This is a genomic window from Blautia sp. Sow4_E7, assembly GCF_052116245.1.
In the GTDB taxonomy this organism is placed as follows: Bacteria; Bacillota; Clostridia; order Lachnospirales; family Lachnospiraceae; genus Blautia_A.
Window position 1 is genome coordinate 1 of the sequence record NZ_JBQKLL010000015.1, and the last position, 57,671, is coordinate 57,671.

Annotated in this window: 59 protein-coding genes and 1 pseudogene (1 of these 60 running past the window's edge); 3 read left to right on the forward strand and 57 right to left on the reverse strand. The window is 44.0% G+C overall.

Translation table 11 applies throughout. The annotated features are described in order from the left end of the window. Positions 1-89 precede the first annotated feature (89 nt). The 3 genes from ACTQ50_RS10230 to ACTQ50_RS10240 all read right to left on the reverse strand — a co-directional run bounded on the left by ACTQ50_RS10230 (position 90) and on the right by ACTQ50_RS10240 (position 3,648). On the reverse strand, positions 90-1,358 hold the full coding sequence (locus ACTQ50_RS10230) for a zinc-ribbon domain-containing protein (protein WP_441484110.1): 1,269 nt from the start codon (positions 1,356-1,358) through the stop codon (positions 90-92). Between the two features lie 129 nt (positions 1,359-1,487). Beyond that, complete coding sequence (locus ACTQ50_RS10235; RefSeq protein WP_441484111.1) at positions 1,488-2,240, reverse strand: Panacea domain-containing protein; 753 nt, start codon at positions 2,238-2,240, stop codon at positions 1,488-1,490. Positions 2,241-2,715: 475 nt separating this feature from the next. Further along, on the reverse strand, positions 2,716-3,648 hold the full coding sequence (locus ACTQ50_RS10240) for a DUF1848 domain-containing protein (protein ID WP_441484112.1): 933 nt from the start codon (positions 3,646-3,648) through the stop codon (positions 2,716-2,718). 241 nt (positions 3,649-3,889) lie between these two features. Here ACTQ50_RS10240 and ACTQ50_RS10245 point away from each other — a divergent pair, with 241 nt between their 5' ends. Then, positions 3,890-4,474: an L-2-amino-thiazoline-4-carboxylic acid hydrolase gene (locus tag ACTQ50_RS10245; RefSeq protein ID WP_441484113.1), complete on the forward strand. Its 585-nt coding sequence runs from the start codon at positions 3,890-3,892 to the stop codon at positions 4,472-4,474. A 57-nt stretch (positions 4,475-4,531) separates the two neighbouring features. Here ACTQ50_RS10245 and ACTQ50_RS10250 read toward each other — a convergent pair whose 3' ends face one another. From ACTQ50_RS10250 to ACTQ50_RS10455, 42 genes and pseudogenes are all read right to left on the reverse strand, one after another. After that, on the reverse strand, positions 4,532-5,095 hold the full coding sequence (locus ACTQ50_RS10250) for a chromate transporter (protein ID WP_441484114.1): 564 nt from the start codon (positions 5,093-5,095) through the stop codon (positions 4,532-4,534). Next, positions 5,092-5,679 carry a chromate transporter gene (locus ACTQ50_RS10255; protein WP_441484115.1) on the reverse strand — a complete coding sequence of 196 codons (588 nt, stop codon included), beginning with the start codon at positions 5,677-5,679 and terminating at the stop codon, positions 5,092-5,094. Before ACTQ50_RS10255 ends, ACTQ50_RS10250 begins: the two co-directional genes overlap by 4 nt. A 41-nt stretch (positions 5,680-5,720) precedes the next feature. Beyond that, positions 5,721-6,362, reverse strand: coding sequence for an alpha/beta hydrolase (locus ACTQ50_RS10260; protein WP_441484116.1), 642 nt, complete (start codon positions 6,360-6,362; stop codon positions 5,721-5,723). After that, entirely contained in the window at positions 6,352-6,504 is a 153-nt protein-coding gene (locus ACTQ50_RS10265) for an alpha/beta fold hydrolase (RefSeq protein WP_441484117.1), read from the reverse strand. Before ACTQ50_RS10265 ends, ACTQ50_RS10260 begins: the two co-directional genes overlap by 11 nt. Positions 6,505-6,596: 92 nt before the next feature. Beyond that, complete coding sequence (locus ACTQ50_RS10270) at positions 6,597-7,445, reverse strand: DegV family protein (RefSeq protein ID WP_441484118.1); 849 nt, start codon at positions 7,443-7,445, stop codon at positions 6,597-6,599. A 62-nt stretch (positions 7,446-7,507) separates the two neighbouring features. Continuing rightward, positions 7,508-7,672 (reverse strand): amidohydrolase family protein, encoded by a 165-nt coding sequence (locus ACTQ50_RS10275; protein WP_441484177.1) that lies wholly within the window; start codon positions 7,670-7,672, stop codon positions 7,508-7,510. Continuing rightward, positions 7,651-8,181, reverse strand: coding sequence for an amidohydrolase family protein (locus tag ACTQ50_RS10280; protein ID WP_441484119.1), 531 nt, complete (start codon positions 8,179-8,181; stop codon positions 7,651-7,653). Before ACTQ50_RS10280 ends, ACTQ50_RS10275 begins: the two co-directional genes overlap by 22 nt. Before the next feature lie 83 nt (positions 8,182-8,264). Next, positions 8,265-8,972 carry a hypothetical protein gene (locus ACTQ50_RS10285; protein ID WP_441484120.1) on the reverse strand — a complete coding sequence of 236 codons (708 nt, stop codon included), beginning with the start codon at positions 8,970-8,972 and terminating at the stop codon, positions 8,265-8,267. 55 nt (positions 8,973-9,027) lie between these two features. Continuing rightward, positions 9,028-9,534, reverse strand: a pseudogene (locus ACTQ50_RS10290) (YaaA family protein). Further along, the gene (locus tag ACTQ50_RS10295) at positions 9,534-9,764 is read right to left on the reverse strand and encodes a DUF6219 family protein (RefSeq protein WP_441484121.1); all 231 of its coding nucleotides are present in this window, start codon (positions 9,762-9,764) and stop codon (positions 9,534-9,536) included. The pseudogene ACTQ50_RS10290 and the gene ACTQ50_RS10295 overlap by 1 nt, the downstream one beginning before the upstream one ends. Before the next feature lie 293 nt (positions 9,765-10,057). Next, a complete protein-coding gene (locus ACTQ50_RS10300; RefSeq protein WP_441484122.1) occupies positions 10,058-10,282 on the reverse strand; it encodes a hypothetical protein in 225 nt (74 codons plus the stop codon). Positions 10,283-10,509: 227 nt separating this feature from the next. After that, on the reverse strand, positions 10,510-10,680 hold the full coding sequence (locus ACTQ50_RS10305; RefSeq protein WP_441484178.1) for an EamA family transporter: 171 nt from the start codon (positions 10,678-10,680) through the stop codon (positions 10,510-10,512). A gap of 115 nt (positions 10,681-10,795) precedes the next feature. Then, positions 10,796-10,897 carry a hypothetical protein gene (locus ACTQ50_RS10310; RefSeq protein ID WP_441484123.1) on the reverse strand — a complete coding sequence of 34 codons (102 nt, stop codon included), beginning with the start codon at positions 10,895-10,897 and terminating at the stop codon, positions 10,796-10,798. A 304-nt stretch (positions 10,898-11,201) separates the two neighbouring features. Further along, positions 11,202-11,519 (reverse strand): type II toxin-antitoxin system RelE/ParE family toxin, encoded by a 318-nt coding sequence (locus tag ACTQ50_RS10315; protein WP_441484124.1) that lies wholly within the window; start codon positions 11,517-11,519, stop codon positions 11,202-11,204. A 2-nt stretch (positions 11,520-11,521) separates the two neighbouring features. Further along, on the reverse strand, positions 11,522-11,788 hold the full coding sequence (locus ACTQ50_RS10320; protein WP_173718699.1) for a type II toxin-antitoxin system prevent-host-death family antitoxin: 267 nt from the start codon (positions 11,786-11,788) through the stop codon (positions 11,522-11,524). 235 nt (positions 11,789-12,023) lie between these two features. Next, positions 12,024-12,764 carry a hypothetical protein gene (locus ACTQ50_RS10325; protein WP_441484125.1) on the reverse strand — a complete coding sequence of 247 codons (741 nt, stop codon included), beginning with the start codon at positions 12,762-12,764 and terminating at the stop codon, positions 12,024-12,026. A 27-nt stretch (positions 12,765-12,791) separates the two neighbouring features. Next, positions 12,792-13,538, reverse strand: a complete 747-nt coding sequence (locus ACTQ50_RS10330; RefSeq protein ID WP_441484126.1) for an MBG domain-containing protein — start codon at positions 13,536-13,538, stop codon at positions 12,792-12,794. 215 nt (positions 13,539-13,753) lie between these two features. Then, positions 13,754-14,263 carry a hypothetical protein gene (locus ACTQ50_RS10335; protein ID WP_441484127.1) on the reverse strand — a complete coding sequence of 170 codons (510 nt, stop codon included), beginning with the start codon at positions 14,261-14,263 and terminating at the stop codon, positions 13,754-13,756. Positions 14,264-14,296: 33 nt separating this feature from the next. Then, on the reverse strand, positions 14,297-14,674 hold the full coding sequence (locus ACTQ50_RS10340; protein ID WP_441484128.1) for a response regulator: 378 nt from the start codon (positions 14,672-14,674) through the stop codon (positions 14,297-14,299). An 84-nt stretch (positions 14,675-14,758) separates the two neighbouring features. Continuing rightward, complete coding sequence (locus ACTQ50_RS10345; RefSeq protein WP_441484129.1) at positions 14,759-15,472, reverse strand: response regulator; 714 nt, start codon at positions 15,470-15,472, stop codon at positions 14,759-14,761. 21 nt (positions 15,473-15,493) lie between these two features. Then, positions 15,494-15,787: a sensor histidine kinase gene (locus ACTQ50_RS10350; RefSeq protein WP_441484130.1), complete on the reverse strand. Its 294-nt coding sequence runs from the start codon at positions 15,785-15,787 to the stop codon at positions 15,494-15,496. Between the two features lie 8 nt (positions 15,788-15,795). Next, the gene (locus tag ACTQ50_RS10355) at positions 15,796-15,951 is read right to left on the reverse strand and encodes a hypothetical protein (protein ID WP_441484131.1); all 156 of its coding nucleotides are present in this window, start codon (positions 15,949-15,951) and stop codon (positions 15,796-15,798) included. A 399-nt stretch (positions 15,952-16,350) separates the two neighbouring features. Next, positions 16,351-17,217 carry a hypothetical protein gene (locus tag ACTQ50_RS10360; RefSeq protein ID WP_441484132.1) on the reverse strand — a complete coding sequence of 289 codons (867 nt, stop codon included), beginning with the start codon at positions 17,215-17,217 and terminating at the stop codon, positions 16,351-16,353. Positions 17,218-17,460: 243 nt separating this feature from the next. Next, positions 17,461-18,399, reverse strand: a complete 939-nt coding sequence (tsf, locus tag ACTQ50_RS10365) for a translation elongation factor Ts (RefSeq protein ID WP_441484133.1) — start codon at positions 18,397-18,399, stop codon at positions 17,461-17,463. 88 nt (positions 18,400-18,487) lie between these two features. After that, positions 18,488-19,228, reverse strand: coding sequence for a 30S ribosomal protein S2 (gene rpsB, locus ACTQ50_RS10370; RefSeq protein WP_226822439.1), 741 nt, complete (start codon positions 19,226-19,228; stop codon positions 18,488-18,490). Between the two features lie 181 nt (positions 19,229-19,409). Beyond that, the gene (locus ACTQ50_RS10375; protein WP_441484134.1) at positions 19,410-20,201 is read right to left on the reverse strand and encodes a pseudouridine synthase; all 792 of its coding nucleotides are present in this window, start codon (positions 20,199-20,201) and stop codon (positions 19,410-19,412) included. A 22-nt stretch (positions 20,202-20,223) separates the two neighbouring features. After that, the gene (locus ACTQ50_RS10380) at positions 20,224-22,389 is read right to left on the reverse strand and encodes a DUF6449 domain-containing protein (RefSeq protein WP_441484135.1); all 2,166 of its coding nucleotides are present in this window, start codon (positions 22,387-22,389) and stop codon (positions 20,224-20,226) included. Beyond that, positions 22,367-23,266, reverse strand: coding sequence for an ABC transporter ATP-binding protein (locus tag ACTQ50_RS10385; RefSeq protein ID WP_441484136.1), 900 nt, complete (start codon positions 23,264-23,266; stop codon positions 22,367-22,369). Before ACTQ50_RS10385 ends, ACTQ50_RS10380 begins: the two co-directional genes overlap by 23 nt. Then, entirely contained in the window at positions 23,263-23,634 is a 372-nt protein-coding gene (locus ACTQ50_RS10390) for a GntR family transcriptional regulator (RefSeq protein WP_441484137.1), read from the reverse strand. The genes ACTQ50_RS10385 and ACTQ50_RS10390 overlap by 4 nt, the downstream gene beginning before the upstream one ends. 301 nt (positions 23,635-23,935) lie before the next feature. Beyond that, positions 23,936-24,727: a CPBP family intramembrane glutamic endopeptidase gene (locus tag ACTQ50_RS10395; RefSeq protein ID WP_441484138.1), complete on the reverse strand. Its 792-nt coding sequence runs from the start codon at positions 24,725-24,727 to the stop codon at positions 23,936-23,938. A 131-nt stretch (positions 24,728-24,858) separates the two neighbouring features. Beyond that, positions 24,859-25,506 (reverse strand): HAD-IA family hydrolase, encoded by a 648-nt coding sequence (locus ACTQ50_RS10400; RefSeq protein ID WP_441484139.1) that lies wholly within the window; start codon positions 25,504-25,506, stop codon positions 24,859-24,861. 123 nt (positions 25,507-25,629) lie between these two features. Beyond that, positions 25,630-26,667 (reverse strand): hypothetical protein, encoded by a 1,038-nt coding sequence (locus ACTQ50_RS10405; RefSeq protein ID WP_441484140.1) that lies wholly within the window; start codon positions 26,665-26,667, stop codon positions 25,630-25,632. A 6-nt stretch (positions 26,668-26,673) separates the two neighbouring features. Beyond that, the gene (locus ACTQ50_RS10410; RefSeq protein ID WP_441484141.1) at positions 26,674-27,957 is read right to left on the reverse strand and encodes a serine/threonine protein kinase; all 1,284 of its coding nucleotides are present in this window, start codon (positions 27,955-27,957) and stop codon (positions 26,674-26,676) included. Positions 27,958-28,336: 379 nt separating this feature from the next. Then, complete coding sequence (locus ACTQ50_RS10415) at positions 28,337-30,037, reverse strand: ABC transporter ATP-binding protein (protein WP_441484142.1); 1,701 nt, start codon at positions 30,035-30,037, stop codon at positions 28,337-28,339. Then, on the reverse strand, positions 30,034-31,836 hold the full coding sequence (locus tag ACTQ50_RS10420; protein ID WP_441484143.1) for an ABC transporter ATP-binding protein: 1,803 nt from the start codon (positions 31,834-31,836) through the stop codon (positions 30,034-30,036). Before ACTQ50_RS10420 ends, ACTQ50_RS10415 begins: the two co-directional genes overlap by 4 nt. Further along, a complete protein-coding gene (locus tag ACTQ50_RS10425; protein WP_226822460.1) occupies positions 31,826-32,314 on the reverse strand; it encodes a MarR family winged helix-turn-helix transcriptional regulator in 489 nt (162 codons plus the stop codon). Before ACTQ50_RS10425 ends, ACTQ50_RS10420 begins: the two co-directional genes overlap by 11 nt. A gap of 386 nt (positions 32,315-32,700) precedes the next feature. Further along, a complete protein-coding gene (gene argS, locus ACTQ50_RS10430) occupies positions 32,701-34,467 on the reverse strand; it encodes an arginine--tRNA ligase (RefSeq protein WP_441484144.1) in 1,767 nt (588 codons plus the stop codon). 150 nt (positions 34,468-34,617) lie between these two features. Next, positions 34,618-35,487 (reverse strand): DegV family protein, encoded by an 870-nt coding sequence (locus tag ACTQ50_RS10435; protein ID WP_441484145.1) that lies wholly within the window; start codon positions 35,485-35,487, stop codon positions 34,618-34,620. Positions 35,488-35,727: 240 nt separating this feature from the next. After that, positions 35,728-36,732 (reverse strand): ABC transporter permease, encoded by a 1,005-nt coding sequence (locus tag ACTQ50_RS10440; protein WP_441484146.1) that lies wholly within the window; start codon positions 36,730-36,732, stop codon positions 35,728-35,730. 19 nt (positions 36,733-36,751) lie between these two features. Next, complete coding sequence (locus ACTQ50_RS10445; RefSeq protein WP_441484147.1) at positions 36,752-38,116, reverse strand: hypothetical protein; 1,365 nt, start codon at positions 38,114-38,116, stop codon at positions 36,752-36,754. Positions 38,117-38,206: 90 nt separating this feature from the next. Further along, a complete protein-coding gene (locus ACTQ50_RS10450) occupies positions 38,207-39,046 on the reverse strand; it encodes a carbohydrate ABC transporter permease (RefSeq protein ID WP_441484148.1) in 840 nt (279 codons plus the stop codon). Positions 39,047-39,049: 3 nt separating this feature from the next. After that, complete coding sequence (locus ACTQ50_RS10455) at positions 39,050-39,913, reverse strand: carbohydrate ABC transporter permease (protein WP_441484149.1); 864 nt, start codon at positions 39,911-39,913, stop codon at positions 39,050-39,052. A 430-nt stretch (positions 39,914-40,343) separates the two neighbouring features. Here ACTQ50_RS10455 and ACTQ50_RS10460 point away from each other — a divergent pair, with 430 nt between their 5' ends. Then, entirely contained in the window at positions 40,344-40,976 is a 633-nt protein-coding gene (locus ACTQ50_RS10460; protein WP_441484150.1) for a response regulator transcription factor, read from the forward strand. Between the two features lie 310 nt (positions 40,977-41,286). Here ACTQ50_RS10460 and ACTQ50_RS10465 read toward each other — a convergent pair whose 3' ends face one another. The 7 genes from ACTQ50_RS10465 to ACTQ50_RS10495 form a co-directional block, all read right to left on the reverse strand. Next, positions 41,287-42,237 carry a sensor histidine kinase gene (locus ACTQ50_RS10465; protein WP_441484151.1) on the reverse strand — a complete coding sequence of 317 codons (951 nt, stop codon included), beginning with the start codon at positions 42,235-42,237 and terminating at the stop codon, positions 41,287-41,289. Positions 42,238-42,337: 100 nt separating this feature from the next. Continuing rightward, positions 42,338-43,147 (reverse strand): hypothetical protein, encoded by an 810-nt coding sequence (locus ACTQ50_RS10470; protein ID WP_441484152.1) that lies wholly within the window; start codon positions 43,145-43,147, stop codon positions 42,338-42,340. Further along, entirely contained in the window at positions 43,098-44,615 is a 1,518-nt protein-coding gene (locus ACTQ50_RS10475; protein ID WP_441484153.1) for an extracellular solute-binding protein, read from the reverse strand. The genes ACTQ50_RS10470 and ACTQ50_RS10475 overlap by 50 nt, the downstream gene beginning before the upstream one ends. Before the next feature lie 257 nt (positions 44,616-44,872). Next, positions 44,873-46,144, reverse strand: a complete 1,272-nt coding sequence (locus ACTQ50_RS10480; protein ID WP_441484154.1) for an ABC transporter permease — start codon at positions 46,142-46,144, stop codon at positions 44,873-44,875. Positions 46,145-46,155: 11 nt separating this feature from the next. Further along, positions 46,156-48,228 (reverse strand): hypothetical protein, encoded by a 2,073-nt coding sequence (locus ACTQ50_RS10485; RefSeq protein WP_441484155.1) that lies wholly within the window; start codon positions 48,226-48,228, stop codon positions 46,156-46,158. 4 nt (positions 48,229-48,232) lie between these two features. Further along, the gene (locus tag ACTQ50_RS10490) at positions 48,233-48,904 is read right to left on the reverse strand and encodes an ABC transporter ATP-binding protein (protein WP_441484156.1); all 672 of its coding nucleotides are present in this window, start codon (positions 48,902-48,904) and stop codon (positions 48,233-48,235) included. Further along, positions 48,901-50,430, reverse strand: coding sequence for an efflux RND transporter periplasmic adaptor subunit (locus ACTQ50_RS10495; protein WP_441484157.1), 1,530 nt, complete (start codon positions 50,428-50,430; stop codon positions 48,901-48,903). The genes ACTQ50_RS10490 and ACTQ50_RS10495 overlap by 4 nt, the downstream gene beginning before the upstream one ends. 294 nt (positions 50,431-50,724) lie before the next feature. Here ACTQ50_RS10495 and ACTQ50_RS10500 point away from each other — a divergent pair, with 294 nt between their 5' ends. Continuing rightward, positions 50,725-51,852, forward strand: coding sequence for a hypothetical protein (locus ACTQ50_RS10500; RefSeq protein ID WP_441484158.1), 1,128 nt, complete (start codon positions 50,725-50,727; stop codon positions 51,850-51,852). A 161-nt stretch (positions 51,853-52,013) separates the two neighbouring features. Here the strand turns inward: ACTQ50_RS10500 and aspS are convergent, their stop codons facing one another. The 5 genes from aspS to ACTQ50_RS10525 all read right to left on the reverse strand — a co-directional run. Beyond that, positions 52,014-53,819, reverse strand: a complete 1,806-nt coding sequence (gene aspS, locus ACTQ50_RS10505) for an aspartate--tRNA ligase (protein ID WP_441484159.1) — start codon at positions 53,817-53,819, stop codon at positions 52,014-52,016. A 69-nt stretch (positions 53,820-53,888) separates the two neighbouring features. Beyond that, positions 53,889-55,139: a histidine--tRNA ligase gene (gene hisS / locus ACTQ50_RS10510; RefSeq protein ID WP_441484160.1), complete on the reverse strand. Its 1,251-nt coding sequence runs from the start codon at positions 55,137-55,139 to the stop codon at positions 53,889-53,891. Positions 55,140-55,148: 9 nt separating this feature from the next. Beyond that, positions 55,149-55,724, reverse strand: coding sequence for an HD-GYP domain-containing protein (locus tag ACTQ50_RS10515; protein ID WP_441484161.1), 576 nt, complete (start codon positions 55,722-55,724; stop codon positions 55,149-55,151). A gap of 16 nt (positions 55,725-55,740) precedes the next feature. Next, positions 55,741-57,345: a coproporphyrinogen dehydrogenase HemZ gene (gene hemZ, locus ACTQ50_RS10520; RefSeq protein ID WP_441484179.1), complete on the reverse strand. Its 1,605-nt coding sequence runs from the start codon at positions 57,343-57,345 to the stop codon at positions 55,741-55,743. Continuing rightward, positions 57,278-57,671 carry the 3' portion of an MBL fold metallo-hydrolase gene (locus ACTQ50_RS10525; protein WP_441484162.1) on the reverse strand. The gene runs 236 nt beyond the window's last position, so only the last 394 of its 630 coding nucleotides appear in the window; its start codon lies beyond the right edge, outside the window; it ends in the stop codon at positions 57,278-57,280. The genes hemZ and ACTQ50_RS10525 overlap by 68 nt, the downstream gene beginning before the upstream one ends.

The window sequence follows — 57,671 nt, forward strand, 5'->3', positions numbered from 1 at the left end:
CCAAGAGGGTGCTCTGAGATTTTTTCTTTCTGTAGGATAATGACAGTATACAGAGCAACCTGACGACAGGCAATAAGATCTATAAAATGCTATTTTAAAAGAGCATCAACATATATTTCCGATCTGTCCTTTTGGATGTTAATATCAGATTGTACTTTTACTGTATCTATGCCTGTTAGTTCTTTTAATTTATGCAGTACAAACTGAATTGCTTTTTCCAAATGTTTCGAGGAATCCATTATATAGTTAATAGAAGAATTATTAATCTCCAAGCACTGGGGTTCTCGAATTCTAATAAGTGTTACACCGTTTTTTTGACATAATAAATTCTTTTTTTCATCTCTTTTATGACCAACCGGCTTAGAATGCCCGTATGCTCCATCGTATTCAATCGCAATTTTGTACTTAGGAATATAGATATCCAATTCCTGTGCTCCAAGCCACTTAGTTTTATAATTAGCTTTCACATCACAAAAAACTTTCTGCACGTAATATAAAATTGCTTTCTCTGGAAAAGATACTCTTCGTTCTTCAGAACATTTTGGACACTTATAGCCTCTGCTTCTATCTGATATCGCAGCTTTCCAACTGTGTCCTTTTGGACATTTCCACCAAACGACAGTGCTTGATCCACTAGAGTATTCTTCAGGTTTTCCTGCATTTCTTTCGTAGTCCCATTCGTTTTTTAATTCGGGATGAACAGTTATTAAATCATTTACTTCTTTTATGATTCTACGATTCTGGCAGATTGGGCATCCCTTACTTTTGCATCTCTGGACTACAGATGACTGCCATTCATGTCCCTTATCACATTTCCACCAAACTCGTTTTTTAGTTCCCGGAATTACATCTTTCGGAGTGAGATCATTATTTAAAATTGGATGCCAGAACTGCGCAATCTCTGGTTCCAGGGTTTGCAGATCATTAAAACCAACAAGTACTCTCCGATTATTACAATAAGGACATTTTTGTCCTTTTACACGACAAATTACAGACATATCATAAGAATGTCCTTTTGGGCAAATCCACCATACTCTTTTTGCAGACCCCTTCGTAACGTCCCGGGGATATAAACTACCATTCTTTTTTGTATCCCACTCTGCTGCAATATCTGGAAAAAGTGTCTGCAAATCATTGAACCCTGACAAAGCCTTAAAATTCACACAATACGGACATCCACTCTTTTTCCGATATTTCGGCGCAGTTTCCCATTCTCCGCCACAAATAGGACACTTCCAAAAAACTTTTTTCTTTGAACCAATAGAAATCTCCGACGGTATAATTCCAGCAGCAGTATTCTTAGACCAATTCCAATCCGTCATTAATCGAGGTACATCAATTATATATTTTACTTCCATAGTTTCTTCAAAAAAAATCTCAAGTATTTTAACTCTCGAAAATCTTTTTCTTTCCTAAAACGTTCTCAAGTATTTTTTTATACTTTTCATAAATTCCTACTTCATTCTTGCAAAAAAACACTCGTTTTATTATACTAATTCGTCTTCTTTAAAGTGTTTTTCAAGAATAACAGAATCTGGAATTTCAGCATACATGCATTCCTTGTCCACTGAACTCCACGGTCCACCTGCCACATGCGTGATGTTCACTAATTCCGCTGCTGAAAATGAACCATATTTTCGAAGGGTGGCATCAATATGCGAAAGTTTGGAAATTCCATCTTCTGCAAATAGGATTCTGCTTTTTGCAGGCATTTTGGCATACCCTTTATCTAAATGAGCATCTACTGCCATACCTTCTTCAATATCCTTCATTCCTTTATATTCTTCATAAACAGATTCTACAGCTGGACCATACTTAAATGCATAAATTTTATCTTCAAATAACTTTTTATAGGTAGCACATAAATAATCTGCATAACACATATAAACAAGTTTTTCCAATTCCAAATGGGTACAAAATCTGTTTGCCAAAATATATTTCGCAATATCTATCCCCTTTAAAATTCTATCAGCAGAAATCAACTTGATAAATGTATCCAACGTATCCACAACCCGAACATCTTCAAAAAAACTGTCCTTTTCTATTATAGAATGCCATGAATAAGAATCCGTTTCCAAATAATGTGTCGAAATTGAAACTGTTTCCCCACAAGCATCTTTAATAGTCTTAACTTCTTTAATCAGCTGTTCGGTATTCATCTGTTTATTAACAATATAATGCATTGCTATTCTTCGTCCTTCTGAATAAGAGCTACTCAATATCATAAAATGCTTAATCAATTTCAACACCTCCTCTATTTTCACTCTCCCATTTGGTATATTCCTGCTTATATTCTTTATGGGATTGGAAGTTATTTTTCTCATCTTTTTTAGCCCATATCTGTAATTTCCACGGAAAACAAAAGTTCCCTTTTTCAAAATAAATATGTGTAGCTATATACGACCTTTTAGACGAATCTATACATTTATACTCTGGGAAATTAACATCCATGTATTTCTTTACATCTGGATACGAAAAACTATCATCTATCTTGAATTATCTCCCAAACTCATTTTACTATTATCGCACTATTTTTACTTTTCTGTAAACTTTCATCTTTTGGAATTAAAGGATAATATCATCTGTTATATATTCTTATTATATATTATTCATATATTTTTGTCGATATGGAACTTCAGCGCTAATCCACTTCTTTTCCCATAAAATACTCCCTTTCATTTTCAAATATCTGAACCTATCAGTACACATCACCTATCAGCCAAACTCCAACACCATCTGCCCATCAATCCAGCTTTTCTGCTCTGCCTGATGTATGATATCGTCTGGCATTTGGTGTCCGATCAGAAATGGAGAGGCCGGATCATGCACGGCATAATTCTGCTGGACTGTTCGGGAATCATAATTGGCGTAACAATATTTACACATATGGAGGCAGGTATTGTAAGCGCCAATATCATTTCCCATAAAACAGGCACATTCTTTTCGAATCGGCTGTTTTTTCGGAATTGCCAATGTGGTGTGAAGTGCTTTTTCATAGGTTCTCTTTGTCATACAGCCACTGCAGTCAGCACCATAAACAGACAGCTCCTTCCCCTCTCCACAGGGATACACAGTCATTCCGTGAGCGGCAGCTATCCCGATCATATTTTTTCCCAGATATAAACGGTCATCACGGGAAACTTCCTGTACTTCTGGAAAATTTCTTTGTACTTTCCTGTACAGGTCAATAAAGCTGATCACACAGGTATGGGTATAACCTTCCAAGGCAGCAGCCATCTGCTCAAATTTTTCCAGGTGATATGCTGGTGTGTAGGTATCATTTAAAAATATTGGATCATAACGCCACCCCATAGAATCCGGGCCCGCAATCTCAGATAATTTTCGGAACGTATCCAGCACTTTTTCATATTCTGGAACCAATGGTTCTATCTCTTTGCCATAAGGTGTAATAGTAACGAACCAGTACATTCCATACGGCTTAAGAAGCTCCATATGTGAAAGCATGGGAGCAGGATTTTTTGAACAGAATGCAATCAGATCAACCACTGACGGATCCAGGGAATATCTGGTCACCTGCTGCGGCTGATAGGGGTTGCGCACCAGCACAAAGCCCTCTTTGATCCTGCCATACAGCCATTTCGAATAAAACGCCGGAATATCTGTCCGCATACCTGTTTGAATGATCATAATACCTTATCCTTCCGCCTGCCTTTCTATTTGTATGAGGCTTTTCTTCCTCTATCGTGCAATATACAAAAGTTATGTTGTTACATATAGCAGCACAAAAACAGCCCAATTGTATAGCCAATTTATGCAGACAGCGTTTCCTGCAATTGTGTTTTTATTAAAATAGCTATATAATTACTCTATAAAATTTTCATGTAGCAAACCTCAACTGAAAGCTGCAAATACAGAGGAGCGCAGAATTATGGTCGATAAAAAATATTATGAAAAACTTGGTGGTTTCTCTTATGTCTTAGATAATTTAAGAAAGAATATTGGCACACAGCAGACTGATATTTTGATTTCAGATGCAGTAAATCTCTGCAATGAATTATGTGACAAATATAAAGATCTTTCTAAAAAAGAAAAGCTGCATACCGAACAGATGATCTTCCCGCGGGCTGCTTTTTACCTGCAGATGATCAAGTATATCCCACGGGAAGAAGCCATAAGATTGATAGAAGAATCCGTAAAAACAGGTGTCGAGCCTGATCGAAAACGTTTGAATGCTGTAACTAAAATTCCTTTTATCCGTCCTCTTTTCTTTAAGATTTTTCCAAAGATGATACAAGTCATGTTCAACGAAGAAGTTGGTTTCGAAACAACAGAATTGGAATCCGACAGCAAACATTACAAGGTTGATGTTCTGCAATGCCCCTATATGAAGTATTGCGAACTACTGGGCTGCAAGGAATTGACAATTACTTTTTGCCTGAGCGATGACCGGGTCTTCGGGAATATGTCCGGCATCACCTTCAAACGGCAGGGTACTCTAGGACGTGGGCAGTGATAAATGCGATTTTTATTTTTACAGGAATTCGTAATTGGTATGGATTCCTTAAATGACTTAAAATCCGGCAAACGATACTGCCAGCTTCATAACACCAGCCAGAACCATTACACCAATGGGATTCCATTTCAGTTTCTGCAATAAAAACAAACAGATTCCAAAAATTACCACAAGACTCCATTTTGTTCCTTGAAATGAGATTGTGGCTGCACTTCCCCAGAAGGCATTGACCAGAATAGAAATTCCTGCTGAAGCAATCATTGCCACAACTGCAGGGCGAAGGGATCCTAAAACGCCCTGGAGCAGAGCCATGTTCCTGTATTTTATATAAAGCTTTGCCAGTAAGGTAACAATAATGCATGAGGGTAAAATACATCCAAGTGTTGCCACTATCGCGCCTGGAATTCCCGCTATTTTTATTCCAACAAAGGTCGCTGAATTTACGGCAATGGGGCCAGGCGTCATCTGGGAAATTGTAATAAGATCCGTAAATTCTGCCATGCTAAGCCATTGGTGCAAGGTGACTACCTGTCCCTGGATCAGCGGCATTGCAGCATAGCCCCCGCCGAAACTAAACATTCCGACCTGTAAAAAACTTATAAATAATTGCAGGTAGATCATCTGCATTCCCTCCTCTTCCCAAGAAATGTACGAATCACACCTAATATTCCGCACGTAATTACAATGTAAATCACGTTAACTTTAAAAATGCAGGAAGCCAGGAATGCCCCAGCCATGATCAAAATGGACGCTGTATCTTTTTCTTTCCCAATCTGTCCGCCCATTTCAAAGGTCACAGATGCAATCACAGCACCAACCCCCGCCTGCATTCCTTCCAACAACTGACTGACGATATAATTGTCACGAAAGGCATTGTATCCCACAGAAATAATGGAAATAATCGCAAATGGTGGAATAATGGTGCCAAAAATAGAAACAACAGCGCCCAAAATCCCCGCTAGCTTATATCCCACTACAATGGCTCCATTTACCGCAATTGCCCCAGGAGAGGACTGTGCAATTGCTACCAGATCCAGCATTTCCTTCTCTTCTATCCAGTGATATTCATCTACAAACTTTTTTTTCATAAGGGTAACGATAACATATCCGCCCCCGAAGGTAAAGGTACTTAAATATAAAGTTGAAACAAATATTTTCCATAATAGAAATTTCCGGTTTTCTTTTTTCTTCTCCACTATGCTCATCTTAAGCCATCCTCATAAGTTGTTCTTTTAAATACTGTCACTTATATTTTTATTGTTACCTCTTCCTTACTTTCCTGTAATTTGCAGATCATTTCCGTAAACAGCTCTGGTTTTAGCAGAACCAATCCTCCATGTCCTAATTCCGGTAATATTTCGAACTTTGTCTGAGGAAATTTGCGCTTCATATAATTGATATCAGATTTTCGTTCTTTTTCTTCATTCTGTGCATACCAGTAGTGGATCTGTGTATGGACTTCAGGCACAGGTTCCGGAATTTTATAGTTGTTGCAGGAATCAAATGTCCGCCACAGCGTTTTTCTGCTGCAATGCCGCAGAACATCTGCCACGTACTGCAGATCCTCTGTGGAATAGTCGTCTGTTGCAAATGCTTTTTCCAGCAAAGCCACGCCGCCGGTTCTTCCGATCATCATCATAAGATAATCCTTCAAGGCAATAAACCGTGTCACGATCCAGGGCAGCTGATAAGGTGTGATCCCACCATCCATAATACAATGTTTTATGGGAATCTTTTGTCCAAGTGCCGTCATCAGTGCAATGGAGCCGCCCATCGAGCAGCCATACACTGCATATAGCTCCTTGTAACCTTCTGCCTTAAGCCAGATGTTTAATTCTGAAGCAATCTGTTCCACACTGGTAAAATCACTGTCATTGTCAAAAATCATAACCAGGAAGCGCTGGAACAAGCAGATGATACCTTTCCTGCAGCAGCGGAATTACATTTTCAAAATAATCCCATGTCACTACAGACGGATGAATCAACAAAATGGTTTCCGTATTTTCTTTTCCAAATTCATGAATATTCATTACTTTATACCTTTTTCACCTAATCGTATATGTAAATTTTCTCTGGCTCTTATGCACTCTGTGTACATCAGTGGGAAGATTGGCCGCACATCCTATTTGGCAATGTACAAAACACCAAGCGTACCCGGTCCACAATGGCTTGATACAACGCCGCCTGCACGGGTTTCTAATATTTCCTCAAAAATACCAAGTTCTTTTAGATAAGCCCAGACAGTCTCGACGATTTCCCGGTCACAGCCAGAGTGCGTGATAAATACACGTTCCGGTCTTGCATTTTTTAAGTCCTTTTCCATATCTTTTACATAGGACAAAATTACAGAGGCAATTTTTCCCCGGTACTTTTTAGAAGCATTCATAGCCCCATCTTTCACTACAATCTTAGGATGAAGCTTCAAAACGCCTCCCGCCATGGCTGCTACCGCATTACAGCGTCCTCCACGATATAAATAAGTAAGTGTATCCACTACAAAGCTTGCACGCACATTTGGCTTTAATTTTTCAATCTCGGAGACGATTTCGGAAGCAGTCCGGTTCTTTTTTGCCATAATAGCAGCTTCCACTACAAGAAGTCCGATTCCTGTAGAAAGGTTTGCAGAATCAATTACCGTGATCTGTTCAGATGCGCCCAGTTCTTCGGCTGCAAGGCGCATCACATTTCCAGATGTGGACATACTTGATGAAATAGAAAAGCAGACAATTTCCCTTCCAGCCGTAACATAAGGGCGAAAAAGCTCTATGGCATCTGCCATGGCCGGAGCGGATGTTTTGGGCGTTGTCTTATTTGCATCGGACCAGGCATAAATCTGATCCGGAGTAATATTTTTCCCATCTTCAAATTCCTGGTCTCCCAGAAGAATATGAAGAGGAAGAATGTCAATCTCATATCGAGTTAATAATTCCGGCGAAAGATCGCAGGTGCTATCTGAAATAATTTTTACCATGTTTGTTTCCTCATAACATTTCTTTTATGTGTTGTCAATTCTCGTTACTTGCCAATACATCCTTATATTCCAAACAGATTCTCGGCGTTTAAATAGGCAATCTTTTCTTTTTCCTCAAATGGCAGCTTTATTTTTTCTAAATACATTTTTGAATTTTCAGGCTTGCAGTATGGATAATCCGTAGCCCACAGGATCCTTTCTGCACCTACTTTGTTTCGGCAAAACAGAAAATCATCCTCATATACTGCACCCCGGCATCATAGTGCCAGCCAATGCCATGTCCCGCAAAAACATTTGCCACTGCCTCGGGCCAGCTTCCCTTATAATAAGTCTTCGCAACTTCTGTTGGCACTTCGCCTGGATGAAGCATAACCGGGACTTTTAATTCCCGGGCTTTTTCAAAAATCGGAAAAAAACGTTCTGCATCAAAATAAGATTCCTGATAAGCACCATTAAAAATAATCCCCCTTAATCCAAGTATTTTTATGGCACGTTCCAGTTCTGTCAGAGCGGAATCTATATCTCCTACTGGTAAAACAGCAAACCCGTAAAATTTTCCCCAACCTCTGTAATTTCTCCTTTCGCGACAAACAGCTGAATAAAGCTGGCCTTTGCCTTTTGCGCCAGAGTAAGATTCTTTTTCTCTAAGAGCTTTTGGTATTCCCCATTTACTTTCTCTGACATAAAATGTTCTTCTACGGTAATCACCTTTGAAATCTGTTCCATACTCACACATCCTTTTTTAATAAATCTACTCTAGGCACAAATTTCTGGATGTCCAAATCAGTTTCCTCATCCATATAATACCCGCTCCATATTTTATTCTGCCTCCAGAGCGTTATCCCGAATCAGAATTAAAAGACCACCTAGCTCACCAATTCCGCTTGTCTTCGTTTGAATATCTCTGCACACAATAAGATCAGGAGAATAGGAAATCACTTCCATTCCCATAATTTCATTCTCATCCAGACAGAGTATAGTATTCTCGATCAGTTCATAATCATAAGCCTTCTGATCCTCGATCAATATAAATTTATCTTCAGACAAATACAAATCTGATTCTACCTCAATCGCATACGCTCGATCCGACTGTTCTCCATTCATAAACAAAAATCCACCATAAAAATCGTTAACCAAGCTATAGTACAAAATAAAATCATTTGATTTCAGGACTTGAAACTGATCAATTTTTTCATCCTCTAGCTCTTCTGATTCATAAGTTCCATCTGGATGAATACAAAGATCGTTGTTTTTTTCATTCTGGTATATGGTAATATGACAGTCCCCGTTCGAATCAAAGCCTGCCACATTAAAATCTTCTACATCTGCTGCCAGCCAATGCCCTTTTATATCCTCACAGATAAGCTGTATCCCGTCCATATTTTGGTGCTCTAAGATGGAATCTCTTTCTAAGTTAAATTTCGCTGGTACCTCACCAACAGACGTATTGTCAGCCCCATAAAGGACCACTGGTGAAGCAAAAAGCAGCATAGCAGCTGTTACTGGCATTAATATTTTCTTTAACATATGCTCTCCCTCACTTTCATAAATGCTTCATCATTCACCAACTGTCTCTTCCCCATCAATCTACTACTTTCCGTTCAAAAATATATTCCGTTTCTGATGACAAGTCTTCTCTAAACCGATAGCCCAGTCTGTTAAATTTTTGTAAGTCCTCTGGATTTTCGATGTGGTTTTCTGCCATAAATCTGACCATTTCACCACGGGCCATTTTTGCATATGTACCCTTTGTTACGAACTTCTCCCCAGATAGTTCACAAAATGTAATCGTTATATACGTATCTTTAGGCGACAGATATTTTTCTATACATTTCGAATATTCCTTTAATGCCAGATTAATAATGATCCGGCTAGCATCAATGACAGACTGATAAAGCAGGTCTCCCCAATAGTCGTACAAATTCCGGGTATTTCCTATTATGACTTATGCCTGCATTTCCTCTTTTTCCAGACTTTTCATCCAACTTAGTATCTCAGTTGTCTTATCAAGAAAATCCGGCATTCCCACTGGTGCTATGCTGTCCGTATCCGTAATCATCTTTTTTGCCGGTGATAATATAATCTTCATCACGCCAATTCCTTCAGCATATTTTTAGGATCATCTTGGGCTTTCGCTTTTTTTCTTATTTTTTTACTGGCAGAAATCATTTTATGCCCTGTATAGATAGACATTATCATACAAAGTAAAGAACTTAATGCGAAATATTTGTGGCTTGATTTTAAACCTTTATATCCTGTATAAACAGTTCCGATCATGATGATAAATGCTCCTACTGACCAATATTTATGTGCTTTCATAGCATCCCTCCTAAAAAATAAATATTAGAATTCTATTGTCTGCCGAATGCTGTATCCATTTTTCTTAAAACCGCCTTCCAGACATTTATTTTACTTATAGTCTTTTGATACTTCCATAAATTCCCGTTTTCCAGAAATATAATCCGCATAGGCCAGTTCAGGATCTTTTCCCTTAAACACAGTACATAATCCACACATATCGCAATCTGCTATGCATTTGAAAGTATCTTTTATATAGTTTCTCCGTTCTTCTTCCGTAGAAGCTGCTATCGCAGGTGCTCTCATTATATCACCTACTTTACCATGCCAGAATTACTTCTGTATTCCTCATTTAATTGCCGTAGCTCCTTTTCTCCATTGATATATGGTTCATAAAAGGTATCAACTAAGCCACCACCAAGGTTATCACATCCATTGCAATAATCACAGGCTCCACCGCACTGGTTAAGCCCTTCCTGCACGATACGGATCCGTTCTTCTCTCGTGGTATCCTTTATTAAGATACTATTTATTTTCATATTGGTTTCCTTTCTGCATCAGTCTACATTTCCTGTTTACAAATATAGTACACTGGCAACACGCATTTATTATTTTTCCCTATATGCATTATAATAAATTTTGGCCGCTGATTGTCAAGATAGTTGCCAGAAATAATTTAGATTCTTATTCTCGCAACTTGCAATATGATAAAATTTTTCTTGAACAATAGCTGTTAGATTTATCAATCAGTCCGCAAATAGTATTATTATTTTTCTGACAGGAACAACCCTATTAAATTAAGTACCGTCCCTATTCCTGCCAGTAAAGTCAGCTTTTCGTGTAAGATCACCACAGAGGTAATGACCGTTATCACTGGAACCATATAAATGTAAACACTTGTTTTCACCGCCCCAGCTCTTTCACCGCAAAATTCCATGTCACAAAGCAAAGTGCAGAAGCCCCTAATCCCAGATACAAAATATTGAACAAATATTTCATATTTGCACAACGAGATAAACCGAACTGAAAGTCAAAGAAAAATAGCGTTGGTATCATAAATAAAATCCCATGATAAAACGAAAAAGCAGAATTTCAGCAGGTTTAAAACCTGTCAGTAAAATTTTTGTGGAAATAAATGTCGTTCCCCATATCATAATTGTAAGTAATGCTGCTAAATAACCAATTTTTTATTCCTCATCCCCTTCAAAACGGTATGCTTCAATCCGAAGTTCCTCATCATAAACAACTGTCCGTATTTCTTTTTTCATGTTGCTTTTTCTCCTCCCTTCCGCAGTTTATTTTATCTCTAAGGAATTAGAAAGTCTTGTAAAATATCTTCAGATTGTTCAGAAGATGTTGCCATTTTCTCCACGCAAAAAAAGCCCCCAAGAATCCAACATCAGACTCTTGAGGACTTATTTCTCCTTCATATTGTTCCATCACAATCTGTCTCGCTTTTCAAAAAATCAGCCAGCTGTAATCTTTTCTGCAATCTAAAATATAATCCACATAAACCGTGTCATCCTCAATCTGATATAAAATCAAATACCAATTTTTCACAAACATTTTGTGATACTTATTGCAGGGAATATATGGTTCATCAAAAAAGTGAAAACGATTGGGACTATATGTTAATGAACGCATTGCTTCCATTAATTCTTTTTTCTTATTTCTTGCGGCGTCCTTATCCACCTGTGCCAGAAAGCGAATGTGAAGCCCTAACATTTGTTTGGCCCGGTCCGATACAATAACTTTATATTTTCTTCTTTCTGACATTTTCATCCCTCTTCTATTATATTATCAAGATAACTGTCCAATTCATCAAGACTGCATCCAGTTCTTCCTGCCAGACGATCCTCTTCAACAGCAAGCAGCTCTTCTCTTAATTTTAACATTTTCTCCCGCCGGTTAAAGGATTCAATATCCATCACCACAAGATCCCCTTCTCCATTTTTTGTCAGAAACACAGGCTCTGAAGATTTACGGCAAAGATCTGCAATCTCATTATAATTTTGTCTAATAGCAGCTGATGGACGAATGTTCATAAGATCACCTCACGCTTTCATAGTAATATTATATATATATTATAATTTTATTATGCTATGTTTGTCAATGCCAATTACAGGCATCTTCCATTTCTATCTAAAATTCTTTCTCAGAGCTTCTACTTAAGGATTCCTTTTGCTCAAAAATTTTCTGTTCATTTTTTATAAAATAAGCGAGACAAAACCATTTTCTGATTCTGTCCCACTCATTCCATGCTGTACTTGTTACTTCATTTTATTTTTCAGATTTTTTTCTTCGTTTCAGAAGTACCTCTAATGCAGCTGCCAATGAAAGAAGCAATGCCATACCGTATCCAGCTGCATTTGTAGCGTCTCCTGTCTGTGGAGAGGTTTTTCCGGTTGAAGCAGATGTACCGTTTTCAATATTTCCTGTTCCACTATTACCGTTATCGCCAGTTCCATTATTGTCATCCTGTTTTGGATCATCTTTCTTAGGATCATCATTATCCTTAATCTTGGTATCTTTATAACCAATCGCATAATCAGAGAATCGGTTAGTCTGGAAAGTCAGCGTATATCTTGCAGCATCATAAGAAGCTTCCAGGATACTTACTTCTCCATTATGATTTCGGATGATACAATAAGTACGGTTTACAATTCCGTCTGTATTGATCAGATTTTCTGGAACCTGTACAGAGATGGTAACCATGCCAGCTGTTTCATGAATCTGCTGTCCATCATCTGTCTTTCCGTTTACTGTCATATACTTGAACAAGCTGATATCCAGATATTGTCCAACCGTATAATCCCCTGCTCCGTTTTCCATCTGTGCTTTAGAATCTGCACTGACAGCCGCAGATCCGTCCTTTACAGTAAGTACAATGTCAACAGTTGCGCCGTTTGCGATTTCTGCAAGTTCATCAGCTGTGATATCGCCGCTCTGAATCAGCATATCAATAATCTCTGCTTTGCTGGTTCCAAGAGTTGTTGTTGGAGCTCCGCCTTCTGTTTTCACTTCAAAGGAAAGAGTTCCCTCACCGATTTAAACACTGCCATCTCCGTTTTCTTTGATCTGCTCTGTTTTCACCGGAGCAACCACGAAAGTCCAGGTACGTGTTCCGGTGTAGTTTCCATCCTCTTTTGCCTTGATGGTCAGAGTGTAGGTTCCAGCTTCGGTTGCCGTATTATTCTCTACGGTATAAGCGTCTGCCGGGATCTCTTTTCCTTCCAATGTCACCTTGGCCACGTTCTGTGTCTGCTCTTTTCCAGTGTATTTCAGGGCATCTCCCAGTGTTACCTCTGCGGTGTCGATCGGTTTCTGTGTAATGGTGAAGGTTCCCGGCTGGCAGGTAATACTGTAATTCGAGTTTGATCCTTCTTTTGCCTCTGCTGTGATGTCATAGGTTCCGGCATGCTCGCCCTCTGCTCTTGTGAGGGTAATGTCTGCCAGGGTATCTTCTCCTACCAGTCCTTCTGCTGTATAAGTCAGCTCCGGATCAGTTTCTTCGTAAACCTTTGTCTGTGCATCCGGTGTTACAGTCACTGCCTTTGGAAGAACGATTACGGTCACAGTCTCGGTAACTGCATTGTAGTTTCCGCTTTCAACCATTTCCAGTGTAATGGTGGTTTCACCAGCATTTTTGATGGTTACCACACCATTTTCATCTACGGATGCGACATCCTCATTGCTGCTTATATACTTCACTGTGGCTTCGGTATCGCCTGCCTGTGCTGCAACGCTGAAAGTCGGATCGCCGTAAGTTACTTCGTATGCAACCTGTTCAATCACAAGGCTGTGGTCGATCTTCTTTACGGTTACTGTAATCTCTGCCTGATCTGCAGTGTAGTTTGCACTCTCTGCAAGGGATACGGTCAGGGTAATCTCTGGGTTGTCCTCGCCTACCAGTCCGTTCAGAACGGCTGTGGCCGGAGTGATGGTTCCTTCATAGGTTCCACCGTTCGGTGTAATGACTGCTGTGATCTCTTTAGCTTTGATTGTTGCGGTTATCTCACTCTGCTGTCCGTCTTTTGCAAGTCTTCTACAGTTGGCAGGGCATTTATCCGCTCCTGGAGAGCTTTAACGGCTTCGGAAAGTTCTTTTTCTTCCGTTTCTGTCTCGGCCTCAGCTGGAATTTCGGTTGGCTGTGGGGTTACTTCCGGATTCTGCTCGGCTGGTGTTATGGTAGGCTGTTCCTCCGTTGGGGACTCACCGTCTGTATCCGCCGGTGCTTCTGTGACTTCCGGACTTTCCGGTTCTGTTGGTGCTTCTGTAACTTCCGGTACTTCCGCTTCTGGCTCAGATGGCTGAGTTTCCTCTTCTGCTGCTTCTGGCTCCGCTTCCTGCTCTGCCACTTCCTGTACCGGATCTTCCTCTGCCTGAGCAGCGGCTTCCATGACGTCTGCCTCAGCCGCGTATACCATACTCTGCGGCACAATGGAAGTCATCATCAGCGAGGCTGCCAATACAGCCGCAAATACTTTTTTACCCTGCATTAATAACTTGTACTTTTTCATTAGTTTGCTCCTATTCTTTCCCCTAAGATCTCATCATACATTAGCACAACAGGCAAATCTGAGATTCTGCATCTCTTCTGTTACCTTCTGCGGCGTCATTTCCTCCACAATGTAACCGCTGATCCGGAGATTATATATTTCCGGCAAAAAACGGTACCTGCTTGATACTGCGATGATGTTTGTCCTTGGTGATTGTTTCCTGATTTTTTTCAGCAGAAAATAGCCTCTAGCATCTGCATTCTCCATACTGATAAATGCAATGTCCGGAGAACAGCTCTGTGCATAATTTAGTGCATCTGTTGTCTTTTCAAAGGCGGTAATTTCTGCCTGCGGCTCTATTTCGCTTATGGTCTTTGTCATCTTGCGCCGCTGCCATCTGTTATCTTCAAAAACCATAATCTTCGTAATCATCATCTCCTTATTTTGGTTTTCTACTATCCATTATAGAAACCGCTCTATGCCAGAAATATACCCTGGAGCACCTTTCCGAAAAAGTTAACAAAAATTTAATATTTTTGAGCAATCACAGTATACTTCATCCGGATCAATCGCATATTTATTCCGGGAAGTCACAAATACATCTTCCACTCCCTTTTCTTTTAACACAGTACGAAGATCCTTTTTTAATTTCTGCAGATAAATTCCTGTATTTAGATCCGTCTTGGCATCCTCCCACAAAACGGCCCGAAGTTCGCCGGAGGTTACTGCATTCCCCCTGCGGTCAATCAGATAGGCCAGCATTTCCAGTGTTTTGGCATACTGGAATTTCAGCCGTTCATGGTTTACAAAGACATCAAAAGTACCAAAGCATTTCACGATCAGTGTATCCTCCGGCTCCGGAATCTGATAATCAACGGGATGTACCAGGTACTTCAGTTCCTCCTGGATCTTTTCTTTTGTGATCGGCTTACCCACATAGCCGCTGACGCGGATGGCAAAAGCATCCGGCATATATTTGTTATATCCAGTTACGAACACAATATTTACATTTGGATACCAGATTTTTAACTGTTTCGCCACTTCGATTCCGTTTTTAGTTCCCATCTCTACATCCAGAAATGCTACATCACACGGATGGTCTTTTGCATAATCCAGCAGTTCCAATGGTTCTTTGAAGGCTGCCAGATTGTCATGGGGTGCCGCCTCCCGAATGGCATGTACCAGATCCTGATATCCTGTTTCTTCATCATCAATTGCTAAAATGTTCATTTTGTCAGTGTCTCTTCTTTCTTATTCGATTGTCTGGGGAAGAAGGATTGTGATCCGTGTTCCTTTCTCTGGTTCGCTTTCTACCAGCATAGTTCCCCGGCACATACTTTCAATTCTTTTCCGCACATTGCCCAGTCCCACATGGACCTTTCTATCATCCTGTTCTTTCCCAGGATCAAATCCAGCTCCATCATCCTGTATGATTACAGTCACAAGTCCTGGTTTTCGTCTGGTGCGAATCCATACGGTTCCCCCACCCTGCTTTTTGCACAGTCCGTGTTTGATGGCGTTCTCCACCAGAGGCTGGATGCTCAATGCCGTGATCAGAAAAACAGAATCACATCATTTAAAGCAAAAACCAGAAAGTTACTGACTCTCACCAGAACGGCAGCTTCTGGTTCCGGGCTTCCCCGGTATCCCCAGGCAAACGCATCACTTAGCAGGAGCAGGGCGATATGGAGTGACTGTCGACTGTACATATTGTTATTCTCCTCTTTTTTAATTCACAACAAAAAGCCATGCATACAGGCAGTTCTATTACTGCCTGTATACACGGCTTTTTGTTATCTATCCATGTTCAGATACGCAAAAAAGACACTTAACGCGCTGTGCTGTGCTGTGCTGTGCTGTGCTGTGCTGTGCTGTGAAAATTCTGCACCCAGTGCCATTGCCTGTCAACCTCCTACATGAAATTTCTTTGTATTAATCCTTGGACATAGTATAACATATGTTCTGAAAATTGAAATACAAAAAATGAAAATGGCAGCGTAACTTAACAGCCGGAAGTAACGGGATAGAGTTCAAAATTCAGGATTTCACTGAAAAGGGGACAGATTCTTACACGATCTGTCCCTTAACCTAAATTTCATCTTCTGTTGTCAACCTGCATATACTACGTTAGAGAACTGCTGGGAAGTATTAATTCCAGCAGCTTTAATCCAGCCATACTTACTTTCGTACTTAACCTTAATATACAGACTTGTGGTTTTTTTCCATACCTGCATGATCTTTACCGATCCGCCTTTTTTGATTGTAAAGGCTTTCTTTTTTGTCCCTGGAACTGTATACGCAACAAGTTTTCTTTTTGCAATAAGTACATTTGGCTTTCCTTGTCTCTTCGAGATACTTATAAGCTTTCCATAATAGGATGTACGCACTAATTTATCATTTTTATAGGTGTAATTATAGTCGATACTACATCCGCCAAGAGAATAAGACATCATACCGTAACGAACAGTAATCTTATTTCCACTCATTTTTACGATTGTTCCTGCACTTCTTCCTGCATATCCATTGAACAGGGAAGTGAAATCAATAGCTGTTTCAATTTTTTTCTTACTACGATTATAACTGAACAGACCGGATATCTCATGGTAATCATTGTCTGATAATGTTTCAAGGAATAAATATGGCTTTCCATTTGAAAGAGTATACAGTTTAGCCCTTGCACTATAAAAATATCCTGTTTCTAAAATCTGAGTCTTATCGTTAATGCTGACAAAAATGTTATTATAATATCCATTACTGTCTTTCTTGTCAATCTTGTTTCCATATCCAACAGCAATATTAATCTGATCTGGCTGATGGTCTCCTGTAATATCGTACGATTTGTAAACATTCTTTCTGTTGCTTCCAACTCTCAAGTTAACAGACTTGGGATTGGATGCTGCGCTTACCGAAAATACAGAGATTACCATCATTCCCAACAACAGAAGCCAAATACCTAGCATCTTTTTCTTATTCATTTTTCTTCCTCCTTTTGTAGAAAACATTCATTACGTCTTTTCTATATAACAGAGTAACATATAATGAACATACTTTGTAATCACCGGTTTACAGCCTTATAAGAAGCTCGGCGACATTTTATTTTTCCACGCAAAAAAGCCCCGAAAATCTTATAACCACTCTGGAATGTAGTGTTTATAAGGCTTTCAGGGCCTTTAAATACTTAAATTAAAAGGATTTTACAATTTTACAACAAACCGGGATTACATACCCATCTGTTTAGCAACTTCCTCTGCAAAATTCTCTTCTTTCTTCTCGATTCCGTCGCCGGTCTCGTAGCGAACGAAGCCTTTGATTGTGATCTTAGCGCCGTTCTCTTTAGCAACCTGTGCTACGTAGTTTCCAACGGACTGTTTTCCGTCTTCTGCTTTAACGTAAACCTGGTCAAGAAGGCAGATCTCTTTGAGCTCTTTCTTGATACGTCCTGTGATCATTCCCTGGATAACTTTCTCAGGTTTCTGGGACTCCTTAGGATCGTTCTGGATCTGAGCCATAAGAATCTCTTTCTCATGCTCGATATACTCAGCGCTTACTTCGCTGTCGCTTGTGTAAAGAGGTTTCAGAGCTGCAACCTGCATTGCAACGTTCTTAGCCATCTCTTTAACAGCGTCGTTCACAACGTCTGTCTCAACGTCAACAAGAACGCCGATCTTTCCACCCATATGTGTGTAGGAAGCAACGAAACCGTTCTCCTCTTTCATCTGAGCAAATCTACGGATGTTCATGTTCTCACCGATAACTGCGATCTGAGCTGCAAGAGCTTCTTTCACAGTCTTAGTGGTATCAAGTGTCCATGCTTCTGCAAGGAAAGCATCGATATCAGCTGCTGTAGTTGTCAGAGCCTGAGCTGCAACATCTGCAACATACTGCTGGAATTTCTCGTTCTTAGCAACGAAGTCTGTCTCGGAGTTAACCTCAACAACAACTGCGCTCTTAGCGTCGTCAGCAACAAGTGTCTTACAAAGACCCTCTGCTGCAACACGGTTAGCTTTCTTCTGAGCGGTAGCAAGACCTTTCTCACGAAGGAACTCTACTGCTTTATCCATATCGCCTTCTGTAGCTGTAAGAGCTTTCTTACAGTCCATCATACCAGCGCCGGTAATCTCTCTTAACTCTTTTACCTGTGCTGCTGTAATAGCCATTTTACATTTCCTCCTGATTGAATGATAATGTGTTGTAAGATTACTGTCCACTACAGCTTATAAGCTGTAGCGAACAATAAAGTTGTCATTATTCCTCTGTAGCGAACTCTTCAGACTCAGCCTGGATTTCTCCCTCAGCGTCTGTCTGTCCCTGGTTTGCTTCGATAACTGCGTCAGCCATCTTGGAAACGATCAGTTTTACAGCACGGATAGCGTCATCGTTACCCGGGATTACGTAATCCAGTTCTTCTGGGTCACAGTTAGTATCGCAGATTCCGATAAGCGGGATTCCCAGTGTATGAGCTTCCTGTACGCAGATCTTTTCTTTCTTAGGATCTACTACGAAGATAGCATCTGGAAGTCTCTTCATTTCTTTGATACCGCCAAGGTTCTTCTGAAGTTTATCTAATTCTTTTCTTAAAGCGATAACTTCTTTCTTAGGCAGAACATCGAATGTTCCATCAGCCTCCATGGTCTCGATCTCTTTAAGCTTAGCAATACGGCTCTGGATAGTCTTGAAGTTGGTAAGCATACCGCCTAACCATCTCTCGTTTACATAGAACTGTCCGCAACGCTCAGCCTCTGTCTTGATAGCGTCCTGAGCCTGTTTCTTAGTACCAACGAAAAGGATGTTTCCGCCGTTAGCTACGATATCAGCGATTGCATTGTAAGCATCGTCAACCATTCCTACAGACTGCTGTAAGTCGATGATGTAGATACCATTTCTCTCTGTGTAGATGTATGGAGCCATTTTAGGGTTCCATCTTCTTGTCTGATGTCCGAAATGAACACCTGCCTCTAAAAGCTGTTTCATTGAAATAACGCTCATGTCTTTTTCTCCTTTTGGTTAAATTCTTCCGCATGGATCCTTTTCCTCTCGGACCCAACCTCACACCGTAGGGCACCATCCCTGGGAATCTCCATGCGTGTTTGATGGTTTACAACTTTTGCATTATAACATGACAAAACCCTCTGTGTAAAGAGGGTTTTTGCAAATTTTTCTTCTGTTTTTAGCATTTCAATGCCGCCAGTTCATCAGGCGTCAGTTCCCGAGCCTGTCCTTTCGGCAGGTCATCTGGCAAAGTCAGCGAACCCATGGAAATTCGTTTCAGATAAATCACTTTTTTCCCAACCGCTTCCATCATTCGCTTCACCTGATGAAAACGACCTTCGTGAATGGTAAGAAGGATTTCAGAACGCCAGAGACTGCTCGCCTTTTCCCCTTCGCATGAAGTACCAGATTCTGCTTCACTCCCCGCCGTCTCATCTTCTTCCCAAACCTTAAGGATTTCCAGCTTCCCCGGCAACGTCAGCTCCTCGTCTCCAATATTCACGCCTTCCCGGATCTTCCCGATATCCTCCGGCACCACTTTTCCTTCTGTCACCGCGAAATAGGTCTTGTCCACATGTTTCTTCGGGGAAAGCAGCTGGTGGGCCAGCTGGCCGTCGTCTGTAATAAGAAGCAGGCCTTCCGTATCCTTATCCAGACGCCCTACCGGAAAAAGATTCCGCCTGCCATCCTTTGGCACCAGCTCCAGAACCGTCTTTTCCCTGGTATCCTCCGTGGCACTCACATACCCGGCAGGCTTGTGCAAAAGATAATACACAAACTCAGCCCTGGCACCCAGGCGCTCTCCGCCAAATTCCACCACGTCCTTCTCCGGATCTACCTTCAGCTCCGGCTTTTTCGCTGTCTCACCGTTTACCTGGACCATTCCCTTCTGGATCAGCTTCTTCACTTCTGTCCTCGTGCCAACTCCGGAATCTGCCAGAAATTTATCCAGTCTTACTGCTTTTCCCATTTATAATACCTTACCTTCTACTTTATTCCTCATCCAAAACCTCAAAGGACAATGCCCGCTGGGAATCCTCTTTCATAAACTCCGGAACATCCTTCGCCATGATAGACCACGCTTCCTCTGATTCCACGCCATCGATCATAACCTTCAGGCTATGCCAGCTGTCCAGTTCCCTTTTTTCCCAGAATGGTACCATCTGATAACATCTCAGAACCTTTTTCAGCTCCTTAAGCTGTTCCGGCTTATCATAAACCATCGGGGAAGAAATTTCACTCTGGTCCTCATTCATATAATATTCTACTTCCACAGAACTTAAGTTCACATCATCCATAGACATAGGATACCCTGTTTCCTTCAAAATTTCAACTGTCCTTTTGAACTGTGGGAATACATAGAAACATGGGGAAAAAGAATAGTCTCCTGTTTTGCCCACTACTGTCGCATCTGTACCTTCCACAGATGGTACATCAGAATAGCCAATGGTCAGGCTTGCGCAAGGTTCTCCTGTCAGCACCTCTGGATCAGCCTCTTCCACATCCTGCCGGAAGGCATCCACCAGCAGCTGTTTCTTCGCCTTATTATCCTGGAAAAGGAAAATTGACTGTCCGGTAATAAAATCACATCTTACCTCATCCACATATTTGTCATCCAGATTCAGAATGGAATAACGCTCAGCCTTCAAGGTTCCCTCAGCCATGCCCTCTTTCCACAAGCTCTTTATGTCATCCAGGCTGACCATATAGTAACGGTAAATGGCACTTCCTGATTTCAGGTCATACCGTACCTTAAGTCCTAATGTATTTCCAGAAGGATCCCACAGATTGCTGAACCACAATGCTGTGCTGTTTCCTACAATTTCTTTGCAGGTTTCCTTGCTCTCTTTTGCAATTTCTTTCATACTGTCAAAAAGATTCTGGTCAATTCCCAGATCATTTCCCGCCGAATCCCCATTCACATAATATCCGGAATCCAGCATGGTGACAGTACCATCTTCATTTACTTTCACATTATAAGCAGTTTCCCATTCGGTATCCACAGATCCGATTGCGATATTTTCAATCTTATCATAGGAAGGAATATATTCGTCATATCCTGTCAGGTCAAAAAAGAACACACACGCCACAAGTGCTACACATGCCCCATTTATCACAAGCTGGATCTTATGGGAAAAGAATTTCCTGAAATCCCTGTAATAAATAATTTCCATAATACCGCCAGCAAGAAGGGTTCCAAGAATCAATCCAAAAATCCACCAGATCGTTCTGGAACTGTCACTTGACAGCATATAGAAAATAAATCCAATTCCAAGGCCTCCAGGTACCACGATCAGAAATTTTACCACAGTACCAATCCATGGAAAAACAAAAGCCATCCCTGTTCTCTCTGATCTTCTATGTACAAAGGCGTAATATCCAAGACCTCCCAATGCCGCAGTTACCAGAATCACCGCAATCAGTATTCCGCCGTAATTTCCCTCTGCATATTTTTTCACGAAGGTATAAGAAATGGTAAATGGTGAGACCATCTCTTTCAGCCATTTTACAAAACCATAAGGGCTCTCACTGCGAGTATAATAAAATGCCATTTCATATAAATCCAGCAGCACAGAAAGCACTGGTCCATAAGCTACAGCAGCCACCAGAAGCAGCGCTCCCATAAGCAAATGTCCTGTGATGCAGATCACCAGCACAACGGAAAAATACATCAGCAGATACAACATCAGATGAAATACCATCATAAGGAATGCCAGTTTCATAAGATGAAGACTGAAAAATCCTCTCATCGCCCCGATACAGATGGCGAAAAATTCCATCACCAGATACGGCACCCAAAAGTATAAAAGTGACTGCAAAGTCTTGTACCAGAATGTCCTGTTCCGTTTCACCGGAAGACTGTGGTAGAAATCAATTTTCCGAGGTGAATACAGGTACCAGAACTGGCTGATCCCATTAAACAGTGCCGCAAGTGCTGCAACCGCAAGTCCGGTGAGCATAAATCCATTCTGCCACAGATTTGCATAAAGAGCATTGATCTCTCTGGCCGTATATTCCATTCCGAACCAGTTTCCCAGCATGATCAGCTCTGCCACCGGAAAGGCCAGAAGAAATCCAATGGTCACAAAAGCCGGGATCCACACCAGCCCTTTTGATGTCACCTTCATATATCTGCTAGAATAAATTTTTGATTTCATAGCCTGCCACCTCCGTCTCGCTGATAAAAATTTCCTCCAGGGTCAGAGGAAGCACCTCCATGAAAAGAGGATTTTTCGCCTGGATTTTCTCCATGATCTCACTTCTGGTTCCCCGGGCTGTTATCATAAGGAGAGATCCCTGATGCTGCACCTTCAGAACCTGAAGTTCCTTTTCCAGTTCTTTTTCCTGCTGCCGTCCAGTAAGCACACACTGGATCTTGTGAATGTGGAATTTCATATCTTCCAGATCCTTGGAAAGAAGGATTCCACCCTTATGCAAAAGCCCAACATGATCACAGATGTCCTCCAGTTCCCGAAGATTGTGGGACGCGATCACAGGTGTAAATTCCCGGTTCATGATCTCCGCTGCAAACAGGCTCTTTACCGCCTGACGCATTACCGGGTCAAGACCATCGAAGGTCTCATCACACAACAGATATTTCGTTGCCGCGCACACGCCGATGATCACCAGTAGCTGTTTCTTCATTCCTTTGGAAAAAGTTGTAATCCTGCGGTTTTCTTCCAGATGAAACTGTTCCATCAGTTCATGGAAAAGCTGGATCCGAAACTGGGGATAAAAGTTCCGGTAAAACCGTACCAGATCCATAGCTGTATAATTAGCTGGAAAATAACTGTCATCTGAAATATAGAAAAATAATTTCTTGGCTTCTTCGTTTTCATACACGGGCATTCCATCGATCTGGATTTCTCCCTCATCTGGCTTCATGATCCCTGCCATCATTCGAAGCAGGGTGCTTTTCCCAGCGCCGTTGCTGCCTACAAGTCCGAACACTTCCCTTACTCCAATGTCCAGAGTTGCTTTATTGACCGCTTTGACAGTGCCAAACGCCTTACTGCATTCTTTGACTTCTATCATGGCTTCTCCTCCTTGTAACATTCCCTAATAATGTAGATCAGCTCTTCCTCGTCCATTCCCATAGCCTTTCCTTTCCGGACCAGGGCTTTTAGCTCTTTTGAATAGGAAGCTTTGCTGATCCTGCGCACCTCTTCACTGTCCGCAATAAAGTTTCCTTTTCCCTTAACCGGGTAGATCAATCCTTCCTGCTCCAGCTGCATATAAGCACGCTGGATGGTGTTTGGGTTGATCGATAATTCCATGGCCAGCTGCCGCACAGAGGGCATCCGGGAACCAGGCTCCAATGCTCCTATCAGGATCAGGTTCCGGAATTTCTCCTCCACCTGCTCGTACAGCGGCCTTCTGTCCTGATAATCCAAAACGATCATAGGCAGGCTGCCTCCTTTCCAAGTGTATTAATACGTTTAATACAGTTAGGATAGCATATGTGTGCCGGGAAGGCAAGATGGGGAATTCTTAAATGTTTATAAAATGGACTGCGCCAGCCACTGTTCACCGCCCCCTTGGCGCGAAATTACGCACCATCTGACTTCTAAGCACCCCGAAAGTATCTCACTGAAAAAGAAGTAAATGGCAACAAAAAACCTTCCCACAATCTCCCCTGTTTTTCCAGGATTTTGTAAGAAGGTCTTCTATATTTTCTTAATACAATTATTTCCGATCATGCTTTTATATCAGTCTCGTACATCCCCGTTTCTGGTAATTCTTATAGCACCTCCAAATGCCATACGTACCTGCAAAAACAAGGAGCAGATTTAATGCAATCACCGAAGTGGCACCTGTATGATCCAGCATGTACAGCATCACATCACTGACCAGCAGACTCCAGATATTCGCCCCCATATGAAGAAACACACTGGAAAACAGATTTCCCCGCCATTCCAGGATCAAGGCAAACAGCAATCCCATAATAGTTGCATATACGCCCTGCATCAGATTCATATGATAGATGCCAAAGGTTAATCCAGACAACAGCGCAGCTGTGAGCACCCGCATATTGTCTCTCATGCGCAGAAATACCATCCAGCGGAAAATCACCTCTTCTGCAAAAGGTGCCACAATCCCCATCCAGAAGATCAGGCTCCAGATGCTTTTCCCCTGGGAAACCAGGGACTGGGTTTCCTGGTAAGTTTCCGGGTTCAGATACTGCTGGAAAAGTCCCACCAGGATATTACCATACTGCCCCAGAAATGCACCGATTACCAGAAATACCAGAATTTCAGGGATCTGAAGGCGACGGCCTGTGGCAAATATTTTTCCACCACGCCTTACACCGCCATTCATTTTCTCAGATGCAGCTTCTGGTTCTGCTTTAAGCGTGGGCTTCGCAGCAACAGCTTGCAGAATTCCAGTTTCCCTTCTCCTCACAAAATCCCCACGATACAGCCAGATACATGGAATAGCTGCCAGAATTCCAGTCAATCCTGTGAGCATAAGCACATGCTGGTAATAGGCACTCATATCCCCACCAGTCCGCCTTACCAGAAGATATAGTCCCAGATAGGATATGATCTGGGAAATTGCAAAGTGGATTCCTACCGGATACAGGCATTTCCATACCAGGACAGGCCGTCTTTGCTTTCTTCTGGGGCTTATGCGAAAAAATCCAGGATCTCTTCTGCGGAATCTACAATTTTAAGAGGATGGGCATTCTCTAATTCTCCCTCAGTTCCATATCCATAGGAAACGGCGATACATTCAAGCCCTGCACGTCTTGCACCAAACACATCATGCTCTTTGTCTCCCACCATGATCACCTGGTCTCTGTGACTCCCAAGTCCCAGCCGCTTCAGGGTTTCCTCGATCACTTCTGTCTTATTGGTTCTGCCGCCCTCTGGCTCGCTTCCTACCATCTCATCAAAATAGGAATCAATATGGAAATATTCTGCCACGATCTTCACGAAATTCTCCGGCTTGGAAGACGCAATGGCAAGCTTGTATCCTCTTTGTTTCAGTCCGGATAACAGTTCCGGAATTCCAGGATATAATTCATTCTCATAGATACCAACTGGTGCATATCGTTCCCTGTAAATCTCAACTGCTTTTCTCGCAGTCTCCTCGTCAATTCCTGCATACTCCTGAAACTGCTCCAAAAGGGGCGGTCCCACAAAAATACGCAGCTTCTGAAGGTCTGGCTCCGGTTTTCCAATCCTCTCCAGAGCATATTGTACAGACTTGGTGATTCCCTCACCGGAGTCTGTAAGTGTTCCATCTAAGTCAAATAAAATGGCTTTATACATCTGTGTTTTGCCTCCTGTATGGTCAAGTATTTTCTAAAATATCTGCTATCCTTAACAAGCATTTCACTATATGGTTGTTAATTATAGCATCATTTCTTTCCAACGTCCAGATGGCAAAATCCTTTAAAACTCCCATACAGGCATCTGCACAATCCTGCTTCCATCAATTACTGCAAGTAAATTTATCCGATTCTTCTTCCCGGTAACCGGCTGGTCAAATATAAGCGTATCTCCTTCCTGGTGGAAAAAAATTTCCTCATCATTGAAACGTAAAGATAAAATTGTGACATCCTGATCTTCCGCTCTTCTTATGATCCGGATCCTGGGATATTCGTTCTCAGGGACAAACTCTGGGTGTTCAAAATATATGTTTTTGTTATTGTTTTCTGTTGTTTTTTTATGATTATCCTTATTTTCGTCATTACTGTTATAGAATTTCAGTTCAGGTGAAGTTTTTGCCATTCCAATCGCGGTGGTTACCGTTCCAAATGCCGTAAATTTCCGACGATCAACGGCACTTTCTACTTTTGGGATTTTCGGATTTATTGTTTTCTCGTCTGTTTTTGAGGGATTCTCGTCTTTCTTTTCACTGGGAAGCGATTGCCCTTCACTGGAAGCAGCAGAATTTAACGTTTCTTCCTTACTTTTAAAATCTTTTCTTTTTGCATTATCGTTTGCATTTGCAGGATTGTCAGTTTTTTTATTTTTTGCGCTGTTATTCGCCAGTGAGGCTGCATCAGCACTACTTTCTGTATCGCTGCTTTTTCCACTACTTTCCGTTTTCGACTGACTTGCTTCTCCGGTATTACTATTGTTGTTATTATTGTGGGAATTATCACCGCCACTATTAGCGCTGTCATTATTGCTGACATTACTATTGTTATTACTGCTCTCGTTGCTGCACTCATTATTACGTTCATTACTGCTCTTATTATCACTTTCCGGCTTTTCTTCACGGCTGCTCTCACTATCTTTTAACTCTGGTTCCGTCGTTTCCTGGCTTTCTCCAGATCCTTCCTCCCAGTTTTCAAATATGTCTTCCTCTGCTCCAATGTCGATATCAAATCCTCCAAACTCCCCGGCGTAGAGGCAGCGCCCACCGCCGCCTGTCATAAGCAAAGTCATTATCATAACCAGGCATATTTTAGTCCATCTTTTCACTTTTCCTCACCCTTCCAGATCTTCCATCTGCTTCTCCCACATTTCTATGCTTTCACAGCCCTTCCCATCTGCCCCGCTGCTTTTGTATAAGGCCAGCAGCCTTCTGGCAGAACGCACTTGTCCTCTTCTTAAAAGAAACAGGCCATACTTGCCATACCCATTGGCATACCCCGGCGCATACAAAAGCAGCTGTTCATAATATACAGCTGACCGTTCCCACTCTTTCATTACCTCTGCGTTGGCAGCCAGCAGTAAAAGCAATTTCCGCTGTTCTTCATCTTTCGTATATTCCTTTTGCAGTTTTTGCAAACCTTTTTCTACTTGTTCACATTTTTTAATTAAAATTCCACTCCCGTCCTTCTCCTGGCTCATTCCCACTTCTTCTAAATCCAATTCCGACGGATCCGGCTCCTTTTCCAGCATCTGGTAATACCCTTCTGTCACTTCTGCCAATGCGCATTCAAAAGATACAGGGCGCTCCGAACTGGCAAGCAGCACACCTGCTGTCAGAAGGATTCCCGCAGTTCCAATTGCCACCGCAATGTTTTTACGGACGTGTCCTCCTCTTTTTCCTATGGATGTCAGCATTTTACGTGCCCTGGCCGCGCTTTGGAACCGTCGCTTCTCCTGGGGCTGAATACACTTATAAAGAAACAACCCCAGCCCCGGCACCTTCCACAGAACCCCAAGCCAGTGTTTTCCCATCAGCATCTGCATGGTTTTCCCAAATGCATACAGATCACTGACACCGTTCACTTTTCCCTCATACTGCTCCGGCGCGGCAAAGCCTTCTGTTCCCATACAGATCCGCTGATTTTCCCCAAATCCAAACATCGCACTTCCAAAATCCACCAGATACAGTTTGCCGGAATCCGAGAGCATAAGATTATCCGGCTTCAGATCTCCATAATAGATCGGCGGCTTTTGTCCGTGAAGATATTCCAGAACGGAAAGAACTGTATCTCCATAAGAAAGAAGCTCCTCTGCGGAAAAAGTATGCCCCTCCTTACGCAACTGGCCCAGGGATTTTCCCCGGATATACTCCATCACAAGATAACAGTGCTCTCCATTTTCCACGTAATCTACCATCCGTGGAATGGAGGGGTGCTCCAAAAGGCGCAGCAGCCTGGCCTCCCGTTTTTTCTCAATAGGAATCTCCTTCACCGCCCAGTAATTTCCAAGTTCCATATCCCTGGCCAGATAAAGATTTCCCTCTCCGCCCGAACCTACCTGCTCCAGGATACAGTAACGCATTTTTAAGATCATGCCTGTAAGATTGATGATAACCACCTCTTTTTCGTAAAAAAACAAAAACTGCCAAGCAATAAAAATAATTAAGTGAATGCTGCCGATGAATCCCGGCAAATGATAAATAAGAGTAACTGTGAAGGTTCTGAACAGTTACAAATAAGATAAAATGAATGATTCTGAAATGCCAGTTCTTTACTCCTGACATTTAAGATGTAATCAGAATTATAACACCTGAATCAGTTGCTGAAAAGTACTTTATAAAATTTTTATTGTTTTATAAGCCGCCGCAGTGCGATCCTACCCGGTAGGGCTTTTTTATGTAATAGGGAATTCCAACGGAATTTCCTATTACATAAAAAAACGCCGCACAAGAATGATCTCATACGGCGTTTTGCCAAAACCTATGTTAGCTTGTTTCTCAGATCTGAATAGTTCGTCCCAGCTCCGCAGAAGTTCTGTGGGAAATAGAAATAACCGTACGGTCTTTTGCCACACGCTTCAGCGCTGCCAGCACGCTCTTCTCTGTCTCTGCGTCAAGGTTCGCAGTAATCTCATCCAGAAGCAGCATCTTGGGCTCTGACACAGCAGCTCTGGCGATGGATAACAGCTGCCACTGTCCCTGGGAAAAAATCTCCGGGGTACAATATGTGTCATAATCATTTTCCAGACTCTCAATTGCCTCTTTTAATCCGGTAAGCTCTGCCACTGCCTTTACCTGGCAGTCTGAGATCCGCCCATCAAATAATGTGATCTGATCCCGCACCGTTCCAGGCACCATGTGAAACGTCTGCTCCACATAGCCAAAGAGCGTTCGTCTGTCCCCAGCCTTCACAGCTGTTGCCGGAATCCCATGGATCAGCACTTTTCCCTGATCTGGCTCGTAAAGGCCAAGGAGCAGTTTTAATATGGTGCTTTTTCCTGCGCCGGTGCGCCCAAGGAGTGTCACCTGATCGGTGTCCAGCACCTTGAAATTCAAGTGTTCCAGCACCACATGCTCGTCATAGCCGAAGGTCACATTCTGAAATTCCACAAAGGGAACCTCATCCTCTCCAGACTTCCCAACCACATTCACAGCTGCCGCATCTTTGGCTGACTCTGAAACGCCTTTATCTGCAACTGACAGTTCTTTCACTTCCTGCAGTCCATCTTTCTTCTCTTCCAGTCCAAAGAATTCATTAATCCTATGGATTCCCGCCACCGCAGACTGAATAGTCTGAATCTCCATTCCCAGACTTTCCACGGGTGTAAAGATCTGTGAAATGTAATTAGTCACTGCCACTGCAGTTCCAGCAGACATTCCGAAAAAGGTCAGCACCGTCCTGTTTCCAGATGCGGAAAGCAGCATCACAGCCGCAACCACGACCGCGTTCAAAATCAGAATCACCGGGGAATATACAGCATCATAAAAATTAGTTCTCTCCATAGCTGCATAACTCTCCCCAATATACGTGTCGTAACGCTTTTCCATATATGTTTCCCGGGCAAGGTTGTGAATCGTACGGATATTGTGAAGGGTCTCCGGCACATGCCCGGAAGCTCTTCCCACGGCCTTCCGGTTCTCAATCTGAGCCGCCAGCATATTTTTCTGCACATGTCTGGTAAACCAGAACAGAAATGGCAATATGACAAGCAGTACCACCATAAGGCCTTTATTTTCAAACCAGATCACCACCAGAATACTGATGATCTTGCAGGCATCTGCAAACATACTGATAATTCCTGAGGTAAAAAGATTCTCCACCGTATCCACATCCCCGACAAAACGGGAAACCAAAGTTCCTGGTTCCAACCCGGTCAGATTATCAGAGGTAAGCCTTCCAAATTTCTCCATAAGACTGCTCCGAAGGGCATGGGTGATTTTCTGTCCAAATACAGTCAGAAGACCTTCCCTTGCGGATTCCATGATTCCGGTAAGTGCAAGCATTACAAAATAAAGGAGAATGCTCCAGAAGACCACGTTTTTTCCAGCTGTGATCGTATCTACGATTTTGGCCAGGACCAGCGGAGGAATCAGGGCTGTTACAACGGCTCCTATCACTGCAAGAACGATACCTATGGACAGCCATTTCTGCTGCAGAACTGTTTTCCAGATAACATTTTTCACCTGATTTTTCTTCATTTTGCCGAACCTCCTTCCTCTGTAAATAATTTCTGATACTCAGGTACCCTGGCAAACAGTTCCTCATGAGTGCCCACCACCGTTTTTCCATCTTTCATCCAGATGATCTGATCCATCTGTGGGAACAGATACAGACGATGGGAAATCAGCAGCACAATGCTCTCCCTGGACTGCTCTTTCAAATTAGCAAAAATCTGTCTCTCTGTGCTCTTATCCAAAGCGGAAAATGGATCGTCCAGGATCAGAACCGGTTTCTTATGGCATAGGGTTCTGGCAAGGGCAAGACGTTTTCCCTGACCGCCGGAAAGACGGACACCGCCGTTTCCAACCAGGGTCTGGATGCCATCGTCCATCTCCTTTACTTCCTCATCCATGCAGACCATTTTCAGAAAATCATCCGGATTTTTCTTTTCACCCATAAGAACGTTATTTTCCACGCTGTCATTAAACAGCTCTGGATCATGGCCCAAATAGCCAATGATACTTGTACGCTGGGACGGCTTCATATTCTGAAATTCTTCGCCATCCACCAGGATCTGGCCCTCATATGGATATTCGCACAAAAATGCCTTTCCTAAAGTGGATTTTCCGCAGGCAACCGGCCCGGTAATCCCGATCATCTGCCCCTTTTCAGCTTGGAAAGAAATATCTTTCAGAATCAGTTTTCCGTCTGGGTAAGTAAAATTCAGATGGCGGACCTGCAATTGTTCCACGCTCCGGCAACGGATTTCTGACTGAGCTATCTCCTGTTTTGCCACTTCCCCATTTTCCGGAATTCCGAACACATTTTTCTCACTCTGTGTACTTTCCTCCTGCTTCGTCAAAAGCGGCTTGATCCTTTTCCAGGAAACCTGCGCCTTGTGCACTGCATTAAACAGCTTCGCTGCACTGGAGGACTTCACGTACAGCTTCACAAAACATGCCAGAAATGTGGTAAAGGAAGCAATGGTCCATGTGCTCCAGCCAGTTCCCAACACATTTTTCTGACCGAAATACAGAATAAACAGAACGCCCACCATGGAAATGATCCGATATACCGGCGGCATTACAGAATTCCAGATATTGACCTTTACTGCTGATTTTTCATAAGAAGTCAGATTCTCCTCGTAAGCCTGCTGCCGCTCCTGCTCACATCCGAAGACACGGTATGTAATGGCGTTCTCCGCCCTGTCCAAAGTGGCATTGCTCAGGTATCCTGACTGCTCTTTGTATGCAGCCCCGGTCCTCTGGATCATCTTTTTCATCTTTTCCGCTGTCATATAGGAAATTGGCGGGAAAATCATGCAAAGTAAAGCAAGCCGGAAATCATACCACAAAAGCATCCCTGCATAAGCAGCAAGGGCAACTCCTGTATCAAAAATCTCCGTGGTAAACTTACGCATTCCCTCTACGCAGTCATCCACATCCAGGATTGCCTTGGTCATAATGCTTCCCTCGCCCTCTTCCCGAAGGCTTGCACGGCTTTTCCTTACCAGACTTGCATACAGAATTTCCTTCATTCTGCGGTTTACATTATTTGCAAAACGCCGCACATAAAAACGCTTAATGTATCTGGCAATCTGAACAACTGCAATGGCGATCACATAGCCAAGCACCAGAACCAGCATATCGGAAAACGCTCCCAGCCCTTTCAGGATCTCCACCAGACAGCCGGTCATTTTTCCCTCAAACCAGGGGCCTGCCAAAAGACCGATGTTGTAGATCAAACCGGAGATGGTCACAGTCAGAAGCACCTTCCACTCTTCCTTAAAGTAGGAGATCACCCTGTCCGGCTGGAATCCTCTGCTCTTATTCTTCATCTTCCGGCACCTCATCTCTGCATTCCATCACCTTGCGCGCCACATCTGGAAATCCAGCCTGACGCTGTCGTTTTGATTTCCAGTAAAGGGTATCTAAGGTTTTACAAAATGCCTCTTTTTCATCTTCCGGAAGTTCTTCTAATAACCACTCATAAAAAATGGTCTCAATCTGTGCTTTTGAGTTTTTCAGATCTTCCGCTTTCGCTGTGGCATATAACAACTGGCTTCTGCCGTCTTCCGGATTTGGTTTTCTGATCAGATAGCCTTTGTTCTCCAGGCTGGCCACACGCTTTGCCGCTGCCCCTTTATCAATTTTCAGGGACTCTCTCATCACCGTCTGCGTCACCCCCGGATTGTGCCGGATAAAATGTATCACGTCAAATTCAGCTGTACCGATTCCGTCTTCTTTCATCATCTGTACGGTGAACTTGCTGACTTCACGGGCGATCTTGGTCATTTTTCGCTGAGTACTGTCCATGTATGTCTCCTTTCCCTGGTCTGGTAATCTGAATGCGTCTGGAAAATGATCGAAACTCTGCCAGATATCAGACTGTCAAATTCTTTCTTACGCACATATTAGTTGTACGTTCAACCAGTTAGATGATGGTACAACTAAATTACAATGTCAAGTAAAATAAAAACTAACAGGATAAAATACGCTCTGCATTTTTTCCTCGTTATCGCAGCTAGCCAATTTCCTGTACAAGCACGTACTTGGGCTCACTGCTCAAAAAAAAGGGCTGTGCCCTGCCAATATACATCAGCAGGTTCCACAGCCCTGTAAAACTCTATCTTTTACAAAATAAAATTAACATTTTCCCAATGTCCGTTCCACCAGTCAAAATCCTCTGGCAAACAGCCCGATCACATCTTATCCGGAGCCTCGAATCCAAGCAGATCAATGCTTGTCTCAAGAACTCTCTTGGTCAGCTGCAGAAGACGGATATAGGATTCCTTCTGCGCCTGATTCTCCTCGCTGAGGATCTTTGTCTCATGATAGAAGCTGTTGAATGCGTTAGAAACCTCATAAATATATGCACAGATCTTGTGCGGAGCTTTCTCTTCAAAGGCACTCTCGATCATGCTGCCAAATCCGGAAAGCTGAAGCATCAGGTTCTTCTCACTGCCATTGGAAGCCGGAAGAAGCTCACCAGCTTCAAGGTTACCGCCCTCTTCCACGTAACGGTTCAGAATGGATTTAATACGAACGATTGTGTAAAGGATGTACGGACCTGTATTTCCCTCGAAGGAAGTGAAGCGGTCTACATCGAAAATATAATCCTTTGTCGCCTGGTTGGAAAGGTCGCCGTATTTGATAGCAGCCATACCTACGATCTTTGCCGTATCTCTCGCATCTTTGTCGCGGACACTTCTGTTCTCCACGATCTTGTTGAGCATTTCCTCATCAATGTCAGCGATCAGGTTCTCAAGACGCATAACGCCGCCCTCTCTTGTCTTGAACGGTTTGCCATCTTTTCCATTCATGGTACCAAAGCCAAGGAAAGAAAGCTTGGTGTCCTCTTCTACAAGACCAGTCTTTCTTGCACAGCGGAATACCTGGATGAAATGAAGCTCCTGACGCTTGTCAACGACGTAAAGGATCTCATCCGGATGGAACAGCTTCATACGCTCCACGATGGTAGCAAGGTCGGTTGTGGTGTAAAGGGAAGCTCCGTCAGATTTCAGCAGCATACATGGTGGGATTTCCTTGGTGTCTGTCTCTTCTTTTACATCTACCACAAGTGCGCCCTGGTCCTCATAGGCAAAGCCTTTTTCCTTCATCATCTCTACCATATCCGGAATGTAAGGCTGTGCGTCGGATTCCTTTTTCCACAGGTCAAAAGATACATTTAAGTTTGCATAGTTTCTCTTAAGGTCTGTAACGGAAACGTTCATGATATGGTTCCACAGAGCCATGTAGCCTGGCTTACCCTGCTGAAGAAGGTGAGTTGCCTCCAGTGCTTCCTGGCGGTATGCCTCATCCTCTTTGGACTTGCCGCTTGCACATGGGTAAATCTCCTCCAGCTCGCTGATGGTAAAGGGAGCCTCTGTTGGATATTCGCCTGCAAAATTATCATCAAAATATACAAGATCCGGCTGTCTGTGCTTCAGCTCGGTGATGATCAGTCCCATCTGAAGTCCCCAGTCTCCAAGATGAACATCACCGATCACCTTGTGACCAACAAAACGGCCGATTCTCTTAATGCTCTCGCCGATGATGGCAGAACGGAGATGTCCTACATGAAGTGGTTTGGCAACGTTTGGTCCGCCGTAGTCGATGACGATGGTCTTCGGCTCTTTGGCTGTGTCTGCGCCAAGCTTCTCATCTTTTTCCATCTCTTTCAGATAATCTGCAAGAAACTCTTCGCTGACTTTCAGGTTGATAAATCCAGGCTTTACCATCTCTTTCATGGAAAATACCTTGGACTCTGCCAGATTGCCAACTACGTCGTCTGCGATCATAAATGGAGCTTTCTTATAAGCCTTGGCACCTGCCATAGCACCGTTGCACTGGTATTCGCAAAGGTCAGGACGGTTGGAAACGCCTACTTTACCGTAGGACGGATCGTATCCTGCTTTTTCAAATGCAGCAGAAAGTTCTTCTGCCATGTAGTCTGTAAGTTTTTTCATAAATCCTCCTAAATTCCCTTCTTAGGGAGAATATTTCTGTTATCATTTTCTATCAAAATCATTTCGAAGTAAGAAATTGAATATTTTCAGTTACCAACCACAGATAATAACCAAAATCTATGTTTATTGACAACTGCTATTTTCCAACTTCTATACAGTTACTTTCTTAGAACATGCAATCGCCAGGGAACCATATCCAATATGACATGCCACGCTAAGGGACAGCGGATCCATATGGATCTCCATGCCAGGAAATGTTTCCTGTATCTCCTGCTTCCACTCCTCTGCTTCTTCCGGGTTACCGGTATAAGCAGCCTGAAGGCACATCTCTCCATTCTGGACAAACTGGGCGAAACGTCCGTCAAAATCTGCTTTCATGGCCTTTAACATGGTACGTCTTGCCTGCTTCTTGCCTCTTACCTTGGCAAAGGCATCCAGCTTCTCCCCCTGGATCTGCAGTACCGGCTTCAGGTTCAGAACAGTACCGATGGCAGCCGCCGCTGGTGTGATCCTGCCGCCCTTTTTCAGATATTTCAAAGTTTCCAGGGTAATATAAATACTGGAATTAAATTTCTCTTCTTCCAGGATCTTCTTAATCTCAGCTCCGCTCCTGCCTGCATCCCGAAGGGCGATGGCATCCTCCAAAGACTGGCGCTGGGTGACAGAAATCCGCTGATTATCCACCACATGTACTCTGCCCTCATATTCCTGGGCAAGTCCCATAGCGGTGGCGCAGGTAGCGCTAAGTCCGCTTGACATAGGAATCTGTACGATCTCATCATATTCCTTCAGAAGATTGTCCCACAATCCCATCGTCTCTCCCGGGCTTGGCTGGGAGGTGGAAATGGAAGCGTCAGACTTCAGCCACTGGTAAAATTCCTCCTGACTCAGGGTAATCCCCTCCAGGTACATCTGCTCATTAATAAAAAAAGGCATAGGAATAACAGACACTCCAAGTCTGCGTCCTTCCTCCTGTGTAATGCCGCTGTTACTGTCCGTTACAATGGCAATCTTACTCATTTAATCTCTCCTTATCTCATAAAAAGTCGCCGCTGTCCCGCCATTTCTCAGGCGTTACTGTTCACTGCCAGACCAGTAAACAGCGACTGTAAATCTTCATTCCCCGTTCAGGGTCTTACAGTCTATTATAATACCTGGACTCCCATCTGGCAAACACTTTAGAGAAAACACGGCGAAAAAATGTAACAAAATATTTCTTTTTCTGTAAAATTCTTTTGGCAAAAAAGGAAAAAGGACCGCCTATGCGATCCCTATAAGCAGTGCCGCTGCCTCACATTTTATCATACAGGAGATTCCCATTACCAACCGTTCCGCCTGTGCCATGGTTTTGGGGAACATGATGTACCAGCGGAAGGCCTCCACTGTTTTCTGGATTTTCCCAGGCCAGAAGGAAAAATCTGACCACTTATCCGGCAGCCAGCTCTTTGGAATATCTGATAGCAGTCTCGTGCAAAAAAAGAGACAGATTCCCCATAATAAAATCCTCATAATAAAGCAGCCGCATTTCTTAAGATCAATTCCAGGCCTTTCCTCCTCCCGGCTTCCACTTTGCTTATCTCCGTTTTCAAATCTATACATCCATCTGGAAATACTTATTATAAACATGACAAAAAAAGCCACAGGAAACAGGGGCAGGATCACATCCATCCAACTGTCATCCACCAAGGTACCGGACAATCCGTTTCCTAGGAGAAAATTGGAAGCAGCGCTTTCCACGCTTTGCCCTTTTTTGCTGCGGATCAGAACCTGAGTGCAAAACAGATTTTTTTGTGCTGGACGGATGAGCAGCATATGCTGGCTCCAGAATGCAACACCTCTCACTTCATAAATATCCTCACCTACCATCAGTTGATTTCCCACACAATTTTCACTGCCGAAAAGATCCAGAGCGGTATTTTTATCGATCACGCAGCCATTCTCATCACTTTCTTCCAGCATAGCTGCCTGCCGGTCATACAGCGCTGCCATTCCTATAATCCCTGTCACTCTGACATTTGTCTGCCTGGAATACCGGGAATTTTTCACAGTCTGTACACCTCCATTACACAGGAAGCAAAGGTCTGTAATTTCGTCTCCCTTTTGGCTGTCCTGCCAAAGCTGCTTCGCCTGGCTTACAGTGGGATAATTGCCATACAGTTCTGCCACCCCGATATCCGTTTTTCCTACATGCACATAATCCTTCATGCCAAAATAAAATAGCACTGACGAAAGCAGCACGGCTGACATTGCTTTCATATATTTCAAAAAACAATTCTTCTTTTTACTATCCATTCTCAGAAATCCTCACTCTGCAGCCGTCCTTCAATTCCCTGTCTGCCTGCACGACCACAGCCTGGTCCGTAGAAAGGCTCCCCTCGCCCAGTGCAGCTGTAGTCTGGTTCTGATCCTGCACTGTAACTTCCAGCTTTCTTGCTGTCATCACGGTGCCAAGCACTGTATTTTCTGTATCAGTAACGTACACATAATCCTTGCCGTCTTCTGAGTATAGTGCCGAAAGCGGGACACAACAAGAATAGGGTCCAGAATCTTTTGATATGGAAAAATCCCCGCTTTGTCCAATAGCCATGCTGTCATCCGGCAGTAAGATTGACAGATCACGAATATCATTATCCTCGTCATTTTCTGTGATATTTTCCACAGTTACACCAGAAATATCATTATTGTTATTATCTGTCAGTTTTACCTCAGCACCGGCAGACACATATTTCATATCTTCTTTTGAAATGGTGCCTGTCATTCGAAGGGCACCGTCGGAAGAATACAAAACTGCAACTGCCGTCTGTCCGGTGAGGTCTCCTGTCTGCACAGCCAGGTTTTTGATCACGCCATCCGTGGGGGAAGCAATGATTCCATCCGTGTTTTGAAGTGCTGTAACTTTTTCCAGGTCAGCCCTGGCATTTTCCAGCTCCCGCCTTACATTTTCCAGGCTGCTGTCAGAAGCCTCCGGCGCACTGGCATCCGCAACTGCTTTTCCTGCACTAGCCAGTGTCTGGTTTCTTTCTGCGATTGCCTCATTCAGTGCCTCCTGTCTGGCGCGCAGATCAGACTGGAGGGCAGCTTCTGCAGTGGAATCATCTTCCTGTGCGATAGCGGTCTCACCATCTGTAAAATCTTCCTCTCCATCTGTAAATCCACTTAAGTCATCCCCGGAAGTTTTAGCTTCTTTTTCCCGGTAAAATTCATCCAGACGCTGCTGCGCTGCCTGGAGTTCTTCTCTTGCATTATCCACAGAAACATTTCCGCTCTGCACAGCAAGATCGTAAGAATTGTCCGCCCAGGCCTGCTCTGACGCACGCTTCTGGCTGTTCACCTTGTTCTGGCTTTCCAGGTCCTTTGCCTGTCCCTCCAGAGTTTTTATTTTATCCTCCAGGTCCCTGGCAGCATCCTCCATACTCTCCCGGGACAGCTTCAGCAAAGTATCTCCTTTTTTCACCGTCTGTCCCTGATGCACCAGTGCCTGCTCCACCTGCAGGTTTTCCAGCACAAACACAGCCACTTCCTGACTTCCCTCCACTTTTCCAGTGCCGCTTACCTCATGGGTGATCACCTGATTGGATGGATTCTTAGTCTGGATCTGTATCACATTTACGGAATCCGAAACTCTTGATAATATGGTAAAAATCAGCATAACTGAAAAAATATGCCAGCTGCCTGAATTAGTTTTTTCTTCATGTCAATCTCCCTTTTTAGAATTGTTGCTTTACTGCCCCTCTCGTTTCTATTCCTTTACCGCCGTGGAAACAATTCCCTGCTCCAGATAGTCCTGTCCGGACAAAAACACCAGAACTGCAGGTGCAAGTGCCACCACCGAAGCAGCAAACCCAAGCCCCGCCTGTTTCAGATCAATATTTGGCAGATATAAGGACAATGGCCACAATTCTTTTGTTTTCAAAAATACCATCGGCTGTTCGATCAGATTCCAGTATTCCAGGAATCCCAGAACAATGGCAGAAATGACGCCAGGCGAGCCCAAGGGGATGGCAACTATAAAAAACAGTCTAAGCTCACCTGCACCGTCAAGTCTTGCCGCTTCCAGAAGCGCCAGGGGAATCCCTTTAAAAAAGCGGTACATAATAAATACGGGGAATGTAGAAAAAACCGCTGGGAAAATAATCCCCCAAAGCGAGTCAAGAAGCCCAAGTTTATCCAGCACCAGATAGTTGCCAAGGAGCATAACCTGAAATGGCATCATCATCAGTGCGATGTACAAGGTAAATACTATATTTTTCCCTGGGAAATCATATTTTGCAAAGCCCCAGGCAGCGGGCATTCCAACCAAAAGCTCACCAAGGAGTGCGCCAGCTGTGATCTTCACCGAATTCCAGAACATCACAAAGAATTCCGGGGAGTCCAGAAGTACTTCCACATAATGCTTCAAAGTCGGATACTCTGGAAATAGTTTCCAGGAAGCATATCCTTTACTGCCCTCCTGCATTACGGGAAGGAGCAGACCGGTAAGTTCGTTTTTCCCCATAAGGGAACCGACTGCCAGAAACAAAACAGGGAATACAAAAATAAGGGCCAAAAAAGCGAGGAAAAAATAAGTTATCTTTTTCATTTTCTAATCCTCCCTTTCCCATGCTTTTTGCAATAAGAGGACCAGAACCATGATCGTGATTCCAGTAACCACCGCAGCCGCAGCCATTTTATCCATGGCAAGGTCTCTGTACCAGTTATTGAACAGATGCTGGAGAAGATACATATTCTCCTGTGGATAATCGCCTGCCACCAGATACGCTTCCCTGAACACTTTGAAGCCATTTAGAAGTGACAGCACCACAATGGTAAAAAGAGATGGCAGAAGGTTTGGACAGGTAATCCTGGTGAAACATTTCCAGATGCCAGCACCATCTACCTTTGCAGCCTCATATAGAGCTGTCGGTATGGTAGAAAGCCCTGCCAGCCACAATACAATGTCATAGCCTAAGTTTCTCCAGATATAGCTGATCACCAGCACCCAGAAAGAAGCCTTGGTATTCAGCCAGTCGATGTGTTTCCACGACAGCAGGTCCAATAAATGGTTCAAAAGTCCCTGTCCATTAAACAGGACTTTCCATAAGATTGCGACGGAGGCAACCGGTATGGCCATCGGTAGCAAAAATGCTGTTTTGAGCAGCTGCTTCTGGTTCTTTCGAAGTCCATTTAATAGGATAGCAGTTATCAGTGACAAAACTACCAGAAGAGGAATACAGATTCCGAAAAACCGAATGGTATTTTTCCCAGCCAGCAGAAATGCCTGATTGGAAAATATCATCTGATAATTCTTAAGTCCAATAAATGTCCCATTCACAGCCCCGAAGAATGATCTGCGGATCACATCCACATAAGGGATCAGCCAGAACAGGCAGACACCTGCCAGGCTTGGGAGAATAAATAAAATGCCTGTAAGGGCATGTTTTCGTTTCACGATAGGTCCTCTTTTCATGATAATTCATTGAGCAGGCTGTCTTTTTGTATTTTCATTTCAAACTGCTCATCGCTCAATGACATTAAGATAGCAGAGGAATCTCTATTCTTTCTCTAAATTTTTCACCTTTATAATCTCCCCCACTTCAAAATAATTAGAGAAATTTTAGAGATTTACGTATATAATAAATACCAGATTGCAGACTGGTGTGTTATGTCCACCAATGGACCGTCCTCGGTTGCGGAGGGCATAGAATGAACAGCTAGTACAGCATAAATTAAGTTTCTGCTACATTGACGCAGGATGATTTCTTCGTATGCAAGGCGGAGGAAGGAGGCGTAGCGGTGGCTACGGCGACTGACGACAACGCAGCATATGAAAAATCAGACAAGTCAATGTGGCAGTTACTTAGTTTATGATGTACTAGCTATTATGAAGGGAGTTTCCTATGCGAATTTTAATCATAGAAGATGACAAAGACCTGGCGCAGCTGACAAAGCTGGCACTGGAAAAAGAAAATTTTACAGTAGACGTGTGTCTTGACGGAGCCGAGGGGCTTTATTATATGCAGGAAAATATGTACGACCTGGTAATCTTGGACCGTATGCTGCCCTCCATGGACGGCACCCAGGTTCTTAAAGAATCCAGACAAGCCCACATCTCCACCCCTGTCATTTTTCTCACTGCACTTGGAGAACTGGAGGACAAGGTCACGGGCCTGAACTGCGGCGCCGACGACTACATGGTGAAGCCCTTCGCTTTCGAAGAGCTCCTGGCACGCATCCGCAGCATTCTGCGCCGCCCTGGAAAATGGGGTGACCTGAATCTCTTGAAACTAGGCGACATCTCTTTTGATCCCGAATGCGGCCGCCTCACCAAAGGCTCCAAAGAGTGCACCCTCTCCGGCCGCGAAAGTGCCCTCCTGGAAGTTTTCCTCCGCAACCCCGGCCAGGTTCTCCCCCGCCCCCTTCTCCTCTCCCGGGTCTGGGGCCTTGACTCCGACGTAGAAGACGGCAACCTTGACAACTACATCCACTTCCTCCGCCGACGCCTAAAATCCGTAGACAGCACCCTGTCTTAAAAAACCGTCCGCGGCGTCGGCTACCAGCTGGATGTATACCACTAAAAAAAATACCATGCTGAGCATAGTCTTTACCTTCAACATGGCATTTGCATTTTTCCTTTTCAACAACCAGCGATTTTGCAATGTATATTCATGTAGCCGTGCATTTCAGGAGCGGTTTTAGTGGAGGTGAGATCCGATGGTTACGTAGACTTAGGCGCGAAGGCTTTCCTGAGCGTCTTAGTCGTAGTTACCAGCTAGCTCACCGGAACGCCTGGACGCACGGCGGTGAATATACATTGTAAAAGCGCGTCCGGGAAACCGCCCCCTATTTTTCTTTCGGCAGCTTTATCACAAACGTACTGCCTCCTCCCGGCGTATCTGTGATCCGGATACTCCCCTTATGTAAGGTCACGATCTCCTTCGCAATGCAAAGCCCAAGTCCAAAATGCTGCTTATCCTTCCTGGCCGAATCCTCCCGATAGAACCTCTGGAACACCGCCTCCTTATTCTCATCCGGAATCCCCGGTCCATTATCCTGCACGTAAATCCTGAAATATTTTTCCTTTTCTTCTACACCAAGTTCCATCCTCCCACCTGCTGGCACATAACTCGCTCCATTGTCTAAAAGAATCCTCAGCACCTGACTCAGCCTTGCACTGTCACACTTACAGATGGATAATGGTTCCTCCGGCAGCACCACCTTCAGGGAAATCTTCTTCTCCCGCAAAATCGGCTCATACTTCTCATAAGTCTCCAGAAGCAGGGTATCAAACTCACAATCTGTCTTCATAACACTCCATGATTTATTGTCCGCATTAGCAAGAGAAAGCATATCCCCGATCAGCCGTGACATCCGGTTCCCTTCGCTCTTTATGGTCTGCAAAAGCCTTCCCGTCTCCCCAGTCCCCTTTTCCATAGCCTGTACACAGGATAGGATCACAGCCAGCGGAGACCGAAGCTCATGTGACGCAGAAGCAATAAACTGTGTCTGCTTCTTCCGGTTCTCTTCCAAAGGCCGCAGCATTTTCCCATTGTTCAGGATCCGGAATTCCACTCCATATTCCAGCTTCGCCTCCAGAATCCATTTATGAGAAAGAATGGTCTGATTTTCCAGGTAAGCTACACAGGAATTTCCATTATTCAAAAATCTTTCATAACTGTTGCGGACAAGTCCCCGCTCAAAAATCGCAAGACTGGCAACCGCCATCAGGATCAGGATCCCACTTGTGATCAACGTAGAAAATATTGTCATTTGCCTGTGCAGCTTTTTAAACATCTTGAACTCTCCATACTGCGTCATAGCTTCTGCTTTGCAAACTTCTATGGCGTTTCTCTTCCTGTTTACTATTTTATTTCGTCATTTTCCAACTACCAGATTATTCCGCCAGATACAGGTTCACCTGCTGTATCACCGCATTTGCCGCCTCATCAAGACCGATTTCTCCATTCAGGCAGCGTACTCCGTTCTCGCAGACTGCACTGGTGATGATCGCATTGTCCAGGATCGGAGTTGTCAGTGTTTTTCCCAGCTGCTTAAATGCCTCCACTTTATCAGCTGACGGCACCTTGATCTCATAATCCAGTTCCTGTCCGGTAACATTGTTGCTGGTTCCTCCGGACGCCAGCACTTTGCCTTCTTCCCCCTGTTTCCAATAATCCTCTCCATCATACACCTTCTCCACAACCGGCAAGCCATCACTCTTTGACAACAGCTGCCCTTCTTCGGAAAACAGATACTGCACAAATTCCAGAGCTTTGTCCTTCTCTGAGGATTTGGAACTAACGCCGATCTTATTTATGGGAATAAAGCAGTTGGATACCTGCCCATTCCAAAGCTCATACTCCTGATTTTCCAGCAGATCAGCAAAAGATGTCACAGTTGCAAAATCATAGGGTGAAAAAACGCCGCCAACTGCAAACAAACTTGTTCCGGAAAGGGCTGCAACATTTTCCCCTGCAGTTCCATAGCTCCGGTCATACTCTGGCGTCTGGCTGTCATCAAAAGCCTGCGGATAAGCAGCCTTCATCTGATCAACTCCATCCTTTCCAGCCTGGTAGATCCTTCCCATCTGCTCCAGAAATTCCTTCACCTTCTCTTCATCCAGGGTTCCGTCCGTCTTCATCCATGCTGCTGAATTATTGTCTGCAAACTGCTCCAAAAGCGTTTCCGGGAACAGTCTCCACATCTTCTTTCGCTCCCTGGATCATTGGGATTCCGAATTTCACCGGCATTTCATAAATACTGCCATCCTCTTCTGTATACGCCTCCTGAATATTGGAAAGGATTCCTGCCTCCTTCAAAACACCGCTTAAGTCCTCCAGCATTCCCTGTTGGATATAAGTTTCAGAAGAAATCCCATCCATGATCAGAATATCCGGGCCTTTTCCTGCCATGATTTCTGTGTTCAGAGTTTTTAAAGCGTCTGTACGGGTTACCCCATCATCCCCTGACATTCCTGTTTCCAGAGTCAGATAAATATCCGGATGTTCCTTCTGGAACATGTCCACAGCCTGCCGAATGCTGGAATTACTCTCCAGGGAATAAATCGTCAGTTCTGTATCCGGCACTGTGGGCGTGTCCGCAGAGTACGTATAGGAAAACAGTTTTCCCTCCATATCACTGGAATCATAATTAACCTCGCCTATATAAATCTTTCCGTCTTTGTCCTGCGCCATGCAGTTAAAAGCCTTGTTGGTGGAACTGATGGAATTCAGGCTTCCATCGATCACCTGCTCGACCACGTTGCCTCCAAAGGCATAGCGGTACAAGCCAGTACTGTCTACATAAAACAGAGTGCCTTCCTCGTCTCCATCCATAAATATTAAGGACGTGCCAGAAGAATTGCCAAATTCCAGATTGGAAGGGGTCTTTTTCAGCTGCTCCGTCAACGCGTCCCCACCCTCGGCTGGCTTGCCGGAAGCAATGTCATAATAACGGACGTCTCCATCTCCAATTACGATCAGATACTCCGAGGTTACTCCCATATAATCTGTGTGCTTTCCTTTCTCGTATTCATGAACCACACTGCCATCTGCCGGGTTAATTTCCAGAATTCCATTTCCCATAAGTTCCAAAAACAGATTGCCATTTGTCCCGATTGCCATATCCCAGGAAAAACTTCCAGACACATCATTTCCAAGTTCCAGCTTTTTCCCTTCCCCGCCAGCTGGGCAATAATAATAATCCATGTCCACTGTACCGTTATCATCCTCAGGCTCTATAAACACACCGCCCAGAATGCTTCCGTCTCTCCCAAGTGCTGCTTTATAAAAAGAAACACCGTCCAAACCGAAAAGGCTTGTAAGAGCTTTCCCCTCGTCCCAGGTTTTGCCCTGATCAGATGACTTATAAAGAGACAGTTCGTAGTCACTGTTTCTTGCGATCATCTCCATACTGCCATCTTCCATAATCTGCAGGCTGGCAACCTCCGTACAATCTTCCGGTACCGCCAGTTCCTCTTCCAGATAACGACCCATTGCTTTGGAGTCTCCAGAGTTTGCTGTGTCATTAGCCGTGTTTCCGCTATCATGCTGAACGTTGTCTTTACTTCCATCTGAGGTACCGCAGCCTGTAAGACTTCCAGCTCCTACAGCTACCAGACACGCAGCCACAGAAACCGACAGCAATCTTTTTGCCGTTTTATATTTGTGCATGTTAAAATTCTCCTTCCATTGTTAAGGTTTTATTCAGAATCAGCTTTGCATCCTGCCTGTCTGCAGGGAATACTCCGCCTCTGTATAGCCATAACCTTACCAAAGGAATCTCTATATAATCTCTAAAACAGTATAACATGTCCCACGAAAAAAAGAACAGCCAAAGCACAAATCATTTTACTTTGCGCTTCAAGCTGTTCATTTTTATAACAATATTAACATTTATTGCAACTGTTCCGTGTCTTCACAGTTACCATTTATTCACTTCTAAGTGCATCGATCGGGTTCAGGTTGGCTGCCTTCACAGAAGGAAGCAGACCGAAGATAATTCCGATCAGCATAGAGAATACTACAGAACCTACAATAGCAGGAACGCTGATGGCAGTAGGTGAACCAGCCACCCTGGATACGATCTTGGAAAGTCCGATTCCAAGGATCACTCCGATAATACCGCCTACGCTGGTAAGTACCGCTGCTTCTGTAAGGAACTGTCCAAGAATAACCTTCTTTCTTGCACCGATTGCTTTCTTCAGACCAATCTCTTTGGTACGCTCGGTTACAGATACCAGCATGATGTTCATAACGCCAATACCTCCAACCAGAAGAGAAATACTTGCGATCCAGATCAGCTGGGAATTGGTGCTCTCACTTAAATCCTGAAGATCCTTTACACGCTGCATAACATCATCAGCCTTATACTTAAAGCTGCTGCTTCCGCTTCCAGTAGTGCTGATCGATTTGTTCAAGATCTTCGCAACTGCAGAACCGGCCTCACTCATGTTATCCGTGCTGTCAACCTTGATGATGGCATTTTCCGGTTCATCAAACTTATAAGAAATAGGCCAGCACTTATTGGGAATCATTACCGTTCCGATCACGCTCTCATAGTAACTGTCAAAATCACTTGGCGTATCCATATTCGGAAGGCTGTCTGAGGACTGGCGCACAACCCCAACCACTGTATAAGGCTCTGAGCCGATCTCAATGATCTTTCCTATGGGATTTGCCCCTGGAAACATGGTGTCTGCAGCATAGCTGTCTATCAATGCAACCTTGCGGAAACCATCGTAATCAGCCTGTACAAGACCTCTTCCGGAACGCACCTGATAACCACAGGTATCCAGATAATTCATATCAATGCCGTAGACCTTACCGCCGGAAAAACTGGTGTTCTCATAATAAACATTGCTGTTGTAATCTGTTCTGCTGTAAAAAAAAGTTGCATTTTCTACATGGTCTGCTTTTAACACTTCATCCTTCAGGCTCTGGCTCAAAAGAGGCGTGGAACCTGAAGAACCGCCATCATAATAATCCACACTATATGCACTGTCACCCTGTGACAACGTGATATTCACTGTGTTGTTTCCGGAACCGATCAGATTGTCTTTGATCTGCTCACTGGTTCCCTTAATTGTGGAAACAATGGCAATAATGGATGCAATACCAATGATAATACCCAGCATTGTAAGGAAAGATCTCATCTTGTGTGACCAGATTCCCTGGAATGCCAGACGTATATTTTCAAACATGAAATCCCTCCTTAACCAAGACCGCCGTATGATGTGGTGTCATATCCCATAAACTCATCCAGTGATCCTTCTTTTGTCTTCATACCTTCTTTTACAGATTTGGAATAAGGGAATGCAATTTTGTCATCCAGGGATAATCCACCACTGACCAGCACATAAGTACCACCGTTTACATTCTCCTTTACCTTTACGATCTGTTTCTTCAGCACACCGTTATTATCCTTATATACATAGCTCACACCGTCTTCTGTACGCACAAACGCCTTGGAAAGCACAATGCCGTCTGTACTCTGGGTCTGCTGTTCCAGCTGAATATCTACCCAGTCTCCTACGCTTACCTGGGCAGAATCGTCTGTGATCTTGGCTGTGAAGGTGTAGGAGGATACATTTGGATTGCTGTCTCCATAATAATAGGAGTTGTCTCCATCTACTGCATAATCAGATACCTGTACCACCTCTGCCTCAAAAACCATATAACCATTTTCGCCATAGGAATTACAGGTCAGCATAGTGCCCTCCTGTACCTGGTCAAGCATCAGCTCACTGACAGTTCCCTGTACATAATAGCCATCTTTACTCTTTACCATCATAAAAGCATCGGATTCTGAGTTGGTTCCGGTAGCGGCATCACCCACGGTAGTTACAATACCATCCAGCTTACTTGTGATCAGCTGTCTGTCCGCTTTTTTCTGAAGCTTGCTGATGTTGATCTCGCTCTCCTGAATGTCCAGTTCCAGACTGGCGATCCGTTTTTTCTGGATCCTAATCGCTTCCGAACGGGATAAGGAGGAACTGCCTCCTCCGCTACCATTGTCGCCTGGAATAACGGGATCATCATTTCCATTGTCATACTGCATGGCGCCTTCCAGTGTGAAATCCATTTCTGCAAAACGGTCCACTGGATTGGACAACATGTTTCCATCAATGAGATAATAGCCGGTACAGGATGCTTTCCTATTCGTATAATCTCCAATGGTATCATTCTGGTGGAATTCCAGCAGATACCAGTATCCGCCCGGATGAAGCAAAATGGTTCCATCTGCATTGTAACCAGCCATCTTGTTCAAAAAAGCTCCTGTTACGTTTACCTTTGCCTTCGCACTGGAGCAAAGATACAGATAAGGATTCTCCTTTGTTCCACTTCCCTGATAAGGTGTGGTGTCATAATCCAGGGTAAGATAGAATGGTTCGTCGCCATCTACAAAGCCCTCATTTCCTCCCAGGGTAGTGTCTCCGCCCGAATTAGAGCCATCCCCGTTTGCATCAGATATAAAACCATCCTGGCTGGAATCGGAATCTCCGCTGCTGAATCCGTCATTTGACGGTTCCTCATAGAAATCAGAGGCAGTGCCGGAATCCACAGCTGTGTCCCCATCTGTCTCTCCTGTGCCGTCTGAAGCAGTTCCGCTGTCGTCTGCGCTTGTCATATCATCTGCTGCCGCTTCGCCTGTCATATCTGTTTCTGCACTTCCTACTTCCTGGCTGTCTGCAAATCCGTCCGTCACAGCTGCCAGAAGCATAGGCTGCAGAACAGCTGCCAGATAATGGTCGGCTGCTGTCACATTTGCAGAAGACATCTCATCATCCCCCAGAGAATCATCTCCCGAATCCGTTCCGGAATCAATACCGGAATCATCTCCGGAATCGATCAGATTATCTGCGGAAGACGCATCAGAATCCAGAATCGGACCGCCATTTTGGAGACTGGTAAGCCTTTTCTTCGCTGTGGCAAGATCCTGCTGCTGCTTTTCAAGCTTCAGCTTGGCTATATTCAGTTCCATCTCTACAAGAGTCATATCAAAAGAGATCAGTTTATCGCCGGGTTTCACTTCATCTCCCTTGCTCACATAAGCTTCCTCAATGATCATATCCTTATCTACGGTAATCCGCTGTGTGGCATTTGCGTATACATTACCGCTTAATATGGTGTCGGAATCATATCTCTCACCGGCAAGGTCACTGACACTTGCTACCAGAACCTCCTTCTGGCTTCCCTTACGCACATACATAAGGCCGCCGCCAATACCAGTTCCCACAAGGGCCGTGATCACCACGCCTATAATAACTTTTTTCACTTTTCCCATGGGATCACCTCTTTTCCTGCAGCTCACCATCACGGATCATAACCACCCGCTTGGCATGTGCTGCGATTTCTGGATCATGAGTGATCATAAGGACGGAAACACCTTCCTCATTCAGCTTCTGGAAAAGCTCCATAACCTGCTTGCCAGACTTACTGTCCAAAGCTCCCGTAGGCTCATCTGCCAGAAGAAGCCTTGGATTGTTTACAATGGCTCTGGCAATGGCCACCCTCTGCATCTGTCCGCCAGAGAGCTGGTTCGGCCGGAAATCCACACGGTCTGCCAGGCCAACTCTGTCAAGTGCTGCAAAAGCACGCTCCCTGCGCTCTTTCTTGGGAACATGTGCGTAATTGAGCGGCATCTCTACATTGGATATGGCCGACTGTCTTGGCAAAAGATGGAAGCTCTGAAATACGAACCCAATCTTGTTCAGCCGGATATCTGACATTTCATTCTCCGAACATTTGCTGATATCCTGCCCGTCCAGAAAAAAGGTGCCCTTGGTTGCCTGATCCAGACAGCCAATTATGTTCATAAGTGTGGACTTACCAGAACCAGAAGGACCCATGATGGCTACATACTCGCCCTCTTCCATGGAAAAATTTACGTCCTTTAATACTGGGACCGTCATTTTCCCCTGCTGGTAATCCTTATAAATTCCTTTCAGCTCAAGTATCATCCTGCTGCCTCCGTATCTTCAGAACCGTACTGTCCCGGCTCATCGATGCTTTCGACGGTAAAATCTTCTGTACTGTCATCAAAGGTGCTGTCGTCCATCATGTCTTCCGAATAATCCTCTGAGTAATCTTCTGAATAATCACCATCGATCACAGCATCCATACTTTCATCGATCACACCAGATTCAAAATCCACACTGGAATCCCCTTCATCCACTGGCTCCATAATATCTCCATCCGAGTACGCACTGTCATCCAGATTGGTCTCCATGTCAATATTTTCCAGCTCTTCATCTGTCATCTCAGACATATCCTTAGTACTCATACCTTCCACAAGGCTGTCTGACGGGAATGCAATGCTGTCGTCTTCCGTCAGGCCGTCTGCAATCTCATATTCAGAAAGATTCTCATCATATTGTCCAAGAATAACGGAACGCTTCTCCAGTTTTCCCCTGGAATCCACAGCCCAGACATAAGGACTGTCTGTGTCAGCATCCACAATATAGTATTCCCCAAGCCAGATACCAGTTTTCTGATCTTCCTGGCCTTCATCCATCTCTATGTATACATGCTGCCCCAGCATCAGGCCCTCAGAGGAATCCAGGGTTACATAGAATGGATAGGTACTGGAGCTGGTCGTGTCATCTCCGCTTGACATTCCCCAATAAGAGTTGCTGCTACTGCTGTTAGAGGAATTCTGCTCATCCACAGCGCCCATGGTTCCATGCCAGATCTGGTTCTCATCCACTCTGGAACGGACAAGAACTGCAGAGCCAGGAACTACTGTATTACGGTTCTGCTCATTTACCTGGCCTTTAATACGGTAGGCACCGGTACTGAGGATGGTGATAAAGGCATTATCAGAGGAATCACTTCCATAATCAGAGCTCATGCTGTCATCCAGGGTATCTCCATCGTCGCTTCCCAGCTTGCTGGTATCAATCTTCTGGATCACACCGTCAATCTCGCTTCGCACCTCTGTGTTGGTAGTCGCAGCCTGCAGCTTGTCAATCTCCGCCTGCTTGCTTACCTGGTCATACTCATTTTTCTTAAGATTCATCTTGTTGGTCTCAATCTCAATGGTATAGGAAAGCTGACTGCTCTTATTGGCTTTCTTTTTCTCTTTCTCAAGAGTGGTGATCTGCTCGTTCAGGCTAAGGGCCTCATTCTTCAGACGGTCCAGCGCCAGCTGTGCTTCCTTCAGGCTGTCCTGAATACTGCTCAGATCATACTCAAAAAGCAGCTGTCCTTTCTTTACTTCGTCGCCGGTCTTTACCTTGACTTCTGTAACCGTTCTGCCGCTCTCAATGTTTACCTTCACAGTCTCCTGGGGCTCTACCACACCGGCAAACCGGTTCAGCACGCCGGAGTCCTCTCCAAGAAGGGTGCTGATCTTGGTCACATAGGCCACTTCACCGGAAGCAGCCGACGAATCGGCATAATTCTCTTTATAATAATACCAGCCACCGGCACTAGCTGCCCCAGCGAGAATGATCAGTCCCCCGATGACAAAAACTTTTTTCTTCATGGTTACCTCCTGTACGATAACTCAATGCAATTCATATATAACACGTAAATCATAGCAGATGCCTTCTCTCTTCTGTCATCTGCATTTACCTTGTTTATCATACCAGATTCCAGCCCAAAAAGAAAGTATTCTAAGCCTGTAATCGAAAACAATAATACATTTTTCACAATTTTTTCATTCTTTTTTTAGAAATATCGTATAAGTTTTTGGTATTTTTGACTTTTTTACCGAAAACTGGTATAATAGAGAAGCTTTATAAGCATTTATCCAATAACCCGAAAGGAAAGAAACTGTATGAAGTCAGCAAAATATCTGCTTCCTCTTCTTTTACTTTTTTCCACCCTTTTCTTATGCGGCTGCACCAGCAAGGAAGAAAAAAAGATAGACGAAGTAGTAAAAAGGGAACTGGATCTTCTCAAGAATCTGGATTCCGACACCACACAGAAGTACATCTCCTACCAGGAGCTATTTCCTGAAGAAGCCGAAGACACTACCGATACTTCTGATATAGAAGAAGTCTTTTCCCTCTTTTTCCAGGATTTCGATTATAAGATCCTGGATGTTCACGTAGACAAGGACAAAGAAAGCGCCACAGCGGATCTCCGCCTGTTTACCCTGGATGCCCATGCACTTGCAGAAGATTTTTCCAAGGCCCAGCTGAAGCAGGAAATCTCCCTGGCTGCTGCAGATCAGTCTGATGACCAGACCTTTTCCCTGGAAGACCGCTACCGCATTCTTAGGGAACTGCTAAGTACAAATGATTACCAGACTGTAGAGCGGAATTGCACCATTACCCTCACAGCCACCAAGGAAGATACTGAGAATAACTGGGAAATCAGGCGTAACAATACATTAGAAAATGACCTTGTCGGCGGTCTTATGAATTATCTCACAGATCCGGACATTCTTTCTCCGGAAGACACGCTTACTGTATACTTTGATACCCTAAAAGACATGTCAACAGAGGAACTGGGCAATTATCTGAATGCCGACTCCATTGTAAGCTCCGGGGATTCCGAAAAGATCCAGCTTGCCGATGCACTGGTTGACCAGGTACATTCTTCTTTTGATTATTCTGTAGGAGAAGCCACTGTTTCCGGCTATCACGCCACAGTCAGCGCTTCGATCACAACCTTTGACAGTGATGCTATTTTGAAAAATTACAACAAAGATCTGGATACTTATCTTTCTTCTGTTGATGCCGTGATCGACGGGGCACAGAAGCGCTATGAAAAATCTTACAGCATGCTTTTGGACGTGATTGACAAAAATACGGCTACCAAAACTGTGGAAACCACTTTCACCCTCCTTAACGACGGTGCTTCCTGGAAACTGGAAGATGCCGGAACAGTGTTTGGACAGGCTTTGTTTGGAGGCTTAAGCTCCAGCCCGGTGGAAGATACTGAGGATTCTGATAATTAATTCCATGCTCGCTTGAAGCCTTGGCGACTGCCGCAATAACAAGCAAAATTTGCAGAGTATATCTTATCCTGTTATAACCTAAAAAATCCTGCCTAAAATAAAACCAGGCAGGATTTTTTGTGGAATGTTACCAGTGAACAGTAACATATAATATTCTATTTTTATTCTTCTGTCTCTTCTACAGCTTCTTTCTCAACCTCAAGTCCCAGCTCATCCAGCTGTGCCTCGCTTACGCGCTGCGGTGCCTGAGTCATCAGACAGGAAGCATCTTTTACCTTCGGGAATGCGATTACGTCACGGATGCTGTCCACCTTGGCAATAAGCATAACCAGACGGTCAAGACCGTAAGCCAGTCCAGCGTGAGGCGGAACTCCGTATTTAAATGCATCCAGAAGGAATCCAAACTGCTCATGGGCAGCTTCCGGTGTAAAGCCAAGTTCTTTGAACATTCTCTCCTGAATGTCATCCTGATGGATACGAACACTACCGCCGCCGATCTCGTTACCATTCAGTACGATATCGTAAGCCTTTGCACGTACAGCGCCCGGATCTGTATCAAGAAGCGGGATATCCTCATCCATCGGCATTGTAAATGGATGGTGCATAGCTGTGAAACGGTTCTCTTCCTCGCTCCACTCAAGAAGCGGGAACTCGGTTACCCATACGAAACGATACTCGTTCTTGTCCAGAAGATTCATCTGTTTTGCAAGCTCCAGACGAAGTGCACCAAGAACATCATAAACCAGTTTCTTCTTATCTGCTGCAAACAGAAGCAGGTCACCTGCTTTACCATCCATAGCAGCTACAAGAGCATCCATCTCCTCATCTGTCATGAATTTCACGAAGGAAGACTTTCTGGTGCCGTCCTCTGCGATTGCAATGTATGCAAGACCTTTTGCGCCATATCCTTTTGCAAACTCTACTAACTTGTCAATTTTCTTACGAGGCATGCTGCCCTGGCCTTCTGCGTTGATACCACGAACACTTCCGCCAGCTTCCAGAGCGCCTGTAAATACAGAGAAGCCACAGTTCTTTACAATATCACTTACATCATGAAGCTCCATGCCAAATCTCATATCCGGTTTATCAGAACCGAAACGGTCCATTGCTTCCTGCCATGTGATTCTCTCGATTGGAAGCTTCACCTCAATGCCAAGAACCTCTTTGAACAGGTAGGAAAGGTATCTCTCGTTTACGTCGATTACATCGTCAACATCTACGAAGGAAAGCTCCATATCAATCTGTGTGAACTCCGGCTGACGGTCAGCACGAAGGTCCTCATCACGGAAGCATCTTGCGATCTGGATGTATCTGTCATATCCGGAGCACATGAGAAGCTGTTTGTACAGCTGCGGTGACTGTGGCAGACCATAGAAGCAGCCTGGATGTACACGGGAAGGTACCAGATAATCTCTTGCGCCCTCTGGAGTACTCTTTCCAAGCATTGGAGTCTCAATCTCTAAGAATCCCTCATTTGTAAAGAAGGATCTTGTAAGCTGCATCACACGGCTCTTCAGGATCAGGTTTCTCTGAAGGTCCGGACGTCTAAGGTCAAGGTAACGGTATTTCAGACGTACATCCTCTTTTGTCTTGCTGTTCTCTTCAACTGGGAACGGCGGAACTTCTGCTTCAGAAAGAATGCGAAGGGATTTTACCTTCACTTCGATCTCGCCTGTTGCAAGGTTCTTATTTACAGCGCCTCCACGTTTCTCAACGGTTCCGGTTACTGCGATCACAAACTCACTTCTCAGCTTGCCAGCCTTGGCAAAGCCTTCCTCATCAATGGAGCCATTCTCGAAGATCAGCTGCATGATACCGCTGCGGTCACGTAAATCTACGAAAATGATTCCTCCTTTATCTCTTGCTTTCTGAACCCATCCCATAAGGGTTACTTCGCTGCCTACCATCTGTGTGGTCACTTCTGCACATCGACAGGTTCTGTGCAGTCCCTGCATACTCTCAGCCATTTTTAGGCGCCTCCTTATTCTACGGGGTTTCCCCCAGCTTTTTCAAAAGCAACACGCTAAATCCTTTTATTAGCGTTTGAAGAATTCCACAAATTCTGTATAGCCTTCTGCTGCCATCTGGTCTTTCTGGAATTTCTTGTTCTTCTTCATAATGGAGATGTTGACCTGAACTCCGGTCTTTCTCTCCTCTTCTGCCTGACGGAAAATCTCGATCAGCTTCTCTGACGGCATATTCTTCTCAATGAGATAAGCCTTCTTCGCCTTTGCAGTAGGGATCTGATAGCCTCTCTCAAGAAGGAGCATAACAATACGCTCAAATCCAATAGAGAATCCGCATGCGCTTGTATTATTTCCGGTAAATTTACCGATCATCTCATCATAACGTCCGCCGCCGCCAACGCTGCCGCCGAACTCATCCATGGAAATCTCAAAGATCGGACCTGTATAATAAGACATACCGCGGACCAGAGTCGGATCAAATGCCATCTTAAAGTCTGCTGTCTTCACAGCCTCTACTGTGGAGATAATGGTCTCAAGGTCTGCTGCGATCTGTTCGTCAAGAACATCTGCAAGCTTCTCTTTGCAATATCTTACGCCCTGGATATCAGAGCTGATCTCCTTGAACATAGCAAGGTAAGTGTCAATGCTCTCTTTTGCAAAGCCTTCCTCTTCCAGTTCCTTCGCTACGCCTTCCAGACCGATCTTATCCATCTTGTCAAGGATGATAAATACAGTGTCAAAGCTCTCCTTGGGGAATCCGCTGTACTCAGCCATAGCCTTCAGAATACGGCGGTCATTGATACGGATGGTGAAATTGTGGAAATCAAGCTTGCCAAGAAGGGTGGTGGTAGCCAGTACCAGTTCGATCTCTGCCATGTAAGTAGGCTCACCTAAAATATCAATGTCGCACTGCATAAACTGACGGAAACGACCTCTCTGGGGACGGTCTGCTCTCCATACATAGCCCATCTGAAGTGCCTTAAATGGTCCAGGCAGCTCATTGGAGTTATTGGAATAATATCTGGAAAGCGGTACGGTCAGGTCGTAACGGAGACCGGAATCTACCAGATCCGCCTCTTCCTTTGCCTGATCCAGTTTCAGCTTCTCGCCTCTTTTTAAGATTTTGAAGATCAGCTTCTCATTGTCTCCGCCCTGTTTGCTACACAGGTTCTCAATGTGCTCTACACTTGGAGTTTCAATTGAGGTAAATCCAAAGGAACCATATGTCTCACGGATCAGTCCGGTAACATAGTTACGGATTTCCATCTCCTTTGGTAAAATATCTTTCATGCCGGTAACCGGCTTTTTCTTTAATGCCATGTGTCCTCCTTATTTCCCAGTCTGCCTGGTGTGTACTACTCTTTGAAATGCAAGAAATACTTCCAGATCAAAGTTTTTTATTTCATCTATCATCAGTTCCATTACTGTATGCATGTCAAAAGCCTTGCGATAGGAACGGTCCTGGCTTAATGCACAGAACACATCGCATACTCGAAGGATCCTGGCACCAATGGGAATATCCTTCCCTGCCAGGTTGGACGGGTAACCGCTTCCGTCGTAATTTTCATGATGATAAAGAATACTCTCAAGAACAAAATCCGAATAGTCCTGGTCTTTCAGCTCTTCATAGCCAAGCTTGGAGTGCATACGGACATATTTCAGTTCCTCGATCACCAGAGGATTGCTCTCCTGTCCGTTGATGTAGCTTCTCAGTTTCAGCTTTCCGATGTCGTGAAGCATTCCTGCGATTGCAAGATCATAGCACTGCTCATGAGGAAGACCAAGCTCCTGACTTACTGCATAAGCCAGATTGCTTACTGCGATCCCATGCTTCAGCTCTGCTGATAAGTCAAATTCCAGAAGTCTGTCGGATGGTTCTGATTGGTCGCTGGAAAGCTTTTCCAAGAATTTTCCCTCCCTCCTACAACCAGGTTCCAATTCCGGTTCGCTTTCTTTCAATCATCTCATCAATACGGGCAATGTAGCTGGTAACGTCCTTCACATTCTCTACCCGCTCGATCCTTCTTCCATGGTCAAAGACCAGTTTGGAAGAACCGCCTGCTCCAAGAGCAATGATGGGCTGTTTTTCTTCCATAATCAGTATATTGTAAATCCCGGCTTTGTCAACCTTTGCATAGCCTACATTTTCAAAATTTCCCTTCATGTTCTTCTGTCGGTACAGATAGTAAGGTCCCATTTCCATGGAATAGGCAGTCTGCTGTGTCAGATCCATGATCTCCTGGTTATTCTCAAATGTCATCTCCTGATATTTGTCCTTAAACATATTCAGGCGGGCTGCACGCTTCACAGCCAAAGAATGTACGGTAAGGCTGTCCGGGGAAAGCTCTTTTACTTTCTCTAATGTGTATTTTACCTTGGAAATATCCTCTCCAGGCAGTCCCACAATGAGATCCATGTTAATATTGTTATAATTTAGTTCTCTCGCCAGGTGGAATGCCTCTATGGTCTGCGCCACTGTATGCCGTCTGCCGATGATCTCCAGAGTGTCCTGATTCATGGTCTGGGGATTGACGGAAATCCTGGTTACCGGGAATTCCTTAATGGTCTCCAGCTTCTCCCTTGTAATGCTGTCCGGTCTTCCAGCTTCAATGGTAAACTCTACAAGACCGTCAAATCCAAAGGATTCTCCAAGCTGATCCAGAAGTCTCTTAAGCTGATACGGCTCTAAGGTGGTAGGTGTACCTCCGCCAATGTAGATGGTATCAAGCTTATAGTTCTTCATCATCCTGGCAGTCTCGCGTATCTCCTTACACAAGGCATCCAGATATTCATCCACTCTCTTGGCCCAGATTTTCAGAGGATAAGAGCTGAAGGAACAGTACAGGCAGATACTGGGGCAAAATGGAATGCCCACATATAAGCTGTAGCCATGCTCATAATCAATGTCTGCAAGAAGTGCCCGCTCCCGGTTTGCTATGGTGATGGCAAGAGCTGTCTTCTTGGCACTTACCAGATAATGATCCCGCATTACCTGTGCCACTTCTGTATTCTTCATGCCGCTCTCGATCATTCCCATGGCAAGCTTGGCCGGACGGATCCCGGTGAGATTTCCCCATGGAAGAGTTCTGCCGGTAAGCTTTACTAGAACATTGTACAGGGCATATTTCAGGCTGTCCTTGTTGGCCTTTCGAAGCTCATGGGCATCCATGACTTTCTCATGAGTTTCATGACTGGAATCCCCGCCTGCAGCTTCTGCCTTGTTTTCTTTGGAAACCTCATCAGCCCCCTTGATCACATCTGCACTGGCAACGCCTTTATGATCCTTGGTCTCATATTTTATAACAAAATTATCATTTTCTTTTTTCACAGTAAAGAAGATATCGTATGCCTCTTCATCTTTTTCGTAGAGGCTGTGGATATCTCCTTCCGGATAAAACGCTTTTATTAATTCATATATATCATGCTCGAAATCCCTGTCAAGCAGCAGGATTCCTATTTTACACAAATGGATTGTACCTCTTTTCGTAACCAATTGTTGTAGATGTATCGTGTCCCGGATAAACATCTGTATCATCGGGAAGGGCATTCAACAATTTATGAAGACTCTCCCGAATTTCTCGTGAACTGCCTCCCGGAAAATCCGTTCTTCCAACAGAGCCGCAGAATAAGGTATCTCCGCTGAACAAAACGCCTTCCTCCTTCAGATAATAGCAGCAGCTTCCCTTGGTATGCCCCGGTGTATGGATCATCTGGATAGAAAAGCCAGCAGCTTCAAACACCTGAAGGTCATCCAGAAATACATCCGGGCGGACAGAACATGGTTTCCGCATGCGGTCTGTCATATTGACAGACGGCTCCCGGAGCATTTCCTCTTCCTGGCGACAGGCGTAA

Coding starts and splice junctions, on each gene's coding strand:
- ACTQ50_RS10230 (WP_441484110.1), bottom strand. CDS start 1,358: ATGGAAGTAAAATATATAATTGATGTACCTCGATTAATGACGGATTGG.
- ACTQ50_RS10240 (WP_441484112.1), bottom strand. CDS start 3,648: ATGATCATTCAAACAGGTATGCGGACAGATATTCCGGCGTTTTATTCG.
- ACTQ50_RS10245 (WP_441484113.1), top strand. CDS start 3,890: ATGGTCGATAAAAAATATTATGAAAAACTTGGTGGTTTCTCTTATGTC.
- ACTQ50_RS10250 (WP_441484114.1), bottom strand. CDS start 5,095: ATGATCTACCTGCAATTATTTATAAGTTTTTTACAGGTCGGAATGTTT.
- ACTQ50_RS10255 (WP_441484115.1), bottom strand. CDS start 5,679: ATGAGCATAGTGGAGAAGAAAAAAGAAAACCGGAAATTTCTATTATGG.
- ACTQ50_RS10260 (WP_441484116.1), bottom strand. CDS start 6,362: ATGATTTTTGACAATGACAGTGATTTTACCAGTGTGGAACAGATTGCT.
- ACTQ50_RS10265 (WP_441484117.1), bottom strand. CDS start 6,504: ATGAATATTCATGAATTTGGAAAAGAAAATACGGAAACCATTTTGTTG.
- ACTQ50_RS10270 (WP_441484118.1), bottom strand. CDS start 7,445: ATGGTAAAAATTATTTCAGATAGCACCTGCGATCTTTCGCCGGAATTA.
- ACTQ50_RS10280 (WP_441484119.1), bottom strand. CDS start 8,181: ATGTGTGAGTATGGAACAGATTTCAAAGGTGATTACCGTAGAAGAACA.
- ACTQ50_RS10285 (WP_441484120.1), bottom strand. CDS start 8,972: ATGTTAAAGAAAATATTAATGCCAGTAACAGCTGCTATGCTGCTTTTT.
- ACTQ50_RS10295 (WP_441484121.1), bottom strand. CDS start 9,764: ATGAAAGCACATAAATATTGGTCAGTAGGAGCATTTATCATCATGATC.
- ACTQ50_RS10300 (WP_441484122.1), bottom strand. CDS start 10,282: ATGAAAATAAATAGTATCTTAATAAAGGATACCACGAGAGAAGAACGG.
- ACTQ50_RS10305 (WP_441484178.1), bottom strand. CDS start 10,680: ATGGAATTTTGCGGTGAAAGAGCTGGGGCGGTGAAAACAAGTGTTTAC.
- ACTQ50_RS10310 (WP_441484123.1), bottom strand. CDS start 10,897: ATGATATGGGGAACGACATTTATTTCCACAAAAATTTTACTGACAGGT.
- ACTQ50_RS10315 (WP_441484124.1), bottom strand. CDS start 11,519: ATGTCAGAAAGAAGAAAATATAAAGTTATTGTATCGGACCGGGCCAAA.
- ACTQ50_RS10320 (WP_173718699.1), bottom strand. CDS start 11,788: ATGAACATTCGTCCATCAGCTGCTATTAGACAAAATTATAATGAGATT.
- ACTQ50_RS10335 (WP_441484127.1), bottom strand. CDS start 14,263: ATGAAAAAGTACAAGTTATTAATGCAGGGTAAAAAAGTATTTGCGGCT.
- ACTQ50_RS10340 (WP_441484128.1), bottom strand. CDS start 14,674: ATGATTACGAAGATTATGGTTTTTGAAGATAACAGATGGCAGCGGCGC.
- ACTQ50_RS10345 (WP_441484129.1), bottom strand. CDS start 15,472: ATGAACATTTTAGCAATTGATGATGAAGAAACAGGATATCAGGATCTG.
- ACTQ50_RS10355 (WP_441484131.1), bottom strand. CDS start 15,951: ATGTACAGTCGACAGTCACTCCATATCGCCCTGCTCCTGCTAAGTGAT.
- ACTQ50_RS10360 (WP_441484132.1), bottom strand. CDS start 17,217: ATGAATAAGAAAAAGATGCTAGGTATTTGGCTTCTGTTGTTGGGAATG.
- tsf (WP_441484133.1), bottom strand. CDS start 18,399: ATGGCTATTACAGCAGCACAGGTAAAAGAGTTAAGAGAGATTACCGGC.
- rpsB (WP_226822439.1), bottom strand. CDS start 19,228: ATGAGCGTTATTTCAATGAAACAGCTTTTAGAGGCAGGTGTTCATTTC.
- ACTQ50_RS10375 (WP_441484134.1), bottom strand. CDS start 20,201: ATGGGAAAAGCAGTAAGACTGGATAAATTTCTGGCAGATTCCGGAGTT.
- ACTQ50_RS10380 (WP_441484135.1), bottom strand. CDS start 22,389: ATGAAATCAAAAATTTATTCTAGCAGATATATGAAGGTGACATCAAAA.
- ACTQ50_RS10385 (WP_441484136.1), bottom strand. CDS start 23,266: ATGATAGAAGTCAAAGAATGCAGTAAGGCGTTTGGCACTGTCAAAGCG.
- ACTQ50_RS10390 (WP_441484137.1), bottom strand. CDS start 23,634: ATGATCGTTTTGGATTATCAGGACAGAAGGCCGCTGTACGAGCAGGTG.
- ACTQ50_RS10395 (WP_441484138.1), bottom strand. CDS start 24,727: ATGAGTGCCTATTACCAGCATGTGCTTATGCTCACAGGATTGACTGGA.
- ACTQ50_RS10400 (WP_441484139.1), bottom strand. CDS start 25,506: ATGTATAAAGCCATTTTATTTGACTTAGATGGAACACTTACAGACTCC.
- ACTQ50_RS10415 (WP_441484142.1), bottom strand. CDS start 30,037: ATGAAGAAAAATCAGGTGAAAAATGTTATCTGGAAAACAGTTCTGCAG.
- ACTQ50_RS10420 (WP_441484143.1), bottom strand. CDS start 31,836: ATGAAGAATAAGAGCAGAGGATTCCAGCCGGACAGGGTGATCTCCTAC.
- ACTQ50_RS10425 (WP_226822460.1), bottom strand. CDS start 32,314: ATGGACAGTACTCAGCGAAAAATGACCAAGATCGCCCGTGAAGTCAGC.
- argS (WP_441484144.1), bottom strand. CDS start 34,467: ATGAAAAAACTTACAGACTACATGGCAGAAGAACTTTCTGCTGCATTT.
- ACTQ50_RS10435 (WP_441484145.1), bottom strand. CDS start 35,487: ATGAGTAAGATTGCCATTGTAACGGACAGTAACAGCGGCATTACACAG.
- ACTQ50_RS10445 (WP_441484147.1), bottom strand. CDS start 38,116: ATGCTGATTTTTACCATATTATCAAGAGTTTCGGATTCCGTAAATGTG.
- ACTQ50_RS10450 (WP_441484148.1), bottom strand. CDS start 39,046: ATGAAAAAGATAACTTATTTTTTCCTCGCTTTTTTGGCCCTTATTTTT.
- ACTQ50_RS10455 (WP_441484149.1), bottom strand. CDS start 39,913: ATGAAAAGAGGACCTATCGTGAAACGAAAACATGCCCTTACAGGCATT.
- ACTQ50_RS10460 (WP_441484150.1), top strand. CDS start 40,344: ATGCGAATTTTAATCATAGAAGATGACAAAGACCTGGCGCAGCTGACA.
- ACTQ50_RS10465 (WP_441484151.1), bottom strand. CDS start 42,237: ATGTTTAAAAAGCTGCACAGGCAAATGACAATATTTTCTACGTTGATC.
- ACTQ50_RS10470 (WP_441484152.1), bottom strand. CDS start 43,147: ATGTGGAGACTGTTCCCGGAAACGCTTTTGGAGCAGTTTGCAGACAAT.
- ACTQ50_RS10475 (WP_441484153.1), bottom strand. CDS start 44,615: ATGCACAAATATAAAACGGCAAAAAGATTGCTGTCGGTTTCTGTGGCT.
- ACTQ50_RS10480 (WP_441484154.1), bottom strand. CDS start 46,144: ATGTTTGAAAATATACGTCTGGCATTCCAGGGAATCTGGTCACACAAG.
- ACTQ50_RS10485 (WP_441484155.1), bottom strand. CDS start 48,228: ATGGGAAAAGTGAAAAAAGTTATTATAGGCGTGGTGATCACGGCCCTT.
- ACTQ50_RS10490 (WP_441484156.1), bottom strand. CDS start 48,904: ATGATACTTGAGCTGAAAGGAATTTATAAGGATTACCAGCAGGGGAAA.
- ACTQ50_RS10495 (WP_441484157.1), bottom strand. CDS start 50,430: ATGAAGAAAAAAGTTTTTGTCATCGGGGGACTGATCATTCTCGCTGGG.
- ACTQ50_RS10500 (WP_441484158.1), top strand. CDS start 50,725: ATGAAGTCAGCAAAATATCTGCTTCCTCTTCTTTTACTTTTTTCCACC.
- aspS (WP_441484159.1), bottom strand. CDS start 53,819: ATGGCTGAGAGTATGCAGGGACTGCACAGAACCTGTCGATGTGCAGAA.
- hisS (WP_441484160.1), bottom strand. CDS start 55,139: ATGGCATTAAAGAAAAAGCCGGTTACCGGCATGAAAGATATTTTACCA.
- hemZ (WP_441484179.1), bottom strand. CDS start 57,345: ATGTTTATCCGGGACACGATACATCTACAACAATTGGTTACGAAAAGA.